This is a genomic window from Streptomyces sp. NPDC052016 (assembly GCF_044548445.1).
GTDB lineage: Bacteria > Actinomycetota > Actinomycetes > Streptomycetales > Streptomycetaceae > Streptomyces.
In genome coordinates this window covers 56,248-113,512 of record NZ_JBIUBX010000001.1, presented here as the reverse complement: position 1 = coordinate 113,512, position 57,265 = coordinate 56,248, and the positions used below count along the sequence as shown (strand labels likewise).

The following is a 57,265-nucleotide window of genomic DNA, read 5'->3' as shown; positions in this document are numbered from 1 at the left end:
GGCGCGCAGAGTGGTGAGGGCGTCGTCCAGCGGGGTGTCGATATGGACCCGCGTGACCGGGTGCAGGGCCGTGCGCGGGAAGGGCCGGTCGCGGTCGGCGACCCCGAGGGTGTCCTTGATGTGCAGGTAGCCCAGGAGGGCGCCGTCGGGGCCGGTGACCGGGAAGCGGGAGTATCCGGCCTCGGCGGCCACTCGCTCCAGCCGCGCCGGGGTGATGGTGTGGTCGACGGTGCGCATCCGCTGAGCCGGGACGAGGATCTCCCCGACCGGGCGGGCGCCGAGCTCCAGCGCGTCCCGCAGCCGCTCGCCGTCGGCCGGGCTGAGCAGTCCGGCCTCGCTGGAGTCCAACACCATGCGGGCCAGCTGGTCGTCGGTGAAGACCGACTCGACCTCGTCCTTCGGCTCCACGCGCAGCAGCTTCAGCAGGGCGTTGGCGAAGGCGTTGACCCCGAACACGAACGGCCGCAGGGCCCGGGTCAGCGCCACCAACGGCGGGCCCAGCAGCAGGGCGCTGGGCACGGGGGCGGCGAGCGCGATGTTCTTCGGCACCATCTCGCCGATCAGCATGTGCAGATACGTGGCGAGCGTCAGCGCGATGGCGAAGGCGACCGGATGCACCAGGCCGTGGGGGATGTGCACCGCCTCGAAGGCGGGTTCCAGCAGGTGGGCGACAGCCGGTTCGGCGACCGCGCCGAGCACCAGCGAGGAGACGGTGATGCCGAGCTGGGCGGTGGCCATCATCGCGGAGAGGTGCTCCAGCGCCCACAGCGTCATCCTCGCCCGCCGGTCGCCCGCCTGGGCGCGGGGTTCGATCTGGCTGCGGCGTACGGAGACCAGGGCGAACTCGGCGCCGACGAAGAACCCGTTGGTCAGCAGCGTCAGGGCGCCGATGACCAGCTGCAGGGCGGTCATCGGGTCCCGCCCGCGAGCTGGGCCGGCAGTACAGCGGCCGGTTCGGTGATACGTATCCGGTCGGCGCGGTGGTGCTCCACCACCACCACCTCCAGCCGCCAGCCGTCGAGGTCGAGGGTGTCGCCCTTGGCGGGGATGCGGCCCAGGCGGGTCGCGACCAGTCCCGCCACGGTCTCGTACGGCCCCTCCGGCGCTGTCAGCCCTATGTCCGCGAGCTGGTCGATGCGGACACTGCCGTCCGCCTCCCACACCGCGCGGCCGTCCTGGCCCGCCGGAGCGGGCACCAGGTCGGGCGTCTCGGCGGGGTCGTGCTCGTCGATGACCTCGCCGACGACCTCCTCGACGATGTCCTCCACGGTCGCCACACCCGCCGTGCCGCCGTACTCGTCGATGACCACGGCCATGGTGCGGCTCGCGCGCAGCCGTTCCAGCAGGCGGTCGGCGGTGAGGCTGTCGGGCACCAGCAGGGGCTCGGTGGTCAGCGCCGTGATGGGGGTGACCACCCGTTTCTCGGGCTCCAGGGCGAGCACGTCACGGATGTGCACGGTGCCGACGACCTCGTCGAGGCTGTCGCGGTAGACCGGGAAGCGGGACAGGCCGGTGGCATGGGAGAGATTGGCCGCGTCGGCGGCCGTCGCGTGCACTTCGAGCGCCTTCACGTCGACCCTCGGGGTCATGACGTTCTCGGCGGTCAGCTCGCTCAGGTGCAGGGTCCGTACGAACAGCTCGGCGGAGTCGGCTTCCAGTGCCCCCTCGGCGGCTGAGTGCCGGGCCAGCGCGCCCAGCTCCTCCGCCGTGCGCGCAGAGACCAGCTCCTCGGCCGGCTCCAGGCCGAAGCGGCGTACGAACCGGTTCGCGGTTCTGTTCAGATGCCCGATGAACGGGCCGAAGGCGGCCGTGAACGCACGCTGCGGCCCGGCGACCACCTTGGCCACGGCCAGCGGCCGGGAGATCGCCCAGTTCTTCGGCACCAGCTCACCGACCACCATCAGTACGACGGTCGAGACCGCAACGCCCAGCACGGTCGCCACGGACGACGCGGCACCGCCCAGACCGACCGCCTCCAGCGGGCCGTGCAGCAGCGCGGCGAGGGACGGCTCGGCGAGCATGCCGATCACCAGCGAGGTGACGGTGATGCCCAGCTGGGCGCCGGAGAGCTGGAGAGTCAGACGGCGTACGGCCTTCAGCGCGCCGTCCGCGCCGCGCTCGCCCGCCTCGGCGGCACGCTCCAGCTCACCGCGCTCCACGGTGGTCAGGGAGAACTCGGCCGCGACGAACACCGCGCAGGCCAAGGTGAGGAGGAGGGCCAGCAGGAGCAGCAGGACTTCGGTCACCGTGCCACCCCCGCTCCTTCACTCTCATGAGTCGGACGGGGTACGGCACGGCGGGTACTGGGAGGCTCACCCATCGGGGGAACGTCGCTCCTTCTGATCACGCACACAACACGGAAAACAGGGGATGGAAACAGAATCGCCTGCTTCTACACCCACTGTAAAGGAGCGGCAAAGCGACACCTTCGCCGACTCCTGGGAGCCGGTTTTCAGCCGTTGTCGCAACGCGGGCCCGTGCGAGGCCATTCCCCCGGCGCCGACCGTCCTATGCTTCTACTCGCTTGTAGAAGGGCCTTCTTCGACCCGGAACACATAGACGCACGTGAAGGAGTGAACGCCACGATGGTGTTCAAACGACTGCTCGGCTCGCTCGGCGTGGGCGGCCCCACGGTCGACACGGTCCTCGACCCGGCTCCCGTCCGGCCCGGTGGCACGCTCAGCGGCCAGGTCCGCCTCAAGGGCGGCACCGCCGACTTCGACATCGAGCACATCACCCTGGAGCTGGTGGCCAGGGTCGAGGCCGAGCACGCGGAGGGCGAGAGCGAAGGCGCCGTCGCCTTCGAGCGGTTCACCGTCGGAGGCGGCTTCCGGCTCGCCGAGGGCGAGGAGCGCAGCGTGCCGTTCAGTGTGACGCTGCCGTGGGAGACGCCGATCACCGAGCTGTACGGACAGGCGCTCGGCATCGTGCTCGGCGTGCGCACCGAGCTGTCCGTGGCCGGCGCCAAGGACAAGGGCGACCTCGACCAGCTCGACATCGCCCCGCTGCCCGCCCAGGAGGCCATCCTGGAGGCGCTCGGTCAGCTCGGGTTCGGCTTCCGGTCCGCCGACCTGGAGTACGGCCGCATCGGCGGCACCGGCCAGCAGCTGCCGTTCTACCAGGAGCTCGAACTCACCCCGGCCCCGCAGTACGCCCACCAGGTCAACGAGATCGAGCTGACCTTCCTGGCCAACCCGGGCGGCCTGGAGGTGGTCCTGGAGGCCGACAAGCGCGGCGGCCTCTTCACCTCCGGTCACGACGCGCTCACCCGCTTCACCGTCGGCCACCACGAGGCACGCGACTGGAACACGGAAGTCGACGGCTGGATCCGCCAGTTGGTCGAGCACCGGGCGTCCTACGGCGCTCACGCCGGACACGGACACGGCGACCACCACCACGACGGCCACCACTCCGGCCCCGGCATGGGCACCGCCGTCGCCGCGGGCGCGGCCGGGCTCGCGGTCGGCGTCGGCGGCGGCATGGTCGCGGCCGAAGTCGTCGACGAGGTCGGGGACTTCTTCGAGGGCGACGAGGAAGACGAAGGCTGAGCCGGAGCGAGGACGAGCGCGGACCGCAGACAGGGAGGAGAGAGGGCTCACTGCCACTCCCCTCCTGGTAACTTCTACAGTGTTGTAGAAAATCGACGTTCGTATGGAGTTCTCATGGCCCTGTGGGACCGCATCAAGGAGTCCGCATCGACGATGCAGACCCAGCTCATGGCGAAGAAAAACGACCTGAAGAGCGGCGCCTTCCGCGACGCCAGCATGGCGATGTGCGCCCTGGTCGCCGCCGCCGACGGCACGGTCGACCCCTCCGAGCGGCAGCGGGTGGCCCAGCTCATCGCCACCAACGAGGTGCTCCAGAACTTCCCCGCCGACGACCTGCGCCGCCGCTTCGAGGACAACCTCGACAAGCTCACCACCGACTTCGACTTCGGCAAGGTCAGCGTGATGCAGGAGATCGCCAAGGCGAAGAAGAAGCCCGCCGAGGCACGGGCCGTCGTCCAGATCGGCATCGTCATCGGCGGCGCCGACGGGGACTTCGACAAGGACGAGCAGGCCGTGGTGCGCGAGGCGTGCTACGCGCTCGACCTGCCGCCGCACGAGTTCGACCTCTGACCGATCAACGCCCCACGTGCCCGGCGGACGCAAGCGGCGCGCCCGCCGGGCACGGTTGGTCAGCGGATGTCGGGGATGCCGTGGGGCGCACATCCCTTCTGACGACCCGAGTCACCAGGTCGGCCACGGCATTGCCTCCTGCATCACCCCGACTCCGAGCACCCCGGCCGGCTTCTCCAAGCCCGCCGGACAGGTGACCGCCGTGGTACTGGCGCAGTGAGGGGCGGTACCTGCCCCCACCGCGGTGAGGCCGCGCGTCGCGCAGCTTCACCTTGTGAGACTCTTCGCCGGGCTCGGCGTGCTGGTCGATCACGCCCAACCGCGCCCGGCAGGGCTCACAGCGGCGTCGCGGCATGCAGGATGAGGACCATCGTCACCGCCGAGTTCGCCGACGACATCGCCGATACAGCCGTTCCCGCGGCCGCGCCCCACGCCGCCAGACCCACCGACGTGAACACCGACGGCCAGCTGCGCACCGCCGGAGCCGGCCCCAGCAGGGCCGCCACGCGGCGCGGCACCGGACCGGGCGCGGCGAAACCGGCGAGCGTGGCCACCGGGGTCCCGCGCGACACGAGAGCCGCCTTGCCGATCGCGCATGCCACCGTCCGGCGGCTGCCGATGACCTGAGCCGCGTCCTCGTCCGCCCACCGCTCGGCCGTGTACGACACCGCCGTCCGCAGCGGCCGCAGGAACGGATTGGCTCGCGCGGCCAGTTGGACGGCGAGCAGGAAGCGGTCGTGTCGGGCGGCCAGATGGGCGCGCTCGTGGGCGAACAGTCCCCGGCGCTCGGCGGGTTCGAGGCAGTCCAGCAGAGCCGTGGTCACCACCACGCGATCCCGGCGTCCGCCCGGCAGGGCGTAGGCGTAGGGGAGTTCGTCGGACAGTACGGCGACCTCCGTGTCCGGCAGCCCGGACAGCGCACGGTGGGCCCTGCGGCGCACCCGGCCGTGTCGCCACAGAGTCCGGCCGCAGGCCACCACCACCGCACACAGCGCGGGGATCGCCGCCTTGCCGACGACCTCGTCATAGGGAACCGCCGCCCGCACCTCGGGGTCCGACCAGCCGTCCGGCAGCGGGTTCCCGGGCAGTTGGGCGGTGCCGACCACCATCACCAACCCCAGGCAGACCGTGCTGCACGTCGCCATCACCGCGGCCACCCCGGTCAGCAGCCTCGTCGCGGTCCGCGGATGCAGATGCTGCTCGGCCAGCCGTGCGATCGGCCATGCGGTGAGCGGCAGGACCAGCGGAAGAAAGACGAAGACCCCCACGAGGTGTCAGCCTTCCCCGTCGCCCCGGGACTGATCCAACAGGTGGCGCAGAAGCTGTTCGTCGTTGGGATCGAGCCCGGTGACGAAGCTGGCCAGCACCGCCTGCCGGTCGCTCTCGGCGTCCAGCACCTTGCGCATCTTCCGCGCGGCCAGACCTGCCTGGTCCGAGGCGGGCGTCCAGGCGAAGGAGCGACCCGCCCGCTCCCGGGTGACCGCACCCTTGGCCAGCAACCGGGTCAGGATCGTGATCACCGTCGTATAGGCGAGGTCCCCGCCGAGCCGCTCCCGCACCCAGCCGACCGTCGCCGGACCGTCCGCCTCCCGCAGCGCCGACAGGACCAGCGCCTCCAGCTCGCCCTGCCCCCGCCGCCGGGGACGCTGCCGCTGATCCGCCACGCCCTGTCTCCCTTCCACCGCCGTCCGTTTCCCGACCGGACATCGTATAGATGTCGGCCGCGATCCATCGCCGTCCGAACCGTCCGCCGAGCCGCTCCGGCCCCGCCAAGACATCTACAAAAATCGCCGCCATGCGCCACGACCCCGGCGGCCCGCACTTCTCCTGCACCCTGTTCCCGCAGTACAGCACCCTTGACCGGGCCGGAGAACCCGTCGCCCGCCTCGCCGCCGTCAGCGAACGCCCGTGGTCACACGGCACGCTCGTCGCGCGCCCACGCGGCCGGCCTCCACGTGACCGGGCGCATCCCGCCGTCGCCCCCCGACGACGCACTCGGCCGCATCGACGCCGAGATCCTGTTGCTCGCGGAAGACGCCACCACACCACCGACGGACTGACCTCGACACGACACGGGCCGCCCTAGTTGCACATATGATGCAACAACGTTTCATCAGCAATAAGGGTGTGAGGTCCATGACGCTCCGACGGATACAAGGAGCCGCTGCCGCAGCGGCGCTACTGACCGGGGTCGCCGCGTGTTCGGCCCCCACCGGCGGCACGGACGACACCGGGTCCGCCGACTCCGTCGTCATCGGCGTGGCCTCCGAGCCGGACACCCTCAGCCCGCTGCTCGGCTACGGCAAGGACGGCAACTCGAAGATCTTCGATGGTCTGCTCGCCCGGGACACCGACCTGAAGCTGAGACCGGCACTGGCGAAGGCACTGCCCCAAGTCGCCGACGACGGCCTCACCTACACCTACACCCTGCGCGACGGTGTGAAGTTCAGCGACGGCGAACCGCTGACCTCCGCCGACGTGGTCTTCACGTACAAGACGATCCTCGACTCGAAGACCAACAACACCTCCCGCAGCGAGCTGGACGCCATCAAGGAGGTGCGGGCTGACGGCGACGACACGGTCGTCTTCACCCTCAAGTACCCCTACGCCCCCTTCGCCGGGCGCACAGTGCTGCCGATCGTCCCCGAGCACATCGCCGGCAAGCAGGACCCCAACACCGGCGCCTTCAACACCAAGCCGGTCGGCACCGGCCCGTACGTCCTCGCCGGCTGGAGCAAGGGCGAAAAGCTCACCTTCAAGGCCAACCCCACCTATTGGGGCGGTGCGCCGAAGGTGAAGAAGGTGACCATGGCGATCATCGAGGACGACGACGTGCGCGCCACCCGGCTGCGCTCCGGCGACCTCGACGGCGCGGTGCTCCCGCCCAACCTCGCCGCCACCTTCAAGAACGACACCGGGAAGAAGACCTACGACGCGAAGACGTACGACTTCCGTACTGTCACCCTTCCCACCGCGAACAAGGTCACCGGGGATCGTGCGATCCGCCAGGCCCTGGACGCCGCCGTGGACCGCCAGACCATGGTCGACCAGATCCTCGACGGCGCCGGCCGTCCCGCGTACGGGCCGCTGCCCGTCGACGACCCCTGGTTCGCCCAGGGCATCGAACGCAAGCAGGACCTCGCCAAGGCCAAGCGCATCCTCGACCAGGCGGGCTGGAAGACGGGAGACAGCGGCATCCGCACCAAGGACCGACAGCGGGCCGCCTTCACCCTCCTCTACCCCTCGGGCGACAAGGTCCGCCAGGACCACGCCCTCGCCTACGCCTCCGACGCCAAGAAGGCCGGCATCGACGTGAAGGCGGAGAGCGCCACCTGGGAGGTCATCGAGCCGCGGATGAAGAACACCGCGGTCCTCGCCGGCTTCGGCAGCAACGGCGACCCCGACTTCGGTCTCTACACGCTGCTGCACTCCTCCCTCGCCGGCGACGGCTTCAACAACATGGCCCGCTACGACAACCCGGCCGTGGACGAGGCGCTCGACTCCGGCCGCCGCAACTCGGACGCGGCGGCCCGGGAGACCGCCTACGACACGCTCCAGCGCGAACTGCTGAAGAACCCCGGCTACACCTTCCTCACCCACATCAACCACGTCTACGTCCTCGCCGACCGCTGGGACGGTCTGAGCACGCAGGTCGAACCGCACGAGCACGGCTTCGCCAGCGGCCCGTGGTGGAACCTCGAAGCCTGGCAGCCGAAGAGGTGAAGCCCTTTCTGCCGTGGGGAGCGATGGCACGCCTGGCGGGGCGGCGGCTGCTGTTCGCCGTCCCCGTCCTCCTCGTCGTGACCTTCGGTGTCTTCGCGATCGCCGCCGCCTCCCCCTTCGACCCGGTCAAGGCGTACGCCGGGACCGCCGCTCTTGGTGCCGACGCACAGACCCTGGAGCGGCTGCGGGAGAACCTCGGCGTGGACCAGCCGTTCGCCTCCCGCTGGTGGAACTGGCTGACCGCCGCGCTCGGCGGCGACCTCGGCCAGTCGACTGTCATGCGGCAGCCGGTCGCCCAGGTCATCGGCGAACGCCTCGTCTGGTCCACGCTGTTGTGCGCTGTCGCCTTCGCGGTGGCCGTGCTGACCGGCACCGTGCTCGGGGTGCTGGCGGCCCGCCGTCCCGGATCCGCGCTCGACCGGATCGTCACCTCCCTCGCCTACTCCCTGGAGGCGGCACCCGTCTTCTGGATCGCCCTGCTGGCCATCTGGCTCTTCGCCCTCCAGTGGGGCGTGCTCCCGGCCGGCGGTCTCACCGACACAGCGAGTGAGCAGGTCACGCCGGGGCAGCTCGCGAGCCATCTCGTGTTGCCCGCCGGGGTGCTCGCCGTCTCCCAACTGCCCTGGTTCGCCTTGTACGTCCGCCAGGGCGTCGGGGACGCACTCGCGGAGGATCCCGTACGGGGCGCCCGGGCAAGGGGGTTGAGCGAGCGCACCGTCCTGCTCGGCCACGCCCTGCGCTCCGGACTGCTGCCGGTCCTTACCCTGATCGGCTCCCGCGTGCCCGAACTCATCACCGGCGCCCTGCTGGTGGAGAGCGTCTTCAGCTGGCCGGGCATCGCAGCGGCCACCGTGGAAGCGGCCACCGCCGTCGACTTCCCGCTGCTCGCCGCGCTGACCACGCTGGCCACCGCTGCCGTGCTGCTCGGCAACCTGCTCGCGGACCTGCTGTACGGCCTGTTCGACCCGAGGGTGAAGTTCAGTGACATGTGAACCTACGGCCGATACCGCCTGGCGGTCCTACGGCGCCAACCGCCGCTCCACCCGGGCGATACGCGTGCGCGTCTCGGCCGCACTGGTGACCGCGACCGTCCTCGCCGTCCTCCTCGTACCGCCGCTGGTCCAGCTCGACCAGCAGGCCGTCGACCTGGGCGCGAAGCTGCTGCCGCCGAGCTGGGACCATCCCTTCGGCACCGACGACCTCGGCCGGGACCTGCTCCTGCGCTGCGTCTACGGCCTGCGCGTCTCCCTGCTGGTCGGGGTGGCGGCGGCGCTCACGGCGACCGTGATCGGCACGGCCGTCGGGGCGACCGCCGGAGCCCTGGGCGGCTGGGTCGACCGTGGCGTCATGCGGGTGGTCGACACGTTCTCGTCCGTGCCCCATCTGCTGCTCGGCATCTTCATCGTCGCCATGTTCCGGCCCGGTGTCTGGCCGGTGGTGGTCTCGGTCGCGCTCACCCACTGGCTGTCCACCGCGCGGATCGTGCGCGCAGAGGTGCTCTCCCTGCGCTCCCGGCCGTACATCGACGCCGCCGTGTCCGGGGGTGCGTCCCGGTGGCGGGTGGCGGTACGGCATCTGCTGCCCGCCGTGCTGCCGCAGGCCGCGCTGGCCGCCGTGCTGATGGTGCCGCACGCCATGTGGCACGAGTCGGCCCTGTCCTTCCTAGGACTCGGCCTGCCCACCCACACGGCCAGCCTCGGCACCCTCATCCAGGGCGCCCGGGGCTCGCTGCTGGCCGGGCAGTGGTGGCCCACCCTCTTCCCCGGCCTGTTCATCATCGTCCCGACCCTCGCCATCGCCGGTCTCGCCGGAGCCTGGCGGGAGCGGATCAACCCCCGCCGCCGATCGGAGCTGATGCTGTGACGCTCGCAGTGCGACATCCCGTCCTGTCGGTCCGCGGGCTGTCGGTGCGTTTCCTCATGCCCGGCGGACGGCGGATCGCCGCTGTCACCGACGCACACTTCGACGTGGCGGCCGGCGAGTGCCTCGCCCTGATCGGCGAGAGCGGCTGCGGCAAGTCGGTCCTCGCCTCCGCCCTGCTCGGCCTGCTCCCCGCCAACGCCCGGACCGCGGGCGAGGTGCGCCTGGGCGACCTGGATCTGCTCGCCGCCGACGAACGCACCCTCGCCCGGACGGTACGGGGCCGCTTGATCGGGCTCATCCCGCAGAGCCCGGCCGCACACCTCACCCCGGTGCGCACGGTCCGCTCCCACCTGGAGGAAACGGTCGGCACGTTGACCGGCACTCGTGGGCGTGCCGCCCTACGGGCCGCAGCCGTCACGGCCGCCGAGCGCGCCGCGTTCCCCACCGACCACCTCGACCGCCACCCGCACGAGCTCTCCGGCGGCCTCGCCCAACGGGCCGCCACCGCCCTCGCCCTGGTCGGAGACGCGCCCCTGCTGCTCGCCGACGAACCGACCACCGGACTCGACCGCGACCTGGTCGACCACACGGTCGACGAACTGCGGCGCCATGTCGACGCCGACGACCCGGACGGCACGGGGCGGGCCCTGCTGATGATCACCCACGACCTCATGGCCGCCGCACGCATCGCCGACCGCGTGGCGGTGATGTACGCGGGCCGGATCGTCGAACTCACCGACGCGGAAAGGTTCTTCGGCACCGCCGGGCCCCAGCACCCCTACAGCCGCGGCCTGCTTCAGGCTCTCCCCGACCGCGCCTTCACCCCGATCCCCGGAATGCCGCCCGAACTCGGCAGCCTCACCGACGGCTGCGCCTTCGCCCCACGCTGCGAGCGGGCCACCGACGCCTGCACCGCGCTCCCCCCGACGACCGGCGGAACCGCCTGCCACCATCCACACGTTCCGGAGGACATCCGTGGTTGAACTGCGCGCCATCACCGCCGGGTACGACAGGAAAGCCCCGGTGGTGCAAGGCGCCTCCCTGACCGTCGCACCCGGTGAGGCCGTCGGCCTGCTCGGTGCCAGCGGCTGCGGCAAATCCACCCTCGCCCGGGTCGCCGCCCTGCTCCACCGCCCCGACTCGGGCGCCCTCCTCCTCGACGGCGAACCCATACACCGCTGGCGCCACCGCGCCCCGCGCGCCCAACGCACCGCCATCGGCGTCGTCTTCCAGCAGCCGCGTCTCTCCGCCGACCCGCGACTGGGGCTCACCGACCTGATCGCCGAACCCCTGCGCGCGTGCGGCCGCCGCGAAGAGATTCCCGAACGCGTCGCCGAGCTGGCCGCAGCCGTCGGCCTCACGCCCGATCTGCTGGGCCGTCGCCCCCACGAGGTCAGCGACGGCCAGCTCCAGCGCGCCTGCCTCGCCCGCGCCCTCGTGCTGCGCCCGCGCTGGCTGATCTGCGACGAGATGACCGCGATGCTGGACGCGTCGACCACCGCCGCGCTGGTGGCCGCCGTCGAGGACTACCGCGCCACCACCGGCGCCGGCCTGCTCGCCGTCGGCCACGACCAGGTGCTCCTGGACCGCTGGTGCGACCGCACGCTCCACTGGGACGACGTCACCGGCCGCACCCCGCCGGCAACGGGAGGGCTTCCGCAGGCATCTGGCCTGCGGGAGCCGTCCGTTGCGCCGCCCGCCGGTCGTCACGGCAGGAAGGGCTGAACGTGGACTCTCCCGAGGTGCGCAGCATCGAGTCGTCCTGCGACAAGACCGGCACGGGGATCGATCGGGACGGACGGCTGCTCGGCCACACTGTGGCGTCGGGCGTGGACGAGCACGCCCGCTGCGGCGGTGTCGTTCCGGAGATCGCAGCCCTGCATCCCACGGCCGCGGCGGGGGTGGCGGCCTGATGGCGACTGACATCCGTGTCCTGAGGGGCAGGGAGCTGCTCAAGCACTCCGAGGCCCTGCACGCCGTCTACGTCGGCGCCTTCTGTGCCCCGCCCTGGAACGAAGACCAGGAAAAGGCCGTGGAGTTCGTGGGCAGACTCGTCAGCGACGTCGAACGTCCCGGCTTCACCGCCGCCCTCGCGTTCGCGGGAGCGGACGTCATGGGGTTCACCACCGCCTGGACGACCGTCGCCCCCTTCCCGACCGACCGCTGCTATCCACAGGCTGCGGCCGGACTCGGCGCCGAGCGCACAGTCGCGTGGCTGTGCGGGGCCCGCGAGATCGACGAACTCGCCGTACGCCCGGCCGCTCACGGCACGGGGCTGGCCGGCGAACTGCTGGACGCGGTCACCGAGGACGCTCCCGAAGGCCGTGCCTGGCTGCTCACCTCCGTCCGGTCGCCGCGCGCCGTCGCCTTCTACCGCCGCCAGGGCTGGGCCCAGGCCACCCACACCTCCCCCGAGGGCAGGGATATCGTCGTCTTCCTCGGACCTCGCCATCCGGCACGCTCTCTCGCCGACCTCCCCCTGTGATCCCGAAGCACGACGCCCGTGCCCGCTCGAGCCCGCGCCCGTTCGAACGCATGCGGCCTCGATCGCGAACGCTCACTCCCCGCCAACCCGCAGTGCGAAGGTGCCGGACCATGAAGCACGAGGTGGCCGCTGCTGTCCAACTTCGCCCAGACTCCCGGCAGCGTCGCTGTTTGCCGGCGTCGGGCGCATATCGCCCCGGTAGTCTGCGCGGCGCCAGGTGGGTCACCGCGCAGACTGCACCCGTCCAGAAGGACTTCAGGCAGACCCGCTCCGACGGCTCCGGAACCACCACGCCCCTCCTCCCAGGAGGAGGACAGCTGCCCCGACTCCGAGCGGCACGGCGATGGGCATACCGTCGTCGCCTTCCGTGCTGTCCGCCGCGGGCTTCGCCGACGGTGTCGCCGTCGCGGTCGTCGGCGCGCCGGAGGCAGTGTCGGACGAGGGCGCGGCCGTTGTGGGCTTTCCGGTGGGGCTGGGACTCACGAGCGTCGCTCCGTCAGCCGCGGGCTTCAGATCCAGGCGGGGCGCGGGGTGCCCATGGCCGTGGCCGTCCCCGCCGGTGTCCTCCAACTCGATCCAGCGGTCGACGTGTCCGTCGCTGTAGCTCTGCAGGGTCTTGAAGACAAGCGACTTCACATCGGGCAACTGCCGTACGGTGACGACGTACTCGGCATCCTCGCCCACAGCGAGCTTCGGTCCCGAGACGGTGTAGCCCCGACTGGTGGTGGCGAACTTCCAGCCGGCCGGACCCTCCTTGTAGGTGATGTCGGAGGGGGTGATGCCCTTGGGCAGGATCACCTCCAGCTTGCTGACACCGGCGTCGCTGGACTCCGACTCGGCGAAGAAGGTCAGTTCGACGTTCTGTTCGAGGGCCCGAGCGCCCTCCGCTTCGACCTCCGCGTGGGCTACGGCCGGGCCCGCGGTGGCGACAGCGACCGCGAACGCGACCACCGAAAGGGCGCCGGAAAGGCGCAGGCTACGTACCAAGGTCGGGCGGTGCACTGGGAACTCCCTCGCTTCGATGGTGTAAGAGCATGCAAACGCTGGGCGGGCCCTGCGGCCACGCCGAGGCGCTGGACTGGCCCCGGCCGGCCTGGAGACAGGCGCCGGCACAGGGCGGTCGACGGACCGGGCGCGCGGCTCAGGCCACGGCATTGCGCATGGCGTCCGTCACCTCGTAGCCCGCCTCGACGATCGCGGCCCGTACGGCGGCGTCGTCGGCCGACTCGCCGTGTACGGTCACCAGGCCCGCCGGGACGTCGACATCCACGGTGGTGACGCCCGGTACTTCCACCACCTCTTCGGTGATGCTCGCCGCGCAGTGGCCGCAGCTCATACCGGACACGGTGTAGGTCTTCATAGTCATGGTGGTTGCTCCTGTTCTCTGTTCTTCCAGCGGTCGTGCAGGTCTGGTCCGTCCGCGACGAGGGGGCGGGCCGGGTCGCTGCCGCCCGGACCACGACCGGGCGGCAACGGTATACGGGCGGTCAGGCAGCGGCGGGCCCCGGCGCGCAGCGTTCGGCATCGTCCAGCCACCCGATCAGCGAAGTGCGGGCGCGGGCGACCCGTGAGCGCACCGTGCCGACGGGGCAGTCGCTGACGCCGGCCGCCTCCGCATAGGGAAGTCCCACGAGCTGGGTGAGGACGAATGCCTCGCGGCGGTCGTCCGGAAGCGTGTCCAGCAGTTCGGCGAGGGCGATGCCGTCCTCGAAGCCCGGCAGGCCGCGAGGCTGGCTGCGTTCGGCGGCCGACTGCCAGTCGTCCGTGTCCGACAGTCGGGGACGGGACGTGTTGTTGCGGATGCTGTCGATCACCGCGCGGCGGGCGATGGACAGCAGCCAGGTACGCGCCGAGGAGCGGCCCTCGAACCGGTGCAGGCTGCCCAGGGCCCGCAGGAACGTCTCCTGGGTCAGGTCGTCGGCGCTCTGAGGGTCGGCGCCGAGAAACGTCACGTAACGGCGGACGTCTCGGTGCAGGGCACGGACGAAGAGATCGACGGCATCGAGGTCGCCGCTGCGGGCAGCTAGTGCCCAAGCCGTGAGCGACTCCTCTCTCGACTCGTTCTTCGAGTCCTCTCTCGATTCTTCGCGTACTGAAGACAGGGCAGGAGCGATCACCTGGTGTCTCTCCTTCTCGGGAATCCAGGGAACCGGTGGCCGGGCCAACGCGCAGAGCAGCGGGCGGCATGGCGAACACCGGTGAAGGAATGGACGGCTGGCACGGAAGTGCGCGGCCGATGCCCGAGGCGGGGAGCCGACGGCTCAAGGTCGGCGGCCTGCCTCGGGGAACCAGCTGTCGTCAGGCGACAGCGGTCCCCGCGGGCGGTCCCCGAGTGGTGATCGCGTGGGTGAGAAGGAGCTGCCGCAGCACACGCTCCGAACGGCCCCGACGGGCACGGACGCGCGGACGGTGCGGCGGCTCGGGCAGCCGGAGGATCAGACGCAGCGGTGCAACCAGCCATCCGGCGACCGCCCGCAGGATACGGAACGCCGCACGTTCGCCGTGGGCGAGCCACAGCCCACACAGCAGCGCGGCCAGCAGGTGGGCGGCGAGCATGCCGGTCGAGGACATGCCGCCCATGCCGTGATCCAGGGAATGCGTGGCCCCCATGTGGTCCATCGACCCCGTGGAGTTCACGGCACCCGTCACGTGGTGCAGGTGGCCCATGGACGCCGGCATGGCGTCATGCTCCGCGCCCGGTGCCGAGGGCCGACCGTCCAGCAGGTAGCCCCGCCACTGCTGGGCGAGCGACCTGCCACCGGACGGTTCCGGGTGGACGACGGCCTGGGCGAGCGAGAACGACACGTGGAGTACGGCCTGGGCGGCGACCGCGACGGAGCCGACCAGGACGGGCCCGCGTTCCCGGCCGGCCAGCCACCAGGCCGTGCCGCCGGTCACCGCTGCTCCCGTGACCAAGGCCCACCAGGGCACCGCGGTCTCCGACATCATGACGTGGCCCAGGGAGGTGAGCAGCACGCAGACGGCCGCGAACACGGCGGCCCTCAGTGTGCGGGAACACCACCCAACAGTCATGGCGGCCTCATCCTCGCAGTCCGGGTCTCACGCGTCACGAGAGGGTACGGAAACGACCCAGGCGTCGGACTCAATCCAGCCACTGTGATCCACGCCACAACGGCCGGCGGGAACTCGGGGCCGTTCCTGCCGACTCCTGCCGATGACCCGGGACGTGCCACCGGGTGGAGTGGGGTTGAGGAGGAGCGCCGGTGGCGGCGGAGCGGAGTGAGATATGGACGGCGGCCGAAAGCCGCCCGGTACGGGGAACCACGGCCATGACCGCGCTGCTGACGTGCGCCATGGCCTTCTCGATGATGCAGCTGTTCCTGGTCGGCGCCCTCGGCCCCCGGCTCGTGGACGACCTGGGTGACACCCTCCACCGGGAAGCCGACCAGGACGTCTTCGACCTGATCCGCGAAATGATGAGCATGCCCGTCGCGCTCATTCTCGTCGGCGTCGGCATCCCCGCTATCCCGCTTTTATGCCAACTAAGAAGCCTCGTCACAGGCAGGCTAACGCCGTACCCGCGGCATCCCCAGGCCGATCCAGGAGATGATCTCGCGCTGGATCTCGTTGTTGCCGCCGCCGAAGGTGAAGATCACCGCGGAGCGGTAGCCGCGTTCGAGTTCGCCGTGCAGGACGGCGCCCGCCGAGCCCTCCTGGAGCGCCCCGGGCGCCGCGACGACCTCCAGCAGCCAGGCGTAGGCGTCGCGGCGCGCCTCGGAGCCGTAGACCTTGACGGCGGAGGCGTCCTGCGGGGTGAGGGTGCCGTCCTGAAGGGCGCCCACCATCTGCCAGTTGAGGAGCCTGAGGGCGTCGAGCTTCACATGGGTCTGCGCGAGTCGCCGGCGCACCCACGGCAGGTCGACGACCCGCCGCCCGTCGGCGAGCTTGGTCTCCGTGGCCCAGCGCTGCACGTCGTGAAGGGCGCGGACGGCCATGGTGCCGTGGGCGGCGAGCGTCACCCGCTCGTGGTTGAGCTGGTTGGTGATCAGCCGCCAGCCCTCGTTCTCGGCGCCGACGCGGTGGGCGACGGGGACGCGGACGTTCTCGTAGTAGCTTGCGGTGGTGTCGTGGGAGGCGAGGGTGCGGATGACGGTGCAGGAGTAGCCGGGGTCGGTGGTCGGCACGAGCAGCATGGTGATGCCCTTGTGCGGCGGGGCGTCGGGGTCGGTGCGCACCGCGAGCCACACCCAGTCGGCGGTGTCGCCGTTGGTGGTCCAGATCTTCTGCCCGTCGACGACGTACTCCTCGCCGTCGCGCACCGCTCGCGTCTTCAGCGCGGCCAGGTCCGTGCCGGCGTCGGGTTCGCTGTAGCCGATGGCGAAGTCGATCTCACCGGAGAGGATCCTCGGCAGGAAGTACGCCTTCTGCTCGTCCGTGCCGTAGCGCATGATCGTCGGGCCGACGGTGTTGAGCGCCATCAGCGGCAGGGGTACGCCGGCCTGGGCGGCCTCGTCGAAGAAGACGAACTGCTCGATCGGCGTCAGGCCGCGCCCGCCGTACTCCTCGGGCCATCCGACGCCGAGCCAGCCGTCGGCGCCGAGCCGGCGGATGGTCGCGCGGTAGAAGCGCTTGGCGGCGACGGGGTCGGCGTGCCGGGCGTAGGCGTTGTCCGGCACCAACTCGGCGAAGTAGGCGCGCAGTTCGGTGCGCAGCCGGAGCTGCTCGGGCGTGTGGTCGAGGTGCACGGCGCCTCCTGGCTTCCCAAGGCCGGGGTCCTGACGGCGCACACGGTAGAACCTGTTCCAGTAATTGGGAATGGCGGCTGCGCGACCAACGCCGCGCCGGGCAGTCCGGCACACCGCTTCCCGCACCGCACACACCCTCGCCCGCGCCCCGGCACCCGCGACCGCCGGCGGCGTGCCGGGCGGTACCGCTCCTGGGCCGGAGAACGCGCTCGGCGTCCGGCGCCACCGGACGGCGGTCACACGCGGCGCGCCGGGCGAGGCGCGCACACGGCCTGCCGGCCGCGGCGCCTGCGCCGAGCGTTCACGGAGTCCGTGCGGGCCCGTCAGCCGAGCGTCTCCATGAAGTCCGTGCAGGCCTGTGCGCACGCCCGGCACGCGGCCGCGCTCTGCTCGGCGCCCGGCTGCTTGTCGAAGACGTGCGCGCACTCCAGGCAGACGCTGCGGCACCACTCCAGCTGGACGCGGATACCGGCCTCGTCCATCCGGTTGTTCTCGGACAGCACGCGGCAGGTCGCGTCGCACACCTCCGCGCACATGATGCCCTTGCGTCGTACGAGTTCCTGCAGTTCCGTTCCGTCCGGGTCCATGAGGCTCGCGCGCTGCGCACAGGCACGGGCACACTCGGTACATGCCTGGGCGCAGGCGAAACGGTCCTCCAGGAACCGGAAGAGTTCCTGTTGGGATGTCGTCGAAGTCACACCAGGCGGGTAGCCGGGCGCGGCGGCACCAAACCACGCCGGACGCTCGGCCGCAACCCCGTCCGAACACCGGCTGCGACCGGGCGCACACGCCGAGCGAGAGGTGACACCCGGCGATTCATGCCCGGTTGCAGGGGTATTCGCCTGATATGAGTACCGCAAGCATGCAGCTGGCCGCTACGAGCGGCCTGCTCAGCCTGGGCATGTTCGTGGTCGGCGTCGTCCTTGTGGCCATGCTGGCAGGCAGCTTCTGGCTGGGCGCGCGTATCAAACTGCGCGAGCCGCCTCGGCCGCGCCCCGAGGAGCAGCCGCACCTGCCGCCGGACGGCCCCGTCCACGAGGTCCGGGAGAACCGGGAGCCCGACGAGGTACCTCAGATACCGAAGGGCGGCCGCCCGCTGACCCCGTACGAACTGAGCAATCTGCAAACGCGGTCGAGCGCCTCGAAGGAACGGCCGCGCTGGAGTCGGGGAAGCAGCGGTTCGTTCGGCGGGGGCGGTCTGGGCGCCCACTGAGTGGTGTCCCCGCTCCGCGCACGGCAGCCGCTCGAGGCCCCCTGTGAACGGAAGTGAGATCCATGGCCGAGCACGGCCGCAGCACCCTGCCCCTGCCCGACTACGACCACCTGCCCATCGGCGGTCTGGAGAGCCGCGTACGGTCGCTCACCGCCGGGGAGGTGGAGGAGCTGCTCGCCTACGAGCGGACGCACGCCGACCGGCTCCCGGTCACCGAGCTGCTGACGTCCCGTCTGGCGCAGCTGGAAGCGGGCGCCGAGCCCACCTCGGGCGACCCGGGAGCACTGCGTCCGGAACAGTCCCAGGGGCACACGGGCTCGCCGGTGTCGCCGGCGACCTCACCGGAGCCCTCCAGTCCGCCGCCGCACGGCACCCCGGACCAGCGGGGCAAGCCGAAGGGTGACCGGACGACGTAGGTTTCCGACGCCACGGGGCCCGGGCTCTCCGCCCGGGCCCTTCCGGCTGGTCGCACCCGTGGAGCGGCTCATCGCACCCGTGCAGCGGCGGGTCGCGCCCGCGGCAAGCGGGCAGTGCCCGCGCCGGCAGGCGCGGCGACGTTCGCGTCAGTGACCGCGCAGGGCCCGCTCGGCCACCGACAGCGCCTGCTCGGCGTAGGCCCGGCCGAACAGGACCGCGTGGACCAGGAGCGGAAAGAGCTGGTGCAGCCCGACGCGGTCGCGCCACCCGTTCGCGAGCGGCGCCGCCTCCTGGTAACCGTCCAGCACGTCGTCCAGGTGCGGACAGCCGAACAGCCCCAGCATCGCGAGGTCGGTCTCGCGGTGTCCCCCGTGGGCGGCCGGGTCGATGAGCCAGGCGTGCCCGTCCTCACCCCACAGCACATTGCCGTTCCACAGGTCGCCGTGGAGCCGGGCGGGCGGCTCGGCAGGGCCGGCCAGCTCGGGCAGCCGTGCGCACAGCCGCTCGACGACGGCGGCCTCGGCCCGGCGCACGGTTCCGTCGTCGACGGCCGTGCGCAGATACGGCAGCACACGGTGTTCGGCGTACCAGCCGGGCCAGTCCTCACCCTCGGCGTTCCGCATGGGGGCCGATCCGATGAACGCGTTGCCCGGGCCGCCCGGGGGCGCAGCGCCGAAGGCGGGGGCACCCGCGAGGTGCAGAGCGGCGAGGTCGCGGCCGAACCGGCGGGCCGTCTGGGGACTCGGCCGGCCGCTCGGCACCCGGTCGGACACCAGCCACCGTTCGTCGTGGCCGTGCACCACCGGAACACGGACCGCGCCGGCGTCGGCGAGCCACCGCAGTCCGGCGGCCTCCGCACGTACCGCATCCCGGTCGTCGCCACGCTTGACCATCACCGTGCGCCCGTCGTCGAGGGCGACCTCGGCCAGGGACCCGGACAGCACACGCCCCCGGAGCGCGCAGGCTCCGGTGAGGCGGGCGGCGACAGCACCGTGCACGTCAGGCATGTACACGTCGCCAGGGTACGGCGACGTACGTCACACGGAAGAATGTGAACGGGGTATTTCGGGCGGTCGTACGATTTCCGAATATCGGACAGCCTCGCCGGTTCCTTGCAATGGCCGACCGCTGCGGCATTTAATGAGCGCAATTCACGACCACCATGCGGCTGACGGCTTCGATTCCCAGGCGCGAGGGGCTGACCGGGAGAAGCCCGCAATGGAAATCGAATGATTTAGCGTCCCATGTCATGACTCAGACGGTGACGCGGTCCGGGACCGAAGCGACGACGCAGACCAGGGCCGACGGCGTGCGCGGCAAGGGGCTCGGCGGGAATTCCGTCGGTTTGCTGGGCAGTGCGGTCATCGGCGTCTCGACCGTCGCGCCGGTCTACTGCCTCACCTCCACGCTCGGCTCCACCGCCGGCGAGGTGGGGGTACAGATGCCGGCGGTGTTCCTCGCCGGGTTCCTGCCGATGCTGCTGGTCGCCTTCGCCTACCGGGAACTGAACAAGGCCGTACCCGACTGCGGCACCTCGTTCACCTGGACGGTCAAGGCCTTCGGTCCGCACGTCGGCTGGATGTGCGGCTGGGGCCTGGTCATCGCGACGGTGATCGTGCTGTCGAATCTGGCGGGCGTCGCCACCTCGTACTTCTGGCTGCTGGCGGGCGAGATCACCGGCAGCGACGAAATCGCCGCGCTGGACGGGAACAAGGCGGTGCACATCCTGACCTGCCTGGCGCTGATCGCGGCCGCCACGGCGATCAGTTACCGCGGGATGACCACCACGAAGGGTGTGCAGTACGCGCTGGTGGCGTTGCAGCTGGTCGTGCTGGCCGTGTTCGTCGCCCTGGCACTGCAGAAGGCGCGCTCCGGCTCCTTCTCCGGTCATCTGGACTTCTCCTGGTCCTGGCTCAACCCCTTCGAGGTGAAGTCGTTCGCGGCGTTCAGCGCCGGACTCTCTCTGTCGATCTTCATGTACTGGGGCTGGGACGCCTGTCTGACGGCGAACGAGGAGACCGTCGGCAGCGAGAGGACGCCCGGCCGGGCCGCGCTCGTGGCGATGGTCGTCCTGGTCGGCTCCTACCTGACGACCGGGGTGGCCGCCCAGATGGCGGTCGGCGCCGGAACCGACGGCCTCGGCCTCGCCAACCCGGAGACCTCCGACAACGTCTTCGCGGCTCTCGCGGGACCCGTCATGGGCGGCGCCCTCGGCGTCCTGCTCTTCCTCGCCGTGCTCGCCTCGGCCGCCGCCAGCCTCCAGACGACGTTCATCCCCGTGGCCCGCACGGTCCTCGCCATGGCGACGTACGAGGCGCTGCCCCCGTCGTACGCGCGCGTGCACGAGCGCTTCCGGACGCCCGGGCGCGCCACGCTCGTGGCCGGTGCGGCGACCGCCGTCTTCTACACCGTGATGACGCTGGTCAGCGAGCACGTCCTCGTCGACACCATCTACGCGCTCGGTCTGATGATCTGCTTCTACTACGCGCTGACGGCTTTCGCCTGCGCCTGGTACTTCCGCGACGTGCTGACCCGCTCGGTGCGGGACGCGGTCTTCAAGGGTCTCTTCCCGGTGCTGGGCGGCCTCCTGCTGACCGCCGTGTTCGGCAAGACCCTGTACGACATGTGGGACCCGGCCTACGGCAGCGGCTCGGCCGTGCTCGGTGTCGGCTCGGTCTTCGTGATCGGCGTCGGCCTGCTGCTCCTGGGCCTGGTCCTCATGGCGGCGATGCGGCGGCGCAGCCAGGCGTTCTTCCGCGGCGAGGTCCTGACGACGCGGACACCGGCCCTCGTGGTCCAGGACTGAACGGTCAGCGACGGTCGACGACCCGCCTGCGTCTCCTCTGGCTCCGGTGGCAGGCCAGGCCCTACGGGGACCCAGGCCCGGCGGAGCCGCAGCGAGCAAGATCAATGCGACGTCATGCACAGGTTCAAGGCCTCCGAACGATCCCTGGGTGTCCAGGAGGCAGGTTCGGGCGTGAACGGTCAGTAAACGACATTGCGGAGCGGGGGCGGTGTGAAGGCGATGTGATGGCCTGAGTCGTCGCGCAAGGTGAGGTGGATCATGGCCGACTCGGTGCAGGCGGAGCCGGCGGAGCGGATACGGTGCGGCTGCCGCGCCCCGGCGCGGCGGGGCGGGGCCGAGGAGCGGTTCCGGGGGCTGCTGGAGGCAGCGCCGGACGCGATGGTCATCGTCGACGACACCGGCACCATCAGGCTCGTCAACGCCCAGACCGAGGCACTGTTCGGCTACGGCCGCGAGGAACTGCTCGGCCACCCGGTCGAGCTGCTGATGCCGTACCGCTTCCGCGGCCAGCACACCGCGCATCGCGGCGGGTACGCGGCGAACCGGCAGGTCCGTCCCATGGGCGCCGGCCTCGAGCTGCGCGGGCTGCGCAAGGACGGCACCGAGTTCCCCGTCGAGATCAGCCTGAGCCCGCTGGAGACCGCGGACGGCCTGCTGGTGTCGGCGGCGGTGCGCGACGTCAGCGACCGCAAGGCGGCCGAGGCCCGTATCAACGAGCTCGCCGCGCTCGTGGAGTCCTCGCAGGACGCCATCCTCGCCCACACCCTCGACGGGTACGTCACCTACTGGAACGCGGCCGCGCAGCGCCTGTACGGCTACACCGCGGAGGAGGCCATCGGCCGGCACGTCTCCCTGCTGGCGCCGCCCGAGCTGCGCGGCGAGGTCAGGGGACTGCTCAAACGGCTGCGGCGCGGCCGGAAGGTCGCGCACTTCGAGTCGCTGCGAGTCACCCGCACCGGGGCGCTGCTCGACGTGGACGTCACCCTGTGGCCGACGCGGGACACCCACGGCACGGTCGTCGGGGCGTGCGCGATCGTGCGGGACATCAGCGACCGCAAGCGCGCGGAGGCCGAACTCACCGCCCTGTACGAGCAGCAGAGGCACATCGCGCTCACCCTCCAGCGCAGCCTGATGGGCACCCCGGCCGCCCTGCCCGGCCTGGCCACCGCCAGCCGCTACCGGCCCGCCACCCAGGGCGCGGGTGTGGGCGGCGACTGGTTCGACCTGATCCCGCTGGGCGCCGACCGGGTGGGTGTGCTCATCGGCGACGTGATGGGCCGTGGTCTGGAGGCCGCCGCGGTGATGGGCCAGTTGCGCTCGGCCGCGCACGCCCTGGCGAAGACCGGTATGCCACCGCGGCAGCTGATGCGGTCGCTCGACACCTGCGTCGCCGACCTCGACGTGCCCGACCAGCTCGTCACCTGCTGCTATCTGGTCATCGCGCCCGACGTGGGCACGGTGACCGTCTGCTCGGCGGGCCACCTGCCGGTCCTGGTCGCCCGCGCCGGAGAGGGCGTCCACCGCCTGCCCGGCCCGGTGAACGCGCCCCTCGGCGTGGGCGACGTCCTGTACGAGCAGGCCAGTTCGAAGATACCGCCCGGGGCCACCCTGGTGCTCTACACGGACGGTCTGATCGAGACGCCGGGCAGCGACATCGAGGCGCGGATCGGTGAGCTCACCGTCCTGCTCGAGGAGTTGTTCGCCGGCACGCCGTGTCTGGAGGCCGCGGCGGACCAGGTGCTGGCGGGCCTGGTGCCCGACCCCGACAGTCACAACGACGACGTCACCCTGCTGCTCGCGCAGCTTCCGGCCGCGCCGCTCGCGGCCGTCAGCACCGACCTGCCTGCGGTCCCTGCCTCCGTACCGGAAGGCCGGGCCTTTCTGCACAAGGCGCTCACCTCCTGGGACTGCGCGGACCGCGCCGACGACGCCCTGCTGCTGTTGTCGGAGACGCTCACCAACGCGGTCCAGCACGGCGAGGGCCCCATCGCCCTGCATCTGCACCGCACGGCCACCGACCTCACGATCGAGGTGGGCGACCGCAGCCCGCATCTCCCCCAGCCGCGACCGGCGGGGCAGGACGAGGAGTCCGGGCGCGGGCTGATGCTGGTCCGCGCCCTGGCCGACAGCTGGGGGGTGCGGCCGACGGAGGAGGGGAAGACGACGTGGTTCACGCTCAGTCTGTGAGCGGCCGGCGGTGGGCCGGGGCGGTCCGGTGAAGCGCCGCTGCGGAGCAACCCGGCGGTGTGCTCCGCGGCGGTGCGCCTCGCGACCGGGGCCCCCGCCCCACCGATGTCACCGGGCGGTGAGCCGGTCCCCCTGGCCGAGGGCGGCTTGGGCGGGAGGCACGACCGCCGCGCGGTGACCGCTCACGGCCACCGCGTGGGCGTCCAGATGCGCCTGGATGTAGGGCACCGCCACGGCCTCGACCTCCACCTTGCCGTCGACGAACGCGGGCTGGACGTTGACCTCGAAGACCACCCCGCCGTTCTCGACGGCCAGGTCGACCCCGGCGAAGGGCAGCCCGACCGAGGCGGTGGCGGCGACGGCGAGCTCGGCGAGACGGGGGTGCAGGTCCTGCGGGGCGATGTGGACGGCCGTGGCGCCCCGGCAGGTGTTGCAGGGGGTGTCGGGTGACGGCTGGAGGTGCTCCCGGGCGTGCAGGACACGGCCGCCGAGGACGAACACGCGGAACTGGTGGCGCAGGCCGTCGGCGGTGATGTTGCCCGCGTCGCGGGAGAGCATCCAGTCGGTGCCGTGCCGGGCGTAGTAGGCGGTGGCGTCCTCCAGTCCGGCCCGGGTGGTGACGTGGAAGGTGTCGTCGCCGCCGGTGCCGACGACGGGCCGGGCCCAGATGTCGCCGCCGAGCCGTTCGAAGGCGTCGGCCGCCTCCCGCGCCGACGGCCGGGACAGGACGACGGTCTCCATCTGGGCGATGCCGTCCCGGCGGAAGCGCTCGACGGTGAGGTTCTTCTCCGTCGCGGTCCGCCAGGCCTCCGGACCGGTGCCGAGGGTCACCACGTCGTGGCGTTCGAGGAGGTCCTGGAAGCCGGCGAGGGACCGGCGGCGGTGCGGCGGGATCTCGTAGAGCACGACGATGTCGGGTGCCAAGTCGAGTTCCTCTTCGGGGACTTGGAGACGTAAACGGCTGCCGTCGCGGACGCCGCGGCCGGTGCCGCCGGTCGCGAAGTGCCGGGAGTCGATCCGCACCGGAGGGGTGCCGGTGAGCAGTTCCACCGCCTCGGCGAGGTACTCGCGGCAGCCTTCGGACGATGTGGGATCGGCGATCAGGGCGATGCACGGTCGGGACACAGCGGCCTCCAGTGGCTCTCGGCGCACGTCGGACCGGGCACCCGGTCGCACGGCCCGGACGGCGTCATGGGGTGGTGCCTGTCGCGCGGGTGGTCGCCGCACCCGTCGCCCTGGAAGCCGCGCCGGTGTGCGGGCCGCGCCGGGACCGGACGGGAGCCGGGCCGGAACGGCCGGTGACCACGGGGTGGTGGGGCCGGCCCCGCCGGATCCGCGCCGCAGGGCTGGCCGACCACTGTAGGCACCGGGCGGGAGGCCGTACCAGGGCGCACGCACACCGGCCCCCTGCCCCTCTCCCTGCGCCGTCCGCCCCCGTTTGTGCGCCCTTGTCCGAAAACCTCCGGTCGTTTCGTCCCACTGGTCCCGCCCGGCCTACTCGGCCCTCGCGGTCGGCCTGCCGGAACGTGCGACCCGTTCGCCCGACGTGCCCGCGGTCCCTCGGTCAGCCGTCCCAGGTCCAGTCGGCGACCTCCGGCAGATCGGTGCCGTGGAGGCGGATCCAGTCGTGGTGACGCAACCGCGCGTCCTCCATCCGCTGACGTACGACGGCGGCGCGCACCGCGAGGCCGGGCACGCGGTCGATGACGTCCATGACCAGGCGGTACCGGTCGAGGTCGTTGCGGACGACCATGTCGAACGGCGTGGTCGTGGTGCCGATCTCCTTGTAGCCGCGCACGTGCAGGTGGCCGTGTCCGGCGCGGCGGTAGGCGAGGCGGTGGATCAGCCACGGGTAGCCGTGGTAGGCGAAGACGACCGGTTTGTCGGCGGTGAACAGGCCGTCGTACTCGAATTCGCTCATCCCGTGCGGGTGTTCCTCACTGGGCAGCAGCCGGGCGATGTCGACGACGTTCACCACCCGCACGGACAGCTCCGGCAGGTGGCGGCGGAGCAGTTGGGCCGCGGCCAGCACCTCCTGGGTGGGCACGTCGCCCGCGCAGGCGAGGACCACGTCCGGTTCGCGGGTGCCGTCCTCGGTGCCGGCCCACTCCCACACCCCGGCCCCCCGCGCGCAGTGGACGCGCGCCTGCTCCAGGGTGAGCCAGTCGAAACAGGGCTGTTTGCCCGCGACGACGACGTTGACGTAGTCGCGGCTGTTCATGACGTGCTCGGCCACGCACAGCAGGGTGTTGGCGTCCGGCGGGAGGTAGACGCGCACGACCTCGGGACTCTTGTTGAGGACGTGGTCGACGAAGCCGGGATCCTGATGGGAGAAGCCGTTGTGGTCCTGGCGCCAGACGTGGGACGTCAGCAGGTAGTTGAGGGAGGCGATGGGGGCGCGCCAGGACAACTGACGCGTCACCCGCAGCCACTTGATGTGCTGGTTGACCATCGAGTCGACGATGTGCACGAACGCCTCGTAGCAGGAGAACAGTCCGTGCCGCCCGGTCAGCAGGTATCCCTCCAGCCAGCCCTGGCAGGTGTGCTCGGAGAGGATCTCCATCACCCGGCCGTGCCGGTCGAGGTGTTCGTCGACCTGGAGGGTCTGCGCCTGCCAGGCCTTGCCGCTGGCGCCGTAGACGGCCTGCAGACGGTTGGACTCCGTCTCGTCGGGTCCGACGAGACGGAAGTCGCGCCGCTCGCCGGTGGCGCGCATGACGTCCTCGAGCAGCTCGCCCAGCACGGCGGTGGGCTGGTGCAGGGCCACACCCGGCTTGTCGACGGGGACGGCGTACGGCTCCAGTGCGGGCAGCGGGAGCCGGCGCAGCAGGAGGCCGCCGTTGGCGTGCGGGGTGGCCCCGAGGCGGCGGGCGCCGTCGGGGATCCAGGCCAGGACGTCGAGGCGTGGGCTGCCGTGCTCGTCGAAGAGTTCCTCGGGCCGGTAGGAGCGCAGCCAGGCCTCCAGCCGGCGCAGGTGGTCGTGGTTCTCCCGGACGGCGGCGAGCGGAACCTGGTGGGAGCGCCAGGTGCCCTCGACGGGCAGGCCGTCGACCTGTGCGGGGCCGGTCCAGCCCTTGGGGGTGCGCAGCACGATCACCGGCCAGTGGGGGCGCTCACCCGCGCCGTCCTCGCGGGCGGCGCGCTGGAGGGCGGCGATGCGGTCCAATGCGGTGTCCAGGGCCTCGGCCATCGCGCGGTGGACGGCTGCCGGGTCGTCGCCCGTGACATGGATCGGGTCGTGGCCGTATCCGCGCAGCAGTTGGTCGAGCTCGGGCTCGGGAAGGCGGGCGAGGACCGTCGGATTGGCGATCTTGTAGCCGTTGAGGTGGAGGATCGGCAGGACGGCGCCGTCGTGGACGGGGTCGAGGAACTTGTTGGAGTGCCAGGAGGCGGCCAGCGGCCCGGTCTCGGCCTCGCCGTCGCCGATCACGCAGGCGACGAGCAGGTCCGGGTTGTCGTAGGCGGCGCCGTAGGCGTGGGAGAGGGAGTAGCCGAGTTCGCCGCCCTCGTGGATCGAGCCGGGCGTCTCGGGGGCGACGTGGCTGGGGACGCCGCCGGGGAAGGAGAACTGCTGGAACAGGCGGGTCATGCCGGCCGCGTCCCGGGTGACGTCGGGATAGGTCTCGGTGTAGGAACCCTCCAGCCAGGAGTTGGCGACCACCGCGGGGCCGCCGTGGCCGGGGCCCCAGACGCACAGGGCGTTCAGGTCGCGGGTGCGGATGACGCGGTTGAGGTGGGTGTACACGAGGTTGAGCCCGGGCGAGGTGCCCCAGTGTCCGAGCAGCCGCGGTTTGACGTGCTCCGGGCGCAACGGCTCGGTGAGCAGGGGGTTGGCCATGAGGTAGATCTGGCCGACGGACAGGTAGTTCGCGGCGCGCCAGTGGGCGTCCAGCGTCCTCAGCTCGTCGTCGGTGAGCCGCGCGGACGCCTGCCGGGTGTCGACGGACATCTCGGGTTCCCTTCCGGATCGGGGTTCGGCGGGAGGTGCATTCCGGTCCGTACCTCCCCACCCTCTCCCGGTCCCCGGGTACCCGCCAGGGCCGATCGGCCCATTCGGGCCAACGGAACCGGCGTATTCCCTGTCGGGCACCGGCCGAGGGTGCCCCCGGGTTCCCCGTTCGGGACCGGATGAGGGTCCCCCAGGGGTTTTCCGTTCGGAACCGGCCGTGGGATCCGCGGCGGGTTTCCCGTCCGGAACCGGCCTTGGGCTCCCCCGCGGTTTCCCCGGAACCGGCCGTTGGATCCGCGGCGGGTTTCCCGTCCGGAACCGGCCGTGGGCTCCCCGGCGGATTTCCTGTCCGGGACCGGCCTTGGGCTCCCCGGCGGTTTCCCCGGAACCGGCCGTTGGATCCGCGGCGGGTTTCCCGTGCGGAACCGGCCGTGGGCTCCCCGGCGAGTCTTCCGTCCGGAACCGGCCGTGGGTTTCCTCAGGAACCCGCCCGTGCCCGGTCGAGCCGCTCCACGTGGGCGACGTTCTCGCGGTCCTCGGCGTCCTCGCTGGCCTCGCCGCCGAACCATGCGTCCAGGATCTCCTTGAGCAGCGGCTCGGAGGTGAGGCGCAGGCTGAGCGCCAGAACGTTGGCGTCGTTCCACCGGCGGGCGCCGTCGGCCGTACTGGCGTCGGTGCACAGGGCCGCGCGGACACCGGGCACCTTGTTGGCGGCGATCGACGCGCCCGTGCCGGTCCAGCAGCACACCACCGCCTGTTCCGAGCTCCCGTCCGCCACGTCCCCTGCCGCCGCCGCGGAGCACACCGCCCACTGCGGGTCGGCCCCGGGCCGCAGCGCGCCGTGGGTCACGACCTCGTGCCCGCGGCTCCGCAGCTCGGCGACGAGAGCCTGGGCCACGGGTTCGTCCATGTCGGAGGAGACGGAGATCCGCATGCTCGAAGCCTACTGAGTGCACGCTTCTGGACGCCACCGTCGCCGCCGCCCTTGCCGGCCGCGTGCGTCGTCTGCGGGTGCGGCGCCGTCTTGTGGCCGGTCGCGCAGTTCCCCGCGCCCCTTCGATGCCGGCCGAGGTCATCCGACACCTGCCGCACACACGCCCCGCAGCAGCCGCGCGGCTGAGCGTCGGCGCCGGGTGCGGCGCCGTCGTGGCCGATCGCGCAGTTCCCCGCGCCCCTTCGATGCCGGCCGAGGTCATCCGACACCTGCCGCGCACACGCCCCCGCAGCAGCAGCCGGGCGGCTGGGCGTCGGCGGCGGGTGCGGCGCCGTCGTGGCCGATCGCGCAGTTCCCCGCGCCCCTTCGATGCCGGCCGAGGTCATGCGACACCTGCCGCGCACACGCCCCGCAGCAGCAGCCGCGCGGCTGGGCGTCGGCGCCGGGTGCGGCGCCGTCGTGGCCGATCGCGCAGTTCCCCGCGCCCCTTCGATGCCGGCCGGGGTCATGCGACACCTGCCGCGCACACGCCCCCGCAGCAGCAGCCGGGCGGCTGAGCGTCGGCGGCGGGTGCGGCGCCGTCGTGGCCGATCGCGCAGTTCCCCGCGCCCCTTCAGAAGCCGGCCCGGCCGGGTTCTGCGGGAGCCGCCGCGCCCCCGTGCCCCTTCAGGGTCGCGCGCGGGGGCCATGGCGGCGGCGGGTGGTGGGGGTCAGTCGGTGTAGGACTCCAGGGTGCCGCGGCGGCGGACGTCGAGTGTGGCGCAGTGGAAGGAGCCGCCGAACGGCGCGTAGTGCAGCAGGTCGCACGGGATAGGTTCGAAGCCCCACTGTTCGAGTGCGCGCAGCATGCCGGTGTGGTGCCGTTCCGCGATCACCCGCTTCTCGTCGAGCATCAGCACGTTCATGTTGAGCCACTTGCCGCACATCGACGTGATCTTGAGCAGGCGCTCGTCGATCGGGTCGGGTTCGGGGGCGATCAGGACGTCCCACGAGTCGAGGGCCTCCGGGAGGCGGTCGGGGTCGACGTACTCGGGGTTGATGAGGACCTTGCCCGGCGCGAGGGGGAGGAACGTCGTGTCGATGTGCATGGGCGTGCGGCAGCGGCTCTCGATCTCGTGGATGCGGTAGCCGGACCCGAGGTGCCGGCGCAGCCAGTCGATGCCCATGCGGTTGGTGACGTTGCTCCGCGTGACGAACAGGTCCCGCCCGGCGCGCACGAAGTCCGCCGCGTCGAACACCGGCTCGAACTCGGTGAGGACGTAGCGCATCGGCTCGCCCGTGCCGGGGACGCGGAAGTCCGCCTCGAAGAGTTCGTCGGTCAGCTGGGGTTTCGGTGCGGACGTCCAGCGCGCGCCGCGCCGGAAGTAGTCCTTGAGGATCGGCCGGTAGGAGTGCGTCTCGAAGTACCGGCACGGCCATGCCATCGGGGTCTCGATGATCTCGTCGCCGATCACCAGCATGCTGTCGCGCGGACAGGTGTTGCAGAAACCGCGGGACGACCAGTCGGGGGTGCCGAAGCTTCGCGTGTGGTCGACGGCGTCGGGGCGCCTGACCGTGACGCCGAGGGAGCGCAGCAGGGCGACGAACTCGTCGAGTTCCTGCTGCGCCCGCTGGACCAGCGCCCGCGGATACCTCCGGCCGGCGGCGAGTCCCTGCAGTCGTGCCGCCCACGGAGGGATGTTGCACGCGACGACGGGATGCTTGGAGGGGATCGTGGCGCCGTCGAGTCGGCCGACGATGATCTCTTCCAGCGGGTCCCACTCGTTGTGCGAATCCACGGGCGACACGAGGGGTTCCCCGGGGGGCGCGGCCGTGGGCGGTGACACCGGCGTCACACGTTCACGGCCCATGTCGCGGTACCGGTGTCCGCCGTCCTGCGTTGCTCGGTCCAGATGCACTTGCCGCCCTCCAGGTAGCGTGCGCCCCAGCGGTCGGCCAGCACCGCGACGAGCTGGAGGCCGCGGCCCCCTTCGTCGGTGTCGGCCGCCCGACGGATGCGCGGGGTCGTGGGACTGCCGTCGTAGACCTCGCAGATGAGCGACCGGCTGCGCAGCAGGCGCAGCCGCAACGGTCCCCGTCCGTGCCGGACGGCGTTCCCGACCAGCTCGCTGACGAGGAGTTCCGTCGTCATCACCAGGTCCTCGAGATGCCATTCGGCGAGTTGTGCGCGAACGTGTTCCCGGGCCTGCCCGGCCGCTCTGGGGTCGTCGGGCAGCGGCCAGGAGGCGACGTCGGCGGCGGGGGTGCGCCGGGTGTGGGCGATGAGCAGGGCCGCGTCGTCGCCGGTGTGCTCCGAGTCGGGCAGCAAATCGGACACGACGAAGTCGCACAGGTCGTCCAGCCGCCTTTCGTCGCTGTCGGCTCCGGCCGCGGACCCGGGTCCGGCACCGGCACCGGCACCGGCACCGGCACCGGCGGTGAAATACGCGGTGCGGGCCGTGCCGGCGGTGAGGGCCCGGGTGAACTGGGTCAGCCCCTGGTCGACGTCCCTCGTCGCGGACTCGACGAGCCCGTCCGTGCACAGGGCCACGAGGCTCCCCCCGGGCAGCACGAGCTCGTGGGTCTCGAACGGTGGCCGGGCCGCGCCCAGGGGCGGGTCCGGCGTCCCGTCAGGAAGGCTCACCGTCCCGTCGGGCCGGACGACGGCCAGGGGCGGATGTCCCGCGCGTGCGTAGGAGAGGACGCCGGCGACCGGGTCGTGGACGGCGTACAGGCAGGTGGTGTAGAAGTCGTCGCCCATCTCGCCGACCAGCTCGTTCAACCGGGTGAAGAGCTCGGCGGGAGCGAGTTCCATGTCGGCGAGGGTGCGCACGGCCGTGCGGAGCCTGCCCATCGTGGCGGCCTCGCTGATCCCGCGTCCCATCACGTCCCCGATGACCAGGGCGACCCGGTCCGACGACAGCGGGATCACGTCGTACCAGTCGCCTCCCACGTCCGCGTCCATGCCGGCGGGCAGGTAGCGTGCGGCGGCCGTCACCGCCGGGAGAGCGGGGAGTGTTCTGGGCAGGAGGTCGCGCTGGAGTTGCTGTGCCCGGGCGTGGGCCGAGTCGTAGAGCCGGGCCCGCTCCAGTGCCTGGGCCATCAGTCCGCTCAGCGCGATCAGCAGGGTGCGGTCGTCCTCGCTGAAGGCACTGGGCCGGTCGAAGGACAGGACGCACACGCCGATCGACCTGCCGGAGGCGACGAGCGGCAGGAAGGCCCAGGCCCGCTTGGGCGACTCCGCCAGCAGGTTCCTCATCGCCGGATGGCGCCGGGTGAAGACGTCGGGCGACTCGCCGAAACTGGGGGCCCGGAGCCGGAGCGCTTCGCCGGCCGCCGTGTTGGCGCGGAGCGAGAGGCCTTCCAGGTGGTTCAGGAACTCCTGGGGATAGCCGACCGAGCCGACGACGTGCAGCCGGTCGCCGACGAGCGCCTGGACGACCAGTCCGTCGGCCCTGAACGGCGGCAGCACCCGCTGGGCGAACACGTTCACCACGTCACGCGCGGTGACGGCCTCCGCCAGCGCGACCGTCAGTTCGGCCATCCGGTCCCTGCGCTCGACGGCGGATCCGAGGTCCCGCGCCACCGCCGCCGGCGGGAGCCGGAGCTCGGGTGCGGACCGCTCCAGACGGCCCGCGATCCACGCGGCGACGGCGTGGAGCAGTGTGTTCCCGTAGGCTTCCGGTTCCTCCGGCGAGGCCATCACCAGGGACAGCGCACCCAACGGCGCCCCGTCGTACAGCAACGGCAGCGCCAGTACCCCGGCCGCGCCGATTCCCGGATCCGCGCCGACCTGCCACACGCGCCCACCCTCCCGCAGGGCCCGCGCCGGCGGCGCCGGGTCGTCCTTGCGCAGGCACTCCCAGGCTCCTAGGGCCGTCCGCGGCAGCCCCGCGACCGCGAGGAGACGCAGTCCGCCTGAACCGTCGCGCACATGGACCGTGCCACCCACGGCTCCCAGCCCCGCGACGACCTGCTGCACACCGACGCCCACCGCTTCCGTCGTGGGCACGTCGTCGCCGAGGGCCGCGAGCATGTGGAGCCGCACCGAGTCCCGCCGCTCGTCACGGCGCCCGGCTCCGACGTCCGAGGTGGCCACTGTCGCCTCCCGCCGTCGGTCCGAGGGATGCCGCATCCGGCTCCTGCTCCCGATGATGCGGCTCCGCCCGGACAGCGGCGAGCCGCATGGTGCCGTACGGAAACCGTAGCCCGTCGGCGCGGCGGGCGCCCTGTTCCGGCCGTCCGGTCCGGTACGCGGGTACCCCCGGGCCGCGGGCACATTCGCCCGGCCGGCGATGAGCCGTGCGGGAAGTGTCACCCGCCTCCGAAAACCCCGCACGAGACCCGCCCCTGGCTGTGGGACCGCCTCGACGACGCCGTTCGCGCGCGGACCACCGACTGGCCCGGCGCCTTCGTGGGGGCCACCGCCGACGACTCCAACCGGCGTCTCTTCCTGGTCGTCACCGAGGGGTTCCTCGCCTCGGTCGACGCCCCCACAGCCGCGCGGAGATCGGCGCCGGTCTGGCCCGCCTGGACGACCGCCCCCGGTGATCGACGGAGGGCTGATCCGCTGAAATCGGCTCGGTTGGGGGCGCGCGGTGTCGAGATCGGTCTCGGCGGCCAGCGGTTGACGCCCGGCTCGTGGCGTGTCGACGGGTGGGGCCGGCCGGGCCCGTCGCCGGACCGGGTCACCCCAGCGCGCGGAGCCGGCTCACGGTGTCGGCAAGGGTGCGGCGGCAGTTCTCGCGGTGTGCGGCGTCGTATCCGCGGGGGCCGCACTCGATGACGAGCAGGAGGCCCAGGTACAGGTGGTAGAGGGCCAGTCGGTGCCGGAAGGCGGGGCTGAAGTCGAGAGTGCCGCCTGCCTCGGTGTACCCGGCGACGAGGTCGCTGTCCGGGCCGGTGTCGCCGCCGAAGGCCAGCGACACCAGTTCGGCGGCCGGGTCGCCCCAGAACGCCCGCTCGTGGTCGATGAGTCCGGCGATCCGGGCCCGCTTCCCGTCTTCGGTGACGTCGACGAAGATGTTGCCGGGCCACAGGTCGAAGTGGACCAGCCGGGGTTCGGTGACCTCGTCGAGGGCGTACCCGCCCTCGGCCACCCACGCGCGTATGTCCTCGGGCCGCACGCCGAGCGGGGACCGCCAGCGCTCGGCGTCGTCCAGGAGCGCGTCCACCATGGCGGTGAAGGCCGTGCGCCAGTCGGGGGCGGACAGTGCGGACGCGGCGGCCGGGTAGCCGAACCGGCCGTCGTCCGGCGCCAGCGTGTGCAACCGTGCGGTGACCGCGCCCAGTTCACGGCGCAAGGCGGTGTGAGCGGCGGGCGACAGGCGCTCGGCCGCCCTGTCCCACGGCGTGCCCTCCAGGACGGAGACCGCGAGGAACTCCTCCCCCGCGTACAGCAGGGCGGGCGTCGGCACACCGCCGCCGGGCAGGGCCGCGATCCGCCGGTACACCATGACTTCCGTCGCCAGGATGCCGCGTTCGTACCGCAGGACCTCCGCGCTGGGCGGCGGGGCGAGTTTGACGACGGCGGGCTCGCCGTCGTCGAGCAGGACCCGGTAGGCGGTGTTGAACCACCCGTCGGTCAGCTCGGCCTCCGTACGGCATCCGATGCCGACGGAGGTGCGCAGCAGGGCGTCGAGTTCGGCGGGAGAGATGCGGCGCTTGGTGTGACTCTGCATGGTGGCGGCACACTTTCGGGCGGGAGATACGGCGGAGGTTTCCGGCAGAGATCTGGGAGCGCTCCCATCATGTCGATCACCCGCCCGCCCGTCCAGACCCGCGAGGCCCGGAGGGAGTGGGCCTCGTCCGGCGACCGGTGGCAGGGAGAGGGCCGGTCAGCCGAACCCGGTCCCAGCACCCCCGGTGGCGGAAGGCGTCGTCGCCGGCGGCGGCCACCCGACGACCTCCCGACGGCGGTCCTGTGCCGGCCGGGTCCCGCCCGCCCCCGACCGCCGGTCTTGGGGGGCCTGCCGAACCGTCACCCCGACGGCGGCGGGGGGACGTCGGGGGGCAGGTTGAACGGCGTGACCACCTGGATCGCCGAGGGAAGAGCGGGCCCGTCGTCGGGCAGCGCCTTGTGGGCCCGCATGACGGTCTGGCAGGCACGGCGCACGTCCTGGCGCAGGTCGTGGTGGAGCACCGCGGAGATGCGGCGGTCCCGCAGCAGCCGCGTGTTGTCGTGGTCGAGGTCGTGCGCGACGAACACGGCGCACGGCCTTCCGAGGGCGGCGAACGCCTCCAGGGTGGCGAGGTTGCCCCCGCCCATGGAGTAGACCGCGACGATGTCCCCGTCCCGTTCCAGCGCCTCGAGCACCAGGTCCCGCTGGGTGGCGTCCAGGCCGTCGCTGTCGGTGACCTCCACCACAGAGCGCTTCGGGTCCGCGAGGCGCATCGCGCTGCGGAAACCCATCTCGCGCTCCTCCTCGCCGCGGAAGGAGCTCCGGCTGATCGTGGTGAGCACGTTGCCCGGCCGGTCGCCGAGCCACTGCTGGAGGAGGTAGGCGGCGGTGGCGCCCGCCGCGCGGTTGTCGATGCCGATGTACGCCCGGCGCGCGCTGAGGGGCAGGTCGGTCACCAGGGTGACGACGGGAACGCCGGCCTGGACCAGTCGTCCGACGGCTGCCGCGATCTCCGGCACGTCGGGGGCCTTGAGGATCACGCCTTGCGAGCCGCGCTTGGCGATCTTGTCGAGTACGCCGACCAGTTCGCCGGGAGGGCAGCTCTCGCGGAAGTGGAAGCGCGAGCGCACGACGGCCGGATGAAGAGAGGGCAGTTCGGCCTCGAGGGCTTCCCGGACGGCGGTGGAGAACCGTTCCGGTGCCTGCATCACGATGTCGATCATGAAGGTGCGGCCGCCGATACGGACCTGGGTCCGCTGGCGGTCCAGGGCCGTGATGGCTTCACGCACCTCCCTGATCGTGCTCTCCCGCACGTTGCCCCGGTTGTGGAGCACGCGGTCCACGGTGGCCGTGCTCAGCCCGGCCTGACGCGCGATCTCCCTGATCGGATAGGGGTGGCGCATGACTGGCCCCTCGAGATGGTGATGGACTTTTGATGTACTGCTGAGGCTTGAATGATGGATTCGGGTTCCCAAGACTGACAGAAAGGCAAGCACCGCGAAAGGACCGGGATGTCCTCCACAGACGCAGGAACCCGCACGTGGCTGACCGAGGCCGACTGCCGTCTCGACGCGTTCCGCTCGTTCGTCGAGCAGGAGACCGACGCGGCCGACCACCCCTCGGCCGAACGGGTGGAGCGGAACGTGCCGCTCTACGACAGCGACCGGCTCCGTGGCCTCACGGCCACCGCCGAGGGCCGCCGGACCGTACAGAGCGAACTGGTCCGGGTGCTGCTCGACGGACCCGGCGTCGTGGTCCTCAAGGGCGCCTTCACCGACACGTCCGTCGTGGACCGGACGTCCGAGGCCTTCGACGCGCTGATCGAGGAGGAGCGCGCGAGCGGCTCCGCCCGCGGCGACCACTTCGCCAAGCCCGGCGCCAACGACCGTGTCTGGAACGCCCTTGAGAAACTGGCCGTCCGCGCGCCCGAGGTGTTCGCCGACTACTACGCCAACGACATGCTGGCCCTGATCGCCGAGGCCTGGCTGGGCCCCGCCTACCAGGTGACCTCACAGGTCAACGTCGTCAATCCGGGCGGGGCCGCACAGAGCCCGCACCGCGACTACCACCTCGGTTTCCTCTCCCAGGAGCGCGCCGCCGCGTACCCGGCCCACGTCCACCGCCTCTCCCCCGTGCTGACCCTCCAGGGCGCGGTGGCCCACTGCGACATGCCCGTCGAGACCGGGCCGACGCTGTACCTGCCGCACTCGCAGAAGTACGGGCCCGGCTATCTCGCGTGGCGACTGCCGGAGTTCGTCGAGTACTTCGACGCCCATCACGTGCAACTCCCCCTGGACAAGGGCGACGCGGTGTTCTTCAACCCGGCGCTCTTCCACGCCGCCGGCCACAACCGCTCGACCGGCATCCGGCGCATGGCCAACCTCCTCCAGATCTCCTCCGCCTTCGGTCGCGCCATGGAGACGGTGGACCGTGAGGCGATGACGAACGCACTCTTCCCGGTCCTGCTGCGCCGCAAGGCGGACGGTGCCTCGGAGGACTGGCTGCGCCGGGTGATCGCCGCCACCGCCGAGGGTTACGCCTTCCCCACCGACCTGGACCTCGACCCACCGGTGGACGGCCTCGCACCGCCCTCCCAGGCGGACACCGTCCGGCGGGCGGTGGTCGAGGACTGGGCCCCCGAGCGGCTGCGCCAGGAACTGCGGGACGGCGCGAAGCGGCGCCGGGGCTGAGAGGACCCCGGCGCTCGGGGACTGCTTCCGACGGGCTCCCCGCCCGAGACCCGGCCCGGTCGCACGTCACGGAGCGGCCGGGCCTCCGCCTGCCCGAGGGTGAAATTCCTTCCCCCATCACCACAACCGAACGACATCTACATGTGTCGTACACCTACAGATCGACCGTTCACGCCTCGGGGAGACCATGAGCCAGCACCACCAGCCCGGATTCGGAACGTCCCAGCAGCCGGGATGGGGCCCTCCGCCCCCCGCACCGAAGAGGACCTCCGCCGGCAAAATCGTCGGTCTGGGCTGTCTCGGCATCGTCGCCTTCTTCGTCGTCGTCACCATCATCGGCGCCATCGTCGGCAGCGGCGACGACACCAAGGCCGACAGCAGCAACACCGCCTCCGCCGAACCCGGCGTCAAGGGCGACGACAAGGGCACCTCGGTCGCGACCAGCAGCGCCCCGGCCGCCGCCCAGGAGACGGACACCGACACGGGCACGGACACGGCGAAGAAGGACGACGCCGAGACCGCGACCCTCCCCGACATGAAGGGCAAGGGCCTCCAGTCCGCCCAGGACCAGGCCCAAGCCGCGGGCTTCTTCTACCTGACCTCGCACGACGCACTCGGTCGCGGCCGTATGCAGGTCCTCGACCGCAACTGGAAGGTCTGTTCGCAGACCCCGGCGGCCGGCGCCCACCCCACGGACACGAAGGTGGACTTCGGCACGGTCAAGCTCGAGGAGGAGTGCCCCGCGAAGGACGCGGGCACCGTCGCGGAGGCCGGAGCCACCATGCCCGACTTCGTGGGCAAGTCCGTCAAGGTCGCCCGCCAGGCCCTGGACGACAGCACCAGCATCACCGTCAAGGACGCGTCCGGGGACGACCGCATGGTGCTCCTCGAGTCCAACTGGAAGGTGTGCGGCCAGACTCCCGCGGCCGGCTCCGAGATCGACGGCCGGCCCGTGACGTTCACCGCGGTCAAGTTCGGCGAGTCCTGCTGAAGTTCCCACCGACCGGCCCGGCTCGCGCCCGTGCGCGGCCGGGCCTTCGCATGCCGCCCTCACGGCACGTGCCGCGTCGCGGCGTCCGCTGAGGAGCTGAATTGGGTTCGGTGCGTGGGGATTTCCCTGGGCGGACGGCGCTGCCGTCCGCGGATGGTGACGGGGGAGATGACACCCCACCTCTCGCCACTCTCAACGTATAGCGCACCGGGGGGCTTGCGGCAAGGCCCCCGTCGTACCGCAGAATCACTGGCCGAGGCCAGAACCTGCGGAAATGGGAGATTCACGAAGTGCGTGTGGTGTTGTCGGTTGATGGGTCGTGCGGTGACGTCGAGTCGGTGGTGCAGCTCGCGCTGCGGGTGCGGGTGCGGGTGTTCGGTGCCGGGGCGTGGGTGTGTGCGCCGCCGGACTTCGCGGGAGTGACCTCGGACGGGAGCCGGTGACGATGACCCCCTTGACCACCAGCGCGTTCGACCTTTCCGACCACCTCTCCCCCAAGGCCGACCCGGCGCTGATCGCCGGCGACGAACAGCACTTCGCGGCCATCGCTCAGAGCCTCGAGCAGGCGATCTCCGAACTGTCCGAACGCCTCGACGCCGCACTCAAGGAGCCCGGCGGCATCGGCCGGCAGGCGATGGACCGGGACATGGAGATCCACCGGCTGGCCGGTCGCCTGCGCACTCTGCGCCGGTTCGGACTGGATCTGTGTCTCGGACGCATCGTCAGCGCGGACGACCCCGAGCCCGTCTACATCGGACGTCTCGGCCTCACCGACAGCGAGGGGCGCCGGCTGCTGATCGACTGGCGCTCGCCCGCGGCCGAACCGTTCTTCGCGGCGACCCACGCCGACCCGATGGGGCTGGTGAGCCGCCGCAGATACCGCTGGACCCGCGGCCGGATCAGCGACTACTGGGACGAGGTGTTCAGCGCCGACGGGCTCGAAGGGCATGCCGCGCTCGACGACCAGTCCGCCTTCATCGCCAGTCTGGGCGGCAACCGGTCACCACGGATGCGGGACGTGCTCGCCACCATCCAGGCCGACCAGGACGCCATCATCCGGGCGGGATCCCGCGGCGCTCTCGTCGTCGACGGCGGTCCGGGCACGGGGAAGACCGTCGTCGCCCTCCACCGCACCGCCCACCTCCTCTACTCCGACCCTCGCCTCGGTCACCGCCGGGGCGGCGTGCTGTTCGTCGGTCCGCACCGGCCCTACCTGGACTACGTCGCCGACGTCCTCCCCAGCCTCGGCGAGGAGGGCGTGCAGACCTGCACCCTGCGGGACCTCGTCCCCGAGGGGTCCACGGCGGCGGTCGAGACCGACCCCGACGTGGCCCGCCTCAAGTCGTCCGCGCACATGGTGAAGGCGATCGAGACGGCCGTCAGGTTCTACGAAGAGCCACCCACCGAGGGGATGACGGTCACGATCGACTGGTCCGACATCCGGCTGACCGCCGAGGACTGGGCCGAGGCCTTCGAGGCACCGGAACCGGGTACGCCGCACAACGAAGCGCGCGACCAGATCTGGGAGAAGCTGCTCACCATCCTGATGGACAAGTACGAGGGCGACGTCCCGCCCGACCTGTTCCGGCGGGCACTGATGCAGGACAAGGAGCTGAACACGACCCTCAACCGCGCATGGCCGCTGCTCGAAGCGACCGACCTCGTCGGGGACTTGTGGTCGGTACCCGCCTACCTGCGGTTGTGCGCTCCCTGGCTCGGCCCCGACGACGTGCGGAAGCTGCAGCGCGAGGACGCCCAGGCCTGGACGGTGTCCGACCTGCCGCTCCTGGACGCGGCACGGCAGCGGCTCGGCGACCCGGAGGCGGCCCGGCGCAAGCGCCGGCACCGGGCCGTCCTCGCCGCCCAGCGCGAGCGGATGGCCCAGGTCGTCGACAACCTGATCGAGGCCGCAGCCGACTCCGGCGCCGACGGTGACGACGGCGAAGGTCTGGTGACGATGCTGCGCGGCAAGGACGCCCAGGTCAGCCTGGTCGACGAGTCCGAACTGCCCACCGCCGACCCGGATCTGCTCGCCGGTCCCTTCGCCCACATCGTCGTCGACGAGGCTCAGGAACTGACCGACGCGGAATGGCGGATGCTGCTGCTCCGCTGCCCGTCCCGGAGTTTCACCATCGTCGGTGACCGCGCCCAGGCCAGGCACGGGTTCACGGAGACGTGGCAGGAACGCCTGGAGCGGGTGGGGCTCGACCGGATCGGCCTCGCCTCCCTGACCATCAACTACCGGACGCCGGAGGAAATCATGGCGGAGGCCGAGCCGGTCATCCGGGCCGCGCTCCCGGACGCCAACGTGCCGACCTCCATCCGCAGCGGCGGCGTCCCGGTCGTCCACGGAAGCGTCGCGGATCTCGATTCCGTCCTCGACACCTGGCTCGCCGCGCACGCGGAAGGGACCGCCTGCGTCATCGGCGCCCCCTCCTTCCGTACGAGGTCCCGTGTGCGGTCCCTGACCCCCGAACTGTCGAAGGGGCTCGAGTTCGACCTGGTGGTCCTCGTCGACCCGGAGGAGTTCGGCACGGGTGTCGAAGGAGCGGTCGACCGCTATGTGGCCATGACCCGGGCGACCCAGCAACTCTTCATCCTCAGGACGAATTCCGATAACGGATCACCGGTCGGCCGGTAGCCCCGCGGCCCGGCGTTCCACCGTCCGCCCCGGCCGCACCCCGCGGCCGGGGCCGGTCACACGGCTGGGACCGGTCACGCGGCCGGGACCGGGCGCGGGCTGCCGTGGAAGACCTGACTGGTGTGCCAGGAGCGGTGGCCCGCCGCGACGGGGCGGATGCCCGGTTGCGGGCCGATGAGCGGGCGGCCCGCCCGGGACGCCGTTCGTCACCACCGGATCGTTTCGGGCGACCGTGCGGCACCGGTCGACGAGGCCGCACCGTCGCCCCTGCCCGGCGCGGTGCGGCGGGGATCCGTCGCTGCTTCGCCGTGGACGGCTGCTCAGCCTTGTGCCTCGACCTCGCGCCAGAAGGCGTCGACGCGGTCGTTGAACAGGTCCGGGACTTCCTGGAAGGGCTGATGGGCCTCTCCGGGCAGTACGGCGAACCGGGCTCCGGGGATCCTCTCGGCGACCACGCGACCGAGGCGCGGTGGCGTGGCGATGTCGTTCTCGCCGGCCAGGACCAGTGTCGGCGCGGTGATCCGGCCCAGACGGTCGAGGGTGTCGTGGCTGAGGAAAGCGGCGAGTTGGCGTTGGAAGGCCTCGACCGACTGCGGGTGCGGGAAGGCCAGTGCTTCCTCGATCATCCGGTCGACCGTGCCGTCCGCATGGGCGCGCGGCGTGTAGATCCACAGGTAGAACGCCTCGAGCATGGCCCGCTCGTCCGGGGCGCGCTCGACCATCCAGTTCCAGAAGCGCGTCATGGAGAGGAAGTAGGCGTCCGGGCGGGCGCAGGTGCTCGTCAGGACGAGACTCCGCACGAGCCGGGGATGGCGCAGCGCCAGCTCCTGTGCGATGAAGCTGCCCCCCGAGAAACCGGCGACGTGGGCGTTCGGGACGTCGAGTGCACCCAGCAGTGCGGCGGCGTCGTCGGCCATGCGGGGCACCGAGAGAAGTCCCTCGGGCAGCGCCGTGCGCCCGGCTCCGCGGTTGTCGAAGGCGGTGAGCCGATAGCGGTCCGCGAGCCCGTCGAGCTGTGACTGCCACGCCTCGGCCGGATCGCCGAGCCCCGCGATGAGCAGGACGTCGGGCCCCTTGCCCTGACGCTCGACCCAGAGGCCGACACCGTCGGCGTTGATCATCTCGCCCATTCTTCAGCCTCCTGGACGGCAGATTCCGTTGAGTGCCGTGCAGCCTCACGGCGCCCTGCACGTGCTGCAGCGCCGGCTCGGCCAGGGGGCGAGCCCCGCTCCCACCGTCCCACGTGCCGAGGAGGGCCGCACCGGAGCGATGCGCCGTCGACCGGTCCGCACCGCGGCCGACGGGCGGTGCCGACGGGACCGGGGCACGCCCGGGCGCGCTCGCCCGCGTGACCTTCTCCGCCACAAGGTCGATACTGCCGAAAGCAGCGTTTCAGCAGGCTCACGTCCGATGCGCCCGAGCCCCTGACGACCCACCCTGGAAGTCAGCAGCACGTCGGCATCAGTACCGCTCCAGAACCCGCCTCCGACCGCCACCGACCGAACGAGATGGAGAACCGGCGACGTCCTGCTCCACCAGCAGAAGACGCAGGTCGAAGCCCATCTGCTGAGCCCTTAGGAGATATCCATGAAGATGCTGATCAACGTCCCCGAGACCGTGGTCGCGGACGCCCTGCGCGGGATGGCCGCCGCCCACCCCGACCTGGCCGTCGACGTCGAGAACCGGGTGATCGTGCGGCGGGACGCGCCGGTGGCCGGGAAGGTGGGGCTGGTGTCGGGGGGCGGCTCGGGCCACGAGCCGTTGCACGGGGGATTCGTGGGGCCCGGGATGCTGTCGGCGGCCTGTCCGGGCGAGGTCTTCACGTCGCCCGTCCCCGATCAGATGCTGCGGGCCGCGGCCGCCGTCGACAGCGGGGCCGGCGTGCTGTTCGTCGTGAAGAACTACACCGGCGACGTGCTCAACTTCGACATGGCGGCGGAGCTGGCCGAGGACGAGGGCATCCAGATCGCGAAGGTGCTGGTCAACGATGACGTCGCGGTGACCGACAGCCTGTACACGGCGGGGCGGCGCGGCACCGGCGCGACCCTGTTCGTGGAGAAGATCGCGGGGGCCGCGGCGGACGAGGGGCAGCCGCTGGAGCGGGTCGAGGCGGTCGCCCGTCAGGTCAACGAGAACGCGCGCAGCTTCGGTGTGGCGCTCAGCGCCTGCACGACGCCCGCCAAGGGCAGCCCGACCTTCGACCTGCCCCCCGGCGAGCTGGAGTTGGGCATCGGCATCCACGGCGAACCGGGGCGCGAGCGGCGGGCCATGATGACCTCCGGGGAGATCGCCGACTTCGCGGTCCACGCCCTCCTGGAGGATCTGTCACCGCGCAACCCGGTCCTCGTCCTGGTCAACGGCATGGGTGCCACACCGCTGCTGGAGCTGTACGGCTTCAACGCGGAGGTGCAGCGGGTCCTCGCCGACCGCGGGGTCGCCGTCGCCCGTACGCTCGTCGGCAACTACGTGACGTCGCTCGACATGGCCGGCGCCTCGGTGACCCTGTGCCAGATCGACGAGGAACTGCTGCGGCTGTGGGACGCGCCGGTGAGCACGCCGGGGCTGCGCTGGGGCATGTGACAAGGGCGGCACACGCAGGACGCCCACGACGCCCGACGTACCTACCAGGCAAGGAGATCCAGTGCTCGACGCCGACTTCTTCCGCCGTTGGATGACGGTCACCGCCACGTCCGTCGACCGTGAGGCGGAACGGCTCACCGCCCTCGATTCGCCCATCGGGGACGCCGACCACGGCAGCAACCTCCAGCGCGGGTTCCGCGCCGTCACCGCCGCCCTGGAGAAGGAGGCGCCCGCTACACCGGGAGCCGTCCTCGCCCTCGCCGGACGCCAGCTCATCTCGACCGTCGGCGGTGCGTCGGGGCCCCTGTACGGGACGCTGCTGCGCCGGACCGGGAAGGCGCTCGGAGACGCGGCGGAGGTGAGCGAGGAGCAGCTCGCCGTGGCGCTGCGCGCCGGCGTGGACGCGGTGATGCAGCTCGGCGGGGCCGCACCGGGCGACAAGACCATGATCGACGCCCTGGTGCCCGCCGTGGACGCCCTGAGCGACGGGTTCGAGCAGGCGCGGACCGCGGCCGAGCAGGGTGCCGTCGCCACGACGCCCCTTCAGGCCCGCAAGGGCAGGGCGAGCTATCTGGGCGAGCGCAGTATCGGGCACCAGGATCCGGGTGCCACCTCGGCGGCACTGCTCGTCGCGGCCCTGACGGAGGCGGCCGGTGAGTGACGGGCAGCGGGTCGGGATCGTGCTGGTGTCGCACAGCGCGCAGGTGGCCGCGTCGGTCGCCGAGCTGGCGCGGGGTCTCGCGGGCGGCGCGACCGACGTCCCGGTCGCCGCGGCGGGCGGTACGGAGGCGGGCGGGCTCGGGACGAGCGCGGAGTTGGTCGCCGCCGCCGCGGCCTCGGTGGACCGGGGTGCCGGGGTCGCCGTCCTCACCGACCTCGGCAGTGCCGTGCTCACCGTGAAGGCGCTGCTCGCCGAGGGCGACGAATTGCCCGAGGGCACCCGCCTGGTGGACGCGCCCTTCGTGGAGGGCGCGGTCGCCGCGGTCGTCACGGCGGCCGCCGGAGCCGACCTGGACGCGGTGGAGGCGGCGGCAGCGGAGGCGTACACCTACCGAAAGGTCTGACGGCACGCCGGCCGACCGATCGGACGGCGCCTCCGGCCGGCCTTCGCGAGCGACGTGAGGGGCCGTCGCAGGCGGAGGCAAAGCCGCCGTCGCAGGCGGGCACGCCCAGGCCGGCCGGGGGCGGCCGTGCACGGCTCGGGTCAGCCCCCGACGCGTCGGCGAGGGCCGGGCCGAGCGCTTCCGCCTGGGCAGGTCCGTGCCGTTGCGCCCTCCACGCCGGCGGCGGCCGGGCGCGGGGCCCGACGACCGCGCGGGGCCGCGTTGAGCGTCACCGTTGCGGAGCGCCGACCGGTCCGTCTGCCACAGGTCGTCCTGCGGCTGACGGACCGGCCTGCGGGGGACGTCGGGGGCCGGCTGGGCGGCGGCGGGTGCGGCCGGGACGAGCAGGGCCAGAGCGGTCGCGGCCGGCGTCAGCGGCGCCCTCCGTCTCAGCCTGCCGGGCGACGGCACGCACGACGGGGGGGACCTCTCGTGGGGGGGACAGGAGCGAACACCCGGCCCAATCTGGTGTCGGTCGCACCACGGGGCCACCCCGAGGGGGCCCTACGGTCCACGGCCCGCGGCGGTGTGAGAGGGGCCGGGCGCGCCGGCGACCGTCTCGGCACCGGCCGCCCGGCCGCCCCGCCGGCGCGGTTCAGCGACGACAGCGGCCCGCGCCACCGGCATGAACTCCCGAGCCCTCAAGGAGAGTTCAGCCGTGAGGAGCTTCAGCATACGTAATCGCACGGACCGTTCACCAACGCCGGGTCCCCCCCCACTGCCCTCTTGATGTGTTCGCGCCACCGCGCCATATTGGTCCGGACCATTGCCGCCGTGCCGAGCCGGGAGGCGAGCCGTGCGACGCGTTGTGCTGTGCGGATGGGTGCTGGCGGCGTGCTGCGCCTGCGCGGGACCGGGCGGCGGCGACGAGGGGCGGGCACCCGGCGCTCCCACGGGCGTCACCGCCGAGGCGGGGAGCGCGACCAGCGTGCACGTGATGTGGAACGCGGTCCCCTCGGTCAGCGCGTACGAGGTGTACCGGGGCACCACGAAGGTCGCGGACGTGCCCGCCCCCGCGCGCATGCTGGACGTGACCCGTCTCACCCCGTCCACCGCCTACGTCTTCACCGTGCGCGCCCGGGACGCCCGGGGACGGCTCGGCCCGCGCAGCCGCGAGGTGCGGGCGACGACTCCGGCGGCGGTCGCGGCGGACCGTACGGCCCCGACCGAGCCGGTCGGCGTCGTGGGCCGGGCGGCCGGAAGCCGGGCGGTCCAGCTGTCGTGGTCCGCGTCCACGGACGACCACGAGGTGGTGTCGTACGACGTCTACCAGAGCGGGACGAAGATCCACAGTGTCGGGGGGAACCAGACGGCGACCGTCGTCACGGGACTGCGGCCGGGCACCCGCTACTCCTTCACCGTCCGGGCGCGGGACGCGGCCGGCAACCTGTCGACCGCCGGTCCGCCCGTGCGCCTGGCGACCGCGCCGGGAGCCGACGAGGGGCGGGACACCGCGCCGACGGATTTCAGGGCGTCCGCCCGGTGGGCCGACGGGGCGTACTACGTCGACCTGGCCTGGGTTCCGCCGCGCGTGGACGGCGTGGTCGCCGAGTACCAGATCCAGGTCGACGGGCAGCCGGCCACCTCGCTCGTGTGGGGGGGAACCCCTCCGCAGGGGAAGGCCTCGTACAGCTTCTACGTGGGGCGGGAGGCCGGGGTCGGGCATCGGGTCCGGCTGCGGGCGAGGCTGCCCGACGGGACCTGGGGCGCCTTCTCACCGGAGCGGACGGTGAGGACGAGTCCCGGCTGACGGGGCCTTAGGCGAGGTTCCTCCGCCCGGAGCAACGCGTCACCCGAACGGGTGCGACCGGAGTGCGGGCGGCGCCGGGGGAACGTTGGCTGCCCCTGAGGCAGCACGGGCGTACCCGATCCTCGGCGGCGCAAGGGATGTACCGCCAACCGTGCCGCCGGGAGGACATGTGATGCGCACTTCCCGCCTTCTCGTCCGCTCCCGACTGACCGTGGCAGCCGCCGCCGCGCTCCCGCTCACCGTTGCCGCCCAGCCGGCCGCCGGCGTCTCGGGCATCTCCGTCAGCACGACCGGCTCCACGGTCTCCGTCGTGACCAGCGCCTGCGCCCAGATCAACGGAAGCTGGGGCACCGCTTCGCTGCTCACCAGCAGCCAGGCCAACTTCTCCCAGGGACGTCAGGTGGCGCTGTCGGGCACGACCATCAGCCAGTCCGCCGCCTGGTCGGGTGTCAGCCCGGGCACGTACACGGTCATCGTCGTGTGCTCGAACGGCAGCACCGCCGGCACCCAGTCGGTCATCGTCTCGGCCGCGTCCACCCCGACGATCTCCGCTACGGCCTCGCCCACGCGCGGGGTCCTGGGCGGCATGGGGGGCGCCGTCCGGGAGTACGGCACGGTCACCATGGTGGTGGGCGGGGCGCTGGCGGGCACCGGCGTCATCGCGGGCGCCTGGTTCCTGCGCCGTCGCTCGAAGCCGCACCGTTTCTAGACCTCCTGGCCGCCGGGCGCCAGGACGCCGTCCCTAGAAGGCGTGCTCGCTCGGCCCGGGCCCGGGCAGTTCCTCCGGCCCGGGCAGTTCCTCCACGGCCTCGGTGAGCCACTGGATCCAGAACGTCTCCAGTTCGATGCCCGCGCGCAGGACCAAGTGCTGCAGCCTGGCCTGCGCGCTGTCGTTGCCGGGCGGGAAGTCGCGCCGCTCGATCTCCTCGTACTCGGCCAACTGCCGTCGGTGCAGGTCGAGATGGCGTCGCAGGTCGGCCTCCAGGCCGGCGGTGCCGACGACGGCGGCGGCGCGCAACCGCAGCAGGAGCGCGTCCCGGTGCGGCTTGGGGTCCTGCGCCGCGGCCGTCCACCGTTCGAGTTCGGCACGGCCCGCGGGCAGGACCTCGTAGCTCTTCTTCTGCCCGCGGGCCGGCTGCTCGGCGGGCAGGGCGCGGATGTGGCCCTCGGCCTCCAGTCTTCCCAGCTCGCGGTAGATCTGCTGGTGCGTCGCCGACCAGAAGTAGCCGATCGACTTGTCGAACCGGCGGGTCAGATCCAGCCCCGACGACGGCTTCTCGAGCAGGGCGGTGAGGATCGCGTGCGGGAGTGACATGGCCTCATCCTAGGGACGCGTGCGGCGGGACCCGGGAGGCCTACAGGGCCGCCGCCAGCTCCGTGCCCTGCTTGATGGCGCGCTTGGCGTCCAGTTCGGCGGCCACGTCGGCGCCGCCGATGAGGTGGGCGCTCACCCCGGCGGCGACCAGTTCCTCGTACAGGTCCCGGCGCGGTTCCTGGCCGGTGCACAGGACGATGGTGTCGACCTCCAGGACCGTGCTCTCCTCTCCGACGGTGACGTGGAGTCCGGCGTCGTCGATGCGGTCGTAGCGCGCGCCCGGGACCATGGTGACGCCCCGGTGCTTGAGCTCGGTCCGGTGGATCCAGCCGGTCGTCTTGCCGAGGCCCGCACCGACCTTGCTGGTCTTGCGCTGGAGCAGGTGGACGGTGCGCGGCGGGGCGGGCCGCTCGGGTGCGGCGAGGCCGCCGGGCGCCGCGTAGTCCATGTCGACGCCCCAGTGCCGGAAGTACGTCTCCGGGTCCTCGCTCGCCTTGTCACCGCCGTCGGTGAGGAATTCGGCGACGTCGAAGCCGATGCCGCCGGCGCCCAGGACGGCGACGCGGTCGCCGACGGGGACGCCGTCGCGCAGGACGTCCAGGTAGCCGACGACACTGGGGTGGTCGACGCCGGGGATGTCGGGGGTGCGCGGGGTGACGCCGGTCGCGACGACGACCTCGTCGTAGCCCGAGACGTCCGCCGCCGCGACCGGGGTGTTCAGCCGTACGTCCACGCCGTGCGCGTCGAGCTGGTGGCGGAAGTAGCGCAGGGTCTCGTCGAACTCCTGTTTGCCGGGGACGCGGCGGGCGACGTTGAGCTGGCCGCCGATCTCGCCCGCGGCGTCGAACAGCGTGACCTGGTGGCCGCGTTCGGCAGCGGACACCGCGCAGGCGAGGCCCGCCGGTCCGGCGCCGACGACCGCGACGCGCTTGCGCAGCCGGGTCGGGGAGAGCACCAGCTCGGTCTCGTGGCAGGCGCGCGGGTTGACCAGGCAGGAGGTGATCTGCCCGCTGAAGGTGTGGTCGAGGCAGGCCTGGTTGCAGCCGATGCAGGTGTTGATGGCCTCGGGGGTGCCGGCCGACGCCTTGGCGACGAAGTCCGGGTCGGCGAGGAACGGGCGGGCCATGGAGACCATGTCCGCGTGGCCGTCGGCGAGCAACTGCTCGGCGAGCTCGGGAGTGTTGATGCGGTTGGTGGTGACGAGCGGGACGGTCACCGCGCCCATGAGCTTCCTGGTCACCCAGGTGTAGGCGCCGCGCGGCACGGAGGTGGCGATGGTGGGGATGCGGGCCTCGTGCCAGCCGATGCCGGTGTTGATGATCGTCGCCCCCGCCTCTTCGACGGCCTTCGCCAGGGTGACGACCTCGTCGAGGGTGGAGCCGCCGGGCACCAGGTCGAGCATGGAGAGCCGGTAGACGACGATGAAGTCCTCGCCGACCGCCTCGCGCACGCGCCGGACGATCTCCACGGGGAAGCGCATGCGGTTCTCGTACGAGCCGCCCCAGCGGTCGGTGCGGTGGTTGGTCGGCGCGGCGACGAACTCGTTGATGAGGTAGCCCTCGGAGCCCATGATCTCCACGCCGTCGTAGCCGGCCTGCCGGGCGAGGCGGGCGGCACGGGCGTAGTCGTCGATCGTCCGCTCGACGTCGGCGTCGGTGAGTTCACGGGGCGGGAAGGGGCTGATGGGCGCCTGGAGCGGGCTGGGGGCGACCAGGTCCCGGTGGTAGGCGTACCGGCCGAAGTGCAGGATCTGCATCGCGATCCGGCCGCCCTCGCGGTGCACGGCCTCGGTGATCGCCCGGTGCTGCGCGGCCTCCGCGTCGGTGGTGAGCTTGGCGCCGCCCTCGTACGGCCGTCCCTCGTCGTTGGGCGCGATGCCGCCGGTGACGATGAGCCCCACTCCCCCGCGCGCCCGGGCGGCGTAGAACTCCGCCATGCGCTCGAAGCCGCGCTCGGCCTCCTCCAGGCCGACGTGCATCGAGCCCATCAGGACGCGGTTGGGCAGCGTGGTGAAGCCGAGGTCGAGCGGGCTCAGCAGGTGCGGGTAACGGCTCATGGCAGGCCTCCGTGCGCGGTGTCGTCCCCAGTAGTTCTAGAGGCCGCGCACGGATTATGCAACTAGTTGCAGAATGAGCCGGGGGGTCTGTGCCGCAGGTCACCGCCCTGCGCCGGGTTCATCGCCCCGCGTCTCGGGTCACCGGCTTTCGAGCAGCACGTGCAGTTCCCTCTCCTGGTCCCCGGAGGCCGAGGACAGGTCGCGCACCGCGAACAGGGAGTCCAGCGTGGTGCGGAGCCGCTCGATCGCCCAGTAGCCGCCCTGCGCGTCGGCCTCGACGGAGGAGGAGAGCCGGGGCGGAGGCGCGCACTGCGCCGCCTCGGTGACCTCGAAGGTGCCGAGCCACACCATCGGGCGGGTCTCGTGGATCTGTTCGGGCACCTCGTCGGGGCCGCGGTCCGACTCGAAGCAGGCGCACAGCGCGTCGAACACGATCCGGGCGTCTTCCTTGTTGCATCCGCTGATCTCGACGGAGACGGACTCCTCGTGCGAACGCTCGCGGTCCATCGTGATCGCTCCTCTCGTGGCGGTGGCGCGGTAGCGCGGGTTCCCCGCGAACCGCGCCACATCCCAAGAAAAGCACCACTTTCCCGAGCGGGCACCACCTGAGGGGCACCCGCCCGGGACGGGACTCATCCCTGGGTGAAGCGGTAGGTCTTGCTGTCCGTCAGCACACAGAAGCCGGGCGAGAGGACGATCACCCGCAGGGTGCCGGTACGGCGGTCGTAGTCGATGCCCTCCGTCTCGAAGGTGCCCGAGCAGGAGCTGCGCAGCGGAAGCTGGCGCAGGGCCGTGACGCGGCCGGTCACGTCGGCGGTTCCGCCCGGTTCGGCGGACAGGTCGATCCGCAGCAAAGGCTTGGTGATGCCGAAGAGGGTGCCCGCGGGGTCGTCGGAGGAGCACAGGAGGGTGGTGGGGCCGGTGAAGTCGCAGCCCTGCACGTCCCGCACGGCACGGTCCAGGCGGACGGTGGACGCCTGCGGCAGGTTCGCCGAGGGCGAGGTGCCCGGGTTGACCCCCGGGGTCGGGAAGACCAGCAGCCGGGTCATGGTGCCCCACTCGCCGGACAGCATCCACTGGCCGCCAGGGGCGATCGCCACCCAGGAGTTGTTGAGGGCCTCTCCCGAGCCGAGCGTGTGGACGTACTCCGACCAGGCGCCGCCGGGCGTGCGCACCCGGAACATCTTCGAGGTGCCCGAATCCCGCTGGTAGGGCTCGATGTAGTAGCCGTCGTAGGAGGCGTCCGGGTCGCCGACGTGGTTCCAGCCGCGCACGCTCACACCGATCGGGATGGTGCCGATGCCGGTGTAGCGGTTGGCGCTGTGGACCGGGACCTCGACCGAGGTCAGGCCCTGACTCTCGGTCAGCGGGTCGGCGCGGTCGGAGCCGACCTCGGTCCAGGTGTCGGCCGCCGCGGCGGGCGGGGCGGCGCCGAGGGCCGTGACCGTCGCGGTGACCAGCGCGACCAGGGCGGCGCGGGCGGCACGAACCGGCCGACGGCGTCTGCGGGCAGGGCGCAGGGGCATGGGTCTCCTCTGGGACGGGGGGTGGGTGCGCGCTCGGCGGACAGTGTGTCCGAGGTCTGTGGTCATGTACAGACCAAGCAAATGGATGCAAGTGGACCATGAGGAGAACGGCGCGCCGCGCCGTACTGGAGGAGCATGGAAGACGGTGACCCCGGCGCGGGAGAGAACGGTTGTGGGCGGTAGAACGAGCGGAGTCGGCACGGGGGACGGCGTGCCGCGTCGGCCTTCGGAGGCGATGCCCGGCATGAGCGCAGACGGCGTGGCCGCGGGCGGCGGGCCGACAGGGCCCAGCGGCCTGCTGGACGTGCTGAACGTGGCCTCGGTGGTTCTCGACACCGAAGGCCGGATCGTGCTGTGGAGTCCGCAGGCCGAAGAACTGTTCGGTTACTCGGCGCAGGAGGCCCTGGGCCGGTACGCGGCGCACGTGATGGTGCACGAGCGCCACTTCGAACTGGTCGTGAAGCTCTTCAGCGACGTCATGTCCACGGGCCGAAGCTGGGCGGGCGCCTTCCCGATCCTCTGCAAGGACGGCAGCACGCGGCTGGTGGAGTTCCGCAACATGCGCCTCGTGGACGACCGGGGTGACGTGTACGCCCTGGGCCTGGCCGCCGACCAGCCCACGGTGCGCCGCCTGGAGCGCGACGTGGCCCTGTCGACGCGGATGGTCACGCAGTCCCCCATCGGCTTCGCCGTCCTGGACACCCAGCTGCGCTACGTCACGGTCAATCCCGCGCTGGAGCGGATCAACGGCGTCCGCGCGGAGGATCACGTGGGCCGGACGATGAGTGAGGTGCTCCCGCTGCTGGACGTGGAGGCACTGGAGTCGGCGACCCGTGAGGTGCTGCGGACCGGTGTGCCGCTCGTCGACCGGTCCGCCGTCGGCCGCACGCCCGCCGACCCCCACGAGGATCATGCCTGGTCGCTCTCGCTGTACCGCCTGGAGGACTCCCGCGGAACCGTGCTGGGCGTGGCCCTCTCCGTCGTCGACGTCACCGAGCAGTACCGGGCGGGCCTCGAAGCCGAGGCCGCGCGCCGCCGCGTGGTCCTGATCGCCGACGCCTCCACCCGGATCGGGACCACCCTCGACCTGGAACAGACCGCTCGGGAACTGGCCGAAGTCGCCGTGCCGGAGCTGGCCGACGTGGCCACAGTGGACCTGCTCGACGCGGTGGTCGCGGGCCGGCGCAGCAGCCTCGGGCCCGCCGAACCGGCCGTGATCCGCGCGCTGGCGGTCCGGGCCGCCGACGGGCCGGACGCGCTCGACGCGGCCGATCGACCCGGACGGATCACCCGCTACGCGCCCGACCGCCTCGTGACCGAGTGCGTGCGCACCGGCACACCGGTGATGGTCACGCACGTCAAGGACGACGACCTGGCACGCATCGCCCGCTCCTCCGAAGCCGCCGGGCTGCTGGAGCGGGCGGGGGTCCACTCCTACCTGGCGGTGCCGCTCATCGCCCGGGGCGAGGTGCTGGGCGCCCTCGACCTCAAACGGACGCGCAATCCGGAGCCGTTCGGGCGGGACGACCTGCTGCTCGCCCGCGAGCTGGCCGCCCGCGCGGCCGTGCAGATCGACAACGCCCGCTGGTACCAGAACGCACGCACCACGGCCCTCACCCTGCAGCGCAGCCTGCTGCCGAGCCACCCCCCGGTCACCGGAGGCCTGGAAGTGGCCTCCCGCTACCAGCCCGCGGGGGCCACCACCGAGGTGGGCGGCGACTGGTTCGACGTGATCCCGCTGGACGGGGGCAAGACCGCGCTCGTCGTCGGAGACGTCATGGGCAGCGGCATCGACGCCGCCGCCACCATGGGCCGGCTGCGCACCGCGACCACCACCCTGGCCTCCCTGGACCTCGACCCGGCCGTGCTGCTGGAGCACCTCGACCGGATCACCTCGGGCCTCGACCACTCCATCGCCACCTGCGTGTACGCCGTCCACGACCCGCGCCTGCGCCAGTGCCGGATCGCCAACGCCGGGCACCTGCCGCCCGCCCGCGTACGCCCGGGGCGGCCGCCGGAGCTGCTCGACCTGCCCACCGGCGCACCGCTGGGCGTGGGCGGGGTGAAGTTCTCCACGACCGACGTCGACTTCGACCCGGGCGACCAACTCGTGCTCTACACCGACGGGTTGGTCGAGACGCGCCGGCACTCCCTGGACGAGCGCCTGGACGCGCTGCTCGCGCTCCTGGACGATCCGGCGCGCCCGTTGGAGGAGATGTGCGACCTGCTCCTTCGCGCCCTGCACCACCCCGACAACCACGACGACGTCGCGCTGCTCGTGGCACGGGCGCGGGAGTGACGAGACCGCACGGAACCCTCCGCCCGCCGTGCGCAACGTGTACGCCGTACGCAACTTCCCCTGCGCGGCAAGGCGGTCATGCACGCCCCGGAAGAAGCCGAGGTGCTGTCGGGCGGACCGGACGGAGAGGAACGGGAGCGCGCGTCGGTGCGCTCGCTGTGGCGGCGGTCGGCCCGTGAACGGCCGTGATCGCCGCGACGACCGTCCTCGCCCTCGCCGTCCTCGTCCTGGCCGTCCTCGTCCTCGCCCCGCCCTCGCCCTCGTCCTCGCCCCGCCCTCGCCCTCGTCCTCGCCCCGCCCTCGCCCTCGTCCTCGCCCCGCCCTCGCCCTCGCCCTCGCCCTCGCCCTCGCCCTCGGCGGCACGGTCGCGTTGCATCGCCGGAACCCGTTCCAGCGACGCGCGGACGGCTTCCGTGTCCTGTCCGGCGCCTTCGACGGCAACGAGTCGGGCGACCGGCGCTCCGGTATCCCGGGACACGGAACGGGTGACCGCGGCGACCGCACGCCCGAGCCGTCGGGCAGCGGCGCCGCGGCCCGAGTCCTACGCCTGGATCTCCCGGCTTCCCCCGGTCTCCTGCTGTTCCCGGATCTCCTGCTGTCCCCAGGGCTCCTGCTCTTCCCCGGCCTCCGGCTCTCCCCCCGTCTCCTGCTTCGGCCGGGGCTCCTGCCCTTCCAGGGGCTCCTGGACTTCCTTGATGCCGATCACCACATGGGCGTACAGCTCCTCGTCCTCGGCCACACGCGTCGTCAGGCCGCCGCGGGTGAACGCTTCGACGGCGTCCGGCGCCTGACGTTCGCTCGTCTCGACGAGCAGGCAGCCGCCGGGCGCCAGCCACCGCGCCGCCCCGGCGGCTACCCGGCGCAGCACGTCGAGGCCGTCGGCGCCGCCGTCGAGGGCGGTGAGGGGCTCGTGGTCGCGGGCCTCGGCGGGCAGCAGGGGGACCTCGCCGGTGGGGACGTACGGCACATTGGCGGCCAGGATGTCGACGCGGCCGCGCAGATGACCGGGCAGCGCCTCGAACAGGTCGCCCACGTGGACCTGTCCGCCGAGGGCGGCGACGTTGCGGCGGGCGCAGCCCACCGCGACCGGGTCGAGGTCGGCGGCGTGCAGTTCGACACGGCGGAGGGCGGAGGCGAGGGCCGCGCCGACCGCGCCCGAGCCGCAGCACAGGTCCACGACGACGGACGCCCGCGGGGCCTGGGCGAGAGCCTGGGTGACGAGGAACTCGGTGCGGCGGCGGGGCACGAAGACGCCCGGTTCGACGGCGATGCGCAGTCCGTGGAACTCGGCCCAGCCGACGACGAGTTCCAGGGGGAGACCCGCGACGCGGCGCTCCACCAGGGCGGCGAGTTCGTCGGGTGTTTGGGCGGCGGCGAGGATGAGCTCCGCCTCGTCCTCGGCGAAGACGCACCCGGCCGCGCGCAGCGCGCCGACGACGGCGTCGTACGAAGGGAACGAGGAGGGAAACGAGGACGAGGACACGGAGGGGGACAGTGGGGGCATGGAAGCCGAGAGCCTTTCGGGAGCCGAAGGGCGCTCTCGCGGTCGTCTAGCGGCGGCGGTCCGCGCCGTCGTGAGGTGAGAGCACCCGGCCTGACACTGCGGTGATGGGTCCCACCTCCTCGGTCGCTCGCGGCTGGGAACATCCGCAGCCGAGGGCACACCCTACCCCAACGGGCGGTCGGGCAGGCCGAGAAGCCGCACCTCACCGGCCTGGTTGTACAGTGCAACCATGGGGGCGAGGGAGGTCCGGTGGAAGCAGCGCAGGCCGTGGAGACCATCCAGCGCGAGATGACGGTGTTCGCGCGGCGCGCCCGTGCCTCGGCGGGCCGGCTGCACCCCGAGCTGTCGCTGGTGTCGTACACCCTGCTCGGCCATCTCGAGGGGAGCGGCGGCTGCCGGGCGACCGACCTGGCCGCGCACTACGCGCTGGACAAGTCCACCGTCAGCCGGCAGGTGGCCGCGCTGGAGCGGGCGGGCCTGGTCGAACGGCGCCAGGACCCCGAGGACCACCGTGTCCAGCTCATCCACCTGACCGGCGAAGGCCGCCGGATGCTCGCCCAGGTCACCGAGAGCCGCCGCACGGCCTTCCGGGAACGCCTCGCGCGGTGGCCGCAGGAGGATCTGGAGCGGTTCGCGGAGTATCTCGTGCGGTACAACGCGGCCGGCGGGCCGCCCACGGCCGGCTAGTACGCGAGAGCCGGCAGCCGACAGCGGGGCGGGAGCCTCCTCCAAGCCCTGGAAGCGCCGGTCGTGCCTTTGCGCGGGGCTCGGTCGCGTTCGCCTCGGTGCCGTCGGCGGGGAGGCGGCAGTCGACCGCCCCGACACGTTCCGGCGGCGACGGCACGGACCCGCGGGCCGGGCTCGGCGACGCCGATGCGGGCGCTGGTGACGACCGCGGCGGCCCCGTCGGCCGCCCCCGCCGGGCCAGGTCCGGCCCCCGCCGTGTGGTCCCGCCGGGGACGAGGGCGACCGGTGCCGCCTCCGGGCTCCGGCCGAGCAAGAAGACGACCCGGCCCTCGCCCGCCCGGCACCGCTCGAGGAGCCCCCGGGCACGCTCCGACCGTGCCGTTCCCGCCTGAGACCCGCGCCGACGAGGTGGCCACCCGAGGTCGGGGCGGCGCCGGCCTGCACGTACGGTTGACCGAGCAAACCGTCGTCGACCGTCCCGCTGGAACCGCATGAACGTCACCCGAGGGTTCACCGGACGCCCGCGCGTCCACAACCCGGGGCTCCCCCCGGGCCAGTACGACGCGGGCGACGACTGGCCCGTCCTCTCCGCCGAGGTCACCCCCGACCTCGCGCCCGCCGACTGGTCCTTCCGGATCGACGGGCTGGTCGAGGAACCCCGTAGCTGGACGTGGGACGAGGCGCACGCGCTGCCCGCCTCGGCGTACGAGGGCGACATCCACTGTGTGACGAGCTGGTCGAAGTTCGGGGTGCGGTTCGGGGGCGTGTCGCTGGACGCCTTCCTGGACGCGGTCCGGCCGCGGGCGACCGCCACCCACGCCGTCGCCTACGCGCACACCGGGTACACCGCCAGCCTGCCGCTCGCCGACCTGACCGGCGGCCGGGCCTGGATCGTCTTCACCTACGACGGCGAGCCGCTGGCCGCCGAGCACGGCGGCCCGGCGCGGCTGCTGGTGCCCCACCTGTACTTCTGGAAGAGCGCCAAGTGGATCGCGGGTGTGCGGCTCCTCGACCACGACGAGCCGGGCTTCTGGGAGCAGAACGGCTATCACGCGCGCGGCAACCCCTGGGAGGAGCAGAGGTACTCCGGTGACTGAGGCCTTCACTTCCCCGGTGACCGCGACACCGACGACCGCCACGCCGGCGACCGCGACACCGGCGACCGCCGCGCCGGCGACCGCCGCGCCGCCCTCGGTCGGCGCGACGCCTTTCGCTCCGCCGACCCGGTTCGCGGTGCCGGGCCGTATCGCCGTCAGTGGCAGCGCGGCCACGACATGGCAGACGGCCACGCTCACCGAGATCCGCCGCGAGACTCCGCGGGCGGCCACCTTCCGGTTCGCGGTGCCCGCATGGGCGGGGCACCTGCCCGGGCAGCACCTGATGCTGCGGCTGACCGCCGCGGACGGCTACACGGCCCAGCGTCACTACTCGCTCGCCTCCGCCCCGGACGACTCGGGGCACATCGAGCTCACCCTCGACCACGTGGACGGCGGCGAGGTCTCCGGCTGGTTCCACGGCGTCGCCGAGCCCGGGGACGAGGTGGAGGTGCGCGGTCCGCTCAGCGGCTTCTTCGCCTGGCCGGGCGATCGGCCGGCGCTGCTGATCGGCGCCGGTTCCGGAGTGGTCCCGCTGATGTCGATGGTGCGCCACCACCGGGCGCGGGGCCTCACGGTGCCGCTGCGGCTGCTGGTGTCCGCGCGCGGCCCCGAGGAGTTGCTCTACGCGCGCGAGTACGGGCCCGAGACGACGCCCGTGTTCACCCGGAGCGCGCCGGAGGGCGTGCCCGTGGGCCGGCTGGCCGCCGCGCATCTGGCGCCGCTCCTCGCCGAGGCGCCGACGGGCGGCTGGGAGGCGTACGTGTGCGGGTCCAACGGCTTCGCCGAGCACGCCTCGCGGCTGCTGGTCGAGGCGGGGCAGCCGGTGGACCGGATCCGGATCGAGCGGTTCGGCTGACGGTTTCCCGCTCGCCGCGGAATGAACGATCTCCCCCGAACGGGGTATTTCCTCCATGTGGGCACTCGTCCGCGTGACGGCGAGGAGGTCGACATGCGAACCCGGGTGCGCGACTTGCGCCGGCGCGGCAACCCGCTGCGGCGCCGGTCGGACGTCGTGGAGGCGTGGA

General features: G+C 72.3%; 48 protein-coding genes and 3 pseudogenes (2 of these 51 running past the window's edge). 26 read left to right on the top strand and 25 right to left on the bottom strand.

The window, feature by feature from the left end:
* Positions 1-912: the 5' portion of a hemolysin family protein gene (locus ACIHAR_RS00495; protein WP_365456602.1), read on the bottom strand. It extends 111 nt beyond the left edge of the window; only the first 912 of its 1,023 coding nucleotides appear in the window; it begins with the start codon at positions 910-912; its stop codon lies off the left edge, out of view.
* Complete coding sequence (locus tag ACIHAR_RS00490; RefSeq protein ID WP_400015557.1) at positions 909-2,246, bottom strand: hemolysin family protein; 1,338 nt, start codon at positions 2,244-2,246, stop codon at positions 909-911. The genes ACIHAR_RS00495 and ACIHAR_RS00490 overlap by 4 nt, the downstream gene beginning before the upstream one ends.
* A gap of 339 nt (positions 2,247-2,585) precedes the next feature.
* Here ACIHAR_RS00490 and ACIHAR_RS00485 point away from each other — a divergent pair, with 339 nt between their 5' ends.
* A complete protein-coding gene (locus tag ACIHAR_RS00485) occupies positions 2,586-3,548 on the top strand; it encodes a sporulation protein (RefSeq protein WP_400015555.1) in 963 nt (320 codons plus the stop codon).
* 114 nt (positions 3,549-3,662) lie between these two features.
* Positions 3,663-4,118, top strand: a complete 456-nt coding sequence (locus ACIHAR_RS00480) for a TerB family tellurite resistance protein (RefSeq protein ID WP_365456611.1) — start codon at positions 3,663-3,665, stop codon at positions 4,116-4,118.
* A 335-nt stretch (positions 4,119-4,453) separates the two neighbouring features.
* Here ACIHAR_RS00480 and ACIHAR_RS00475 read toward each other — a convergent pair whose 3' ends face one another.
* Positions 4,454-5,386: a M56 family metallopeptidase gene (locus tag ACIHAR_RS00475; RefSeq protein ID WP_400015552.1), complete on the bottom strand. Its 933-nt coding sequence runs from the start codon at positions 5,384-5,386 to the stop codon at positions 4,454-4,456.
* Positions 5,387-5,392: 6 nt separating this feature from the next.
* Complete coding sequence (locus ACIHAR_RS00470) at positions 5,393-5,782, bottom strand: BlaI/MecI/CopY family transcriptional regulator (protein ID WP_365456617.1); 390 nt, start codon at positions 5,780-5,782, stop codon at positions 5,393-5,395.
* 472 nt (positions 5,783-6,254) lie between these two features.
* On the opposite strand from ACIHAR_RS00470, the gene ACIHAR_RS00465 reads away from it, so the two are divergent.
* From ACIHAR_RS00465 to ACIHAR_RS00435, 7 genes and pseudogenes are all read left to right on the top strand, one after another.
* Positions 6,255-7,841 (top strand): ABC transporter substrate-binding protein, encoded by a 1,587-nt coding sequence (locus ACIHAR_RS00465; protein ID WP_400015550.1) that lies wholly within the window; start codon positions 6,255-6,257, stop codon positions 7,839-7,841.
* A 23-nt stretch (positions 7,842-7,864) separates the two neighbouring features.
* Positions 7,865-8,833: an ABC transporter permease gene (locus tag ACIHAR_RS00460; RefSeq protein ID WP_400015548.1), complete on the top strand. Its 969-nt coding sequence runs from the start codon at positions 7,865-7,867 to the stop codon at positions 8,831-8,833.
* Positions 8,823-9,704 carry an ABC transporter permease gene (locus ACIHAR_RS00455; RefSeq protein WP_400015546.1) on the top strand — a complete coding sequence of 294 codons (882 nt, stop codon included), beginning with the start codon at positions 8,823-8,825 and terminating at the stop codon, positions 9,702-9,704. The genes ACIHAR_RS00460 and ACIHAR_RS00455 overlap by 11 nt, the downstream gene beginning before the upstream one ends.
* 56 nt (positions 9,705-9,760) lie before the next feature.
* Entirely contained in the window at positions 9,761-10,687 is a 927-nt protein-coding gene (locus ACIHAR_RS00450; RefSeq protein WP_400016303.1) for an ABC transporter ATP-binding protein, read from the top strand.
* Positions 10,680-11,429 (top strand): ABC transporter ATP-binding protein, encoded by a 750-nt coding sequence (locus tag ACIHAR_RS00445; protein WP_400015544.1) that lies wholly within the window; start codon positions 10,680-10,682, stop codon positions 11,427-11,429. The genes ACIHAR_RS00450 and ACIHAR_RS00445 overlap by 8 nt, the downstream gene beginning before the upstream one ends.
* A 2-nt stretch (positions 11,430-11,431) precedes the next feature.
* Positions 11,432-11,581 (top strand): annotated as a pseudogene (locus ACIHAR_RS00440) (tRNA (adenosine(37)-N6)-threonylcarbamoyltransferase complex transferase subunit TsaD); the annotation flags it as partial.
* A 35-nt stretch (positions 11,582-11,616) separates the two neighbouring features.
* Complete coding sequence (locus ACIHAR_RS00435; protein WP_400015542.1) at positions 11,617-12,189, top strand: GNAT family N-acetyltransferase; 573 nt, start codon at positions 11,617-11,619, stop codon at positions 12,187-12,189.
* A 255-nt stretch (positions 12,190-12,444) separates the two neighbouring features.
* Here the strand turns inward: ACIHAR_RS00435 and ACIHAR_RS00430 are convergent, their stop codons facing one another.
* From ACIHAR_RS00430 to ACIHAR_RS00405, 6 genes are all read right to left on the bottom strand, one after another.
* Entirely contained in the window at positions 12,445-13,191 is a 747-nt protein-coding gene (locus ACIHAR_RS00430) for a DUF1775 domain-containing protein (RefSeq protein WP_400015540.1), read from the bottom strand.
* A 139-nt stretch (positions 13,192-13,330) separates the two neighbouring features.
* Positions 13,331-13,555 carry a heavy-metal-associated domain-containing protein gene (locus tag ACIHAR_RS00425; RefSeq protein ID WP_400015538.1) on the bottom strand — a complete coding sequence of 75 codons (225 nt, stop codon included), beginning with the start codon at positions 13,553-13,555 and terminating at the stop codon, positions 13,331-13,333.
* 121 nt (positions 13,556-13,676) lie between these two features.
* Positions 13,677-14,306, bottom strand: a complete 630-nt coding sequence (locus ACIHAR_RS00420) for a sigma-70 family RNA polymerase sigma factor (protein ID WP_400015536.1) — start codon at positions 14,304-14,306, stop codon at positions 13,677-13,679.
* 181 nt (positions 14,307-14,487) lie between these two features.
* Positions 14,488-15,222 (bottom strand): hypothetical protein, encoded by a 735-nt coding sequence (locus ACIHAR_RS00415; protein ID WP_400015534.1) that lies wholly within the window; start codon positions 15,220-15,222, stop codon positions 14,488-14,490.
* A 494-nt stretch (positions 15,223-15,716) separates the two neighbouring features.
* The gene (locus ACIHAR_RS00410; RefSeq protein WP_388749361.1) at positions 15,717-16,895 is read right to left on the bottom strand and encodes an acyl-CoA dehydrogenase family protein; all 1,179 of its coding nucleotides are present in this window, start codon (positions 16,893-16,895) and stop codon (positions 15,717-15,719) included.
* A gap of 323 nt (positions 16,896-17,218) precedes the next feature.
* Complete coding sequence (locus ACIHAR_RS00405; protein WP_365456647.1) at positions 17,219-17,593, bottom strand: ferredoxin; 375 nt, start codon at positions 17,591-17,593, stop codon at positions 17,219-17,221.
* Positions 17,594-17,742: 149 nt separating this feature from the next.
* Between ACIHAR_RS00405 and ACIHAR_RS00400 the strand changes: the two genes are divergently transcribed.
* Both ACIHAR_RS00400 and ACIHAR_RS00395 read left to right on the top strand, forming a co-directional pair.
* Positions 17,743-18,108 carry a DUF6479 family protein gene (locus tag ACIHAR_RS00400; RefSeq protein ID WP_365456650.1) on the top strand — a complete coding sequence of 122 codons (366 nt, stop codon included), beginning with the start codon at positions 17,743-17,745 and terminating at the stop codon, positions 18,106-18,108.
* A 62-nt stretch (positions 18,109-18,170) separates the two neighbouring features.
* Positions 18,171-18,524 carry a hypothetical protein gene (locus ACIHAR_RS00395; RefSeq protein ID WP_365456653.1) on the top strand — a complete coding sequence of 118 codons (354 nt, stop codon included), beginning with the start codon at positions 18,171-18,173 and terminating at the stop codon, positions 18,522-18,524.
* A gap of 147 nt (positions 18,525-18,671) precedes the next feature.
* Here ACIHAR_RS00395 and ACIHAR_RS00390 read toward each other — a convergent pair whose 3' ends face one another.
* Positions 18,672-19,532 carry a fructosamine kinase family protein gene (locus ACIHAR_RS00390; protein WP_365457018.1) on the bottom strand — a complete coding sequence of 287 codons (861 nt, stop codon included), beginning with the start codon at positions 19,530-19,532 and terminating at the stop codon, positions 18,672-18,674.
* A 242-nt stretch (positions 19,533-19,774) separates the two neighbouring features.
* Between ACIHAR_RS00390 and ACIHAR_RS00385 the strand changes: the two genes are divergently transcribed.
* Together ACIHAR_RS00385 and ACIHAR_RS00380 are read left to right on the top strand one after the other, a co-directional pair.
* Positions 19,775-21,331, top strand: a complete 1,557-nt coding sequence (locus ACIHAR_RS00385; protein WP_400015531.1) for an APC family permease — start codon at positions 19,775-19,777, stop codon at positions 21,329-21,331.
* Positions 21,332-21,589: 258 nt separating this feature from the next.
* The gene (locus ACIHAR_RS00380; RefSeq protein WP_400015529.1) at positions 21,590-23,518 is read left to right on the top strand and encodes a PAS domain S-box protein; all 1,929 of its coding nucleotides are present in this window, start codon (positions 21,590-21,592) and stop codon (positions 23,516-23,518) included.
* A gap of 108 nt (positions 23,519-23,626) precedes the next feature.
* Here ACIHAR_RS00380 and ACIHAR_RS00375 read toward each other — a convergent pair whose 3' ends face one another.
* The 7 genes from ACIHAR_RS00375 to ACIHAR_RS00345 all read right to left on the bottom strand — a co-directional run bounded on the left by ACIHAR_RS00375 (position 23,627) and on the right by ACIHAR_RS00345 (position 35,404).
* Positions 23,627-24,643: a RimK family alpha-L-glutamate ligase gene (locus tag ACIHAR_RS00375; RefSeq protein WP_400015527.1), complete on the bottom strand. Its 1,017-nt coding sequence runs from the start codon at positions 24,641-24,643 to the stop codon at positions 23,627-23,629.
* A 439-nt stretch (positions 24,644-25,082) separates the two neighbouring features.
* A complete protein-coding gene (locus ACIHAR_RS00370; protein ID WP_400015525.1) occupies positions 25,083-27,467 on the bottom strand; it encodes a phosphoketolase in 2,385 nt (794 codons plus the stop codon).
* A gap of 478 nt (positions 27,468-27,945) precedes the next feature.
* Positions 27,946-28,401 (bottom strand): RpiB/LacA/LacB family sugar-phosphate isomerase, encoded by a 456-nt coding sequence (locus ACIHAR_RS00365; protein WP_400015523.1) that lies wholly within the window; start codon positions 28,399-28,401, stop codon positions 27,946-27,948.
* Positions 28,402-29,111: 710 nt separating this feature from the next.
* Positions 29,112-30,251, bottom strand: a complete 1,140-nt coding sequence (locus ACIHAR_RS00360; RefSeq protein ID WP_365456671.1) for an amidinotransferase — start codon at positions 30,249-30,251, stop codon at positions 29,112-29,114.
* Entirely contained in the window at positions 30,233-32,479 is a 2,247-nt protein-coding gene (locus ACIHAR_RS00355) for a SpoIIE family protein phosphatase (RefSeq protein WP_400015521.1), read from the bottom strand. Before ACIHAR_RS00355 ends, ACIHAR_RS00360 begins: the two co-directional genes overlap by 19 nt.
* A gap of 589 nt (positions 32,480-33,068) precedes the next feature.
* Complete coding sequence (locus tag ACIHAR_RS00350; RefSeq protein ID WP_365456677.1) at positions 33,069-34,061, bottom strand: aminoglycoside phosphotransferase family protein; 993 nt, start codon at positions 34,059-34,061, stop codon at positions 33,069-33,071.
* Between the two features lie 299 nt (positions 34,062-34,360).
* A complete protein-coding gene (locus tag ACIHAR_RS00345) occupies positions 34,361-35,404 on the bottom strand; it encodes a LacI family DNA-binding transcriptional regulator (protein ID WP_400015519.1) in 1,044 nt (347 codons plus the stop codon).
* Between the two features lie 108 nt (positions 35,405-35,512).
* On the opposite strand from ACIHAR_RS00345, the gene ACIHAR_RS00340 reads away from it, so the two are divergent.
* From ACIHAR_RS00340 to helR, 3 genes are all read left to right on the top strand, one after another.
* Positions 35,513-36,691, top strand: a complete 1,179-nt coding sequence (locus tag ACIHAR_RS00340) for a phytanoyl-CoA dioxygenase family protein (protein WP_400015517.1) — start codon at positions 35,513-35,515, stop codon at positions 36,689-36,691.
* Positions 36,692-36,878: 187 nt separating this feature from the next.
* Positions 36,879-37,682 (top strand): hypothetical protein, encoded by an 804-nt coding sequence (locus ACIHAR_RS00335; protein ID WP_400015515.1) that lies wholly within the window; start codon positions 36,879-36,881, stop codon positions 37,680-37,682.
* A 445-nt stretch (positions 37,683-38,127) separates the two neighbouring features.
* On the top strand, positions 38,128-40,323 hold the full coding sequence (gene helR / locus ACIHAR_RS00330) for an RNA polymerase recycling motor ATPase HelR (protein WP_400015513.1): 2,196 nt from the start codon (positions 38,128-38,130) through the stop codon (positions 40,321-40,323).
* Between the two features lie 74 nt (positions 40,324-40,397).
* Here the strand turns inward: helR and ACIHAR_RS00325 are convergent.
* Together ACIHAR_RS00325 and ACIHAR_RS00320 are read right to left on the bottom strand one after the other, a co-directional pair.
* A pseudogene (locus ACIHAR_RS00325) lies at positions 40,398-40,514 on the bottom strand (restriction endonuclease); the annotation flags it as partial.
* 129 nt (positions 40,515-40,643) lie between these two features.
* Positions 40,644-41,453 (bottom strand): alpha/beta fold hydrolase, encoded by an 810-nt coding sequence (locus ACIHAR_RS00320; RefSeq protein WP_400015511.1) that lies wholly within the window; start codon positions 41,451-41,453, stop codon positions 40,644-40,646.
* A gap of 457 nt (positions 41,454-41,910) precedes the next feature.
* On the opposite strand from ACIHAR_RS00320, the gene dhaK reads away from it, so the two are divergent.
* The 5 genes from dhaK to ACIHAR_RS00295 all read left to right on the top strand — a co-directional run bounded on the left by dhaK (position 41,911) and on the right by ACIHAR_RS00295 (position 46,465).
* The gene (gene dhaK, locus ACIHAR_RS00315) at positions 41,911-42,903 is read left to right on the top strand and encodes a dihydroxyacetone kinase subunit DhaK (protein WP_365456695.1); all 993 of its coding nucleotides are present in this window, start codon (positions 41,911-41,913) and stop codon (positions 42,901-42,903) included.
* Between the two features lie 61 nt (positions 42,904-42,964).
* Complete coding sequence (gene dhaL / locus ACIHAR_RS00310; RefSeq protein ID WP_365456698.1) at positions 42,965-43,564, top strand: dihydroxyacetone kinase subunit DhaL; 600 nt, start codon at positions 42,965-42,967, stop codon at positions 43,562-43,564.
* Complete coding sequence (locus tag ACIHAR_RS00305) at positions 43,557-43,967, top strand: PTS fructose transporter subunit IIA (RefSeq protein WP_365456701.1); 411 nt, start codon at positions 43,557-43,559, stop codon at positions 43,965-43,967. Before dhaL ends, ACIHAR_RS00305 begins: the two co-directional genes overlap by 8 nt.
* 835 nt (positions 43,968-44,802) lie before the next feature.
* Entirely contained in the window at positions 44,803-45,756 is a 954-nt protein-coding gene (locus ACIHAR_RS00300; RefSeq protein ID WP_400015509.1) for a fibronectin type III domain-containing protein, read from the top strand.
* Positions 45,757-45,928: 172 nt separating this feature from the next.
* On the top strand, positions 45,929-46,465 hold the full coding sequence (locus tag ACIHAR_RS00295; protein ID WP_365456704.1) for a hypothetical protein: 537 nt from the start codon (positions 45,929-45,931) through the stop codon (positions 46,463-46,465).
* A 33-nt stretch (positions 46,466-46,498) separates the two neighbouring features.
* Here the strand turns inward: ACIHAR_RS00295 and ACIHAR_RS00290 are convergent, their stop codons facing one another.
* From ACIHAR_RS00290 to ACIHAR_RS00275, 4 genes are all read right to left on the bottom strand, one after another.
* On the bottom strand, positions 46,499-47,071 hold the full coding sequence (locus ACIHAR_RS00290; RefSeq protein ID WP_365456707.1) for a PadR family transcriptional regulator: 573 nt from the start codon (positions 47,069-47,071) through the stop codon (positions 46,499-46,501).
* A 40-nt stretch (positions 47,072-47,111) separates the two neighbouring features.
* Positions 47,112-49,127: an FAD-dependent oxidoreductase gene (locus ACIHAR_RS00285; RefSeq protein WP_400015507.1), complete on the bottom strand. Its 2,016-nt coding sequence runs from the start codon at positions 49,125-49,127 to the stop codon at positions 47,112-47,114.
* A gap of 138 nt (positions 49,128-49,265) precedes the next feature.
* Positions 49,266-49,634: a hypothetical protein gene (locus ACIHAR_RS00280; protein WP_365456713.1), complete on the bottom strand. Its 369-nt coding sequence runs from the start codon at positions 49,632-49,634 to the stop codon at positions 49,266-49,268.
* A 125-nt stretch (positions 49,635-49,759) separates the two neighbouring features.
* Positions 49,760-50,653, bottom strand: a complete 894-nt coding sequence (locus ACIHAR_RS00275) for a hypothetical protein (RefSeq protein WP_400015506.1) — start codon at positions 50,651-50,653, stop codon at positions 49,760-49,762.
* Positions 50,654-50,897: 244 nt separating this feature from the next.
* On the opposite strand from ACIHAR_RS00275, the gene ACIHAR_RS00270 reads away from it, so the two are divergent.
* The gene (locus tag ACIHAR_RS00270; RefSeq protein ID WP_400015504.1) at positions 50,898-52,952 is read left to right on the top strand and encodes a SpoIIE family protein phosphatase; all 2,055 of its coding nucleotides are present in this window, start codon (positions 50,898-50,900) and stop codon (positions 52,950-52,952) included.
* 691 nt (positions 52,953-53,643) lie between these two features.
* Here the strand turns inward: ACIHAR_RS00270 and ACIHAR_RS00265 are convergent.
* A pseudogene (locus ACIHAR_RS00265) lies at positions 53,644-54,456 on the bottom strand (putative protein N(5)-glutamine methyltransferase); the annotation flags it as partial.
* Between the two features lie 249 nt (positions 54,457-54,705).
* On the opposite strand from ACIHAR_RS00265, the gene ACIHAR_RS00260 reads away from it, so the two are divergent.
* The 4 genes from ACIHAR_RS00260 to ACIHAR_RS00245 all read left to right on the top strand — a co-directional run.
* The gene (locus ACIHAR_RS00260; RefSeq protein ID WP_400015502.1) at positions 54,706-55,143 is read left to right on the top strand and encodes a MarR family winged helix-turn-helix transcriptional regulator; all 438 of its coding nucleotides are present in this window, start codon (positions 54,706-54,708) and stop codon (positions 55,141-55,143) included.
* A gap of 491 nt (positions 55,144-55,634) precedes the next feature.
* Positions 55,635-56,240: a sulfite oxidase-like oxidoreductase gene (locus tag ACIHAR_RS00255; RefSeq protein WP_365456725.1), complete on the top strand. Its 606-nt coding sequence runs from the start codon at positions 55,635-55,637 to the stop codon at positions 56,238-56,240.
* 136 nt (positions 56,241-56,376) lie between these two features.
* Entirely contained in the window at positions 56,377-57,096 is a 720-nt protein-coding gene (locus tag ACIHAR_RS00250) for a ferredoxin reductase (RefSeq protein WP_400016299.1), read from the top strand.
* A 93-nt stretch (positions 57,097-57,189) separates the two neighbouring features.
* A protein-coding gene (locus ACIHAR_RS00245; RefSeq protein ID WP_365456728.1) for a hypothetical protein crosses the window boundary here: on the top strand, positions 57,190-57,265 show its beginning. The gene runs 506 nt beyond the window's last position; only the first 76 of its 582 coding nucleotides appear in the window; it begins with the start codon at positions 57,190-57,192; its stop codon lies beyond the right edge, outside the window.

Coding starts and splice junctions, on each gene's coding strand:
- ACIHAR_RS00485 (WP_400015555.1), top strand. CDS start 2,586: ATGGTGTTCAAACGACTGCTCGGCTCGCTCGGCGTGGGCGGCCCCACG.
- ACIHAR_RS00480 (WP_365456611.1), top strand. CDS start 3,663: ATGGCCCTGTGGGACCGCATCAAGGAGTCCGCATCGACGATGCAGACC.
- ACIHAR_RS00465 (WP_400015550.1), top strand. CDS start 6,255: ATGACGCTCCGACGGATACAAGGAGCCGCTGCCGCAGCGGCGCTACTG.
- ACIHAR_RS00460 (WP_400015548.1), top strand. CDS start 7,865: ATGGCACGCCTGGCGGGGCGGCGGCTGCTGTTCGCCGTCCCCGTCCTC.
- ACIHAR_RS00450 (WP_400016303.1), top strand. CDS start 9,761: ATGCCCGGCGGACGGCGGATCGCCGCTGTCACCGACGCACACTTCGAC.
- ACIHAR_RS00435 (WP_400015542.1), top strand. CDS start 11,617: ATGGCGACTGACATCCGTGTCCTGAGGGGCAGGGAGCTGCTCAAGCAC.
- ACIHAR_RS00425 (WP_400015538.1), bottom strand. CDS start 13,555: ATGACTATGAAGACCTACACCGTGTCCGGTATGAGCTGCGGCCACTGC.
- ACIHAR_RS00415 (WP_400015534.1), bottom strand. CDS start 15,222: ATGACTGTTGGGTGGTGTTCCCGCACACTGAGGGCCGCCGTGTTCGCG.
- ACIHAR_RS00400 (WP_365456650.1), top strand. CDS start 17,743: ATGAGTACCGCAAGCATGCAGCTGGCCGCTACGAGCGGCCTGCTCAGC.
- ACIHAR_RS00395 (WP_365456653.1), top strand. CDS start 18,171: ATGGCCGAGCACGGCCGCAGCACCCTGCCCCTGCCCGACTACGACCAC.
- ACIHAR_RS00390 (WP_365457018.1), bottom strand. CDS start 19,532: ATGCCTGACGTGCACGGTGCTGTCGCCGCCCGCCTCACCGGAGCCTGC.
- ACIHAR_RS00385 (WP_400015531.1), top strand. CDS start 19,775: ATGACTCAGACGGTGACGCGGTCCGGGACCGAAGCGACGACGCAGACC.
- ACIHAR_RS00380 (WP_400015529.1), top strand. CDS start 21,590: ATGGCCGACTCGGTGCAGGCGGAGCCGGCGGAGCGGATACGGTGCGGC.
- ACIHAR_RS00370 (WP_400015525.1), bottom strand. CDS start 27,467: ATGTCCGTCGACACCCGGCAGGCGTCCGCGCGGCTCACCGACGACGAG.
- ACIHAR_RS00365 (WP_400015523.1), bottom strand. CDS start 28,401: ATGCGGATCTCCGTCTCCTCCGACATGGACGAACCCGTGGCCCAGGCT.
- ACIHAR_RS00360 (WP_365456671.1), bottom strand. CDS start 30,251: ATGGGCCGTGAACGTGTGACGCCGGTGTCACCGCCCACGGCCGCGCCC.
- ACIHAR_RS00350 (WP_365456677.1), bottom strand. CDS start 34,061: ATGCAGAGTCACACCAAGCGCCGCATCTCTCCCGCCGAACTCGACGCC.
- ACIHAR_RS00345 (WP_400015519.1), bottom strand. CDS start 35,404: ATGCGCCACCCCTATCCGATCAGGGAGATCGCGCGTCAGGCCGGGCTG.
- ACIHAR_RS00340 (WP_400015517.1), top strand. CDS start 35,513: ATGTCCTCCACAGACGCAGGAACCCGCACGTGGCTGACCGAGGCCGAC.
- ACIHAR_RS00335 (WP_400015515.1), top strand. CDS start 36,879: ATGAGCCAGCACCACCAGCCCGGATTCGGAACGTCCCAGCAGCCGGGA.
- helR (WP_400015513.1), top strand. CDS start 38,128: ATGACCCCCTTGACCACCAGCGCGTTCGACCTTTCCGACCACCTCTCC.
- ACIHAR_RS00320 (WP_400015511.1), bottom strand. CDS start 41,453: ATGGGCGAGATGATCAACGCCGACGGTGTCGGCCTCTGGGTCGAGCGT.
- dhaK (WP_365456695.1), top strand. CDS start 41,911: ATGAAGATGCTGATCAACGTCCCCGAGACCGTGGTCGCGGACGCCCTG.
- ACIHAR_RS00295 (WP_365456704.1), top strand. CDS start 45,929: ATGCGCACTTCCCGCCTTCTCGTCCGCTCCCGACTGACCGTGGCAGCC.
- ACIHAR_RS00290 (WP_365456707.1), bottom strand. CDS start 47,071: ATGTCACTCCCGCACGCGATCCTCACCGCCCTGCTCGAGAAGCCGTCG.
- ACIHAR_RS00285 (WP_400015507.1), bottom strand. CDS start 49,127: ATGAGCCGTTACCCGCACCTGCTGAGCCCGCTCGACCTCGGCTTCACC.
- ACIHAR_RS00280 (WP_365456713.1), bottom strand. CDS start 49,634: ATGGACCGCGAGCGTTCGCACGAGGAGTCCGTCTCCGTCGAGATCAGC.
- ACIHAR_RS00275 (WP_400015506.1), bottom strand. CDS start 50,653: ATGCCCCTGCGCCCTGCCCGCAGACGCCGTCGGCCGGTTCGTGCCGCC.
- ACIHAR_RS00270 (WP_400015504.1), top strand. CDS start 50,898: ATGAGCGCAGACGGCGTGGCCGCGGGCGGCGGGCCGACAGGGCCCAGC.
- ACIHAR_RS00255 (WP_365456725.1), top strand. CDS start 55,635: ATGAACGTCACCCGAGGGTTCACCGGACGCCCGCGCGTCCACAACCCG.